This window comes from Streptomyces sp. NPDC088097, from assembly GCF_044741845.1.
Lineage (GTDB): Bacteria > Actinomycetota > Actinomycetes > Streptomycetales > Streptomycetaceae > Streptomyces.
Map to the genome: position 1 here is coordinate 54773 of NZ_JBIUTJ010000019.1, position 55185 is coordinate 109957.

The following is a 55185-nucleotide window of genomic DNA, read 5'->3' on the forward strand; positions in this document are numbered from 1 at the left end:
GTCCCCGTCCCCGAAGGCCTCCAGCTCACAGTTGCTGGCTGAGCAGACGATGGCCGCCTTGGCGGATCACGGCGTCACCGGAAAGGTGATCCGGATCGCCGACCACGACGTCAAGCCCGGCGTGGAGAAGGACATGGGCGACGGCGATGCCTGGCCGGAGATCCGGGACACCGTCCTGGGCGCCGACATCCTGGTCCTGTCCACGCCGATCTGGCTCGGCCACGCCTCCAGCATCGCCCAGCGAGTACTGGAGCGTCTGGACGCCGAAATCTCCGAGACCGACGACGAGGGCCGCATGCTCACCTACGGCAAGGTCGCCGCGGTGTGCGTCGTCGGCAATGAGGACGGCGCCCACAAGGCGAGCGCCGACCTCTTCCAGGGCCTCAACGACGTCGGTTTCTCCCTCGCCCCCAACGCCGTCACCTACTGGGTCGGCGAAGCCATGCAGGGCACCGACTACCAAGACCTCGACAAGACCCCCGAGAAGACCGCGGCAACGACCGCCACCCTCGCGGCCAACGCCGCCCACCTCGCCCGCCGACTCAAGGCGGCCCCCTACCCGCCTTCCTCCTGACCCCGCGACGTCATGTGAAGTCCTACCGGCTGCCGGGCTGTCTCCGGTTCTCCCCGGCCGCAGTCCCGGCCGCCGGCAGGCCGGCCGGTCGCCGGTCGGGACCTCACCCGGCATAGGCCTGAGCGCGCACCCGAAGCTGAAGGAGTGATCCCCGTATGAGTTCCGAGACGCCGCCCCCGGTCCCCACCCGCCGGCACGCGCACACCCCCGACCTGCCGCCCCGCACCCCGGCCCCCGACATACCCCGAGCCCGTCGACAATCCGCCGACGGTGACGCGAGCCCGGCGGAGTCCGCCGACGGCAGAGGCAACCCGGACGGGGGCGGCCCGCGGCCGGACGAGCAACGGTCCGGGCAGGACGCCGAGCCGGACCCCGCGCCCACCGGCTGACGGTGGCTCCCGGCGCGACGCGGGCGCGACCCGGAGGCGACGTCCGGTCACCGAGGGGTAGTCGCCGCCTGCGTTGGGGCATGCTGTGGCCATGGATGAGAAGCACCTCACGGCCCACATGGCCCACACCGCGATCGTCACCGCGGTCGGCGAGTACGACATCGACACCCTCGGCCCGATCGGCGACGAGCTGACCACCGCAGCCGGCACCCACCAGGTCGTGATCTTGGACACCAGCGGCCTCGTCTTCGCCGACTCCATGTTCCTGAACATGCTCCTGCGGATCCACCCCACCACCACCCTCAGGATCGCCGCACCCCCCAGGCAACTCACCCGCCTGCTCGCCATGACCGGAGCCGATACCGTCCTCGACATCCATCCCACCGTCCAGGAGGCCCTCGCCGCCTAGGCCGTCTCTTTCGGATCTCGGCGGGATCTTGCCGGTTGAGCGCGCGCCGCCCGGTGCCGGGCGGCGCGCGCTCGCTCACACCCGTGCGGCCTTCGTGTGCGGGGTGCCCGCAGGGGCCTGCACCGTCTGGCTGTACCGGTTGTCCTTCGACGCGGGGCGCACCTTCTCGGCGTCGACGTGGTCGGTGCCGGGGGCGGCCTGCACCGTCCGGCTGTACGCCTTGTCCTTCGATGCGGGCCGGTCCTTCTTGCCGTCGATGTGTGCGGTACCCGCGGGGGCCTCGATGGTCTGCCGGTGGGCGGGGTGGGCGGCCTTGGCGTCCGCGGCGTGCGCGACACCACCGAGGGCGAGAGTCCCGATCAGGACGGTGGCCGAGGCTGCGGCAATGCGGTGGAGCTTCATGGGGGGGCTTCCTTGTCTTCGGTGTTGGGGTCTTCGATGTTGGGTCTTCGGTGTCTGACTGACACCCAGAACCTAGAACAACCAGACATTTCGTCGCCATAACGGCCAGGCGGGCCGTTCAAAATCCGGTGGATCCTCCGCCGCGGACGCGGCACGATGCGCGGTAACCGCGCCGAGGGGGAGCTTGTGTGGACGTGTTCGCGTGTGCCGGGTGCGGTACGGAACTGACGGCGCCGGTGTCCCGGGTCGCCCTCCCTGTCCACACCCACCACGGGGGGGTGGGAGGAACTCCATCCTCCGCTGATGGCGTCCGCGACGTACGCCGTCGATCCCCGACCCACCGGCCCGCCTTGGCGGGCGTGGGAGGAGGTCGGAGAGGAAGCGGCTGCCCGGCAGGGTGTGTACGCGCCGCACTCCGTCTCCTTCGGCGCGCGGAACAGGATCGTCATCGCCCCGGGCGACTCCCGGTCCATGGCCCTGATCCTGGAGAAGTGCGAAGGCTACTGCCGGGGTGTGGACGGCCGGGCCGGTCCCCATCTGGCGTGTGAGGGGTGCGGGCGGGCCGTGGCGACCCGCGTGGACGACTGCGGGATGTGGCAGACGGTGTGGCTGGAGCCCGGCGCGGTGGTACGTCGCCCCTCCGGGCACCCGGCCGGTCCGCCTCCCGACTGGGACGAGCTGGAGCGTCCCGAGCACCGCGTCCCGCCCGTCGAGCCCGACGGGTCGTGGAGCCGGCGTTGGGAGGCGGCGGTCGGGGTCGCGTTGGCCCACCTCGTGGTGGCCGCCGAGGGCCGCCCGGTGGCCCTCTCCGCCGGCCCCGTCGCCGAGTTGCTCGGCCATGCCGTCGGTCTGTACCTCCCCACCGGGCCCGGCGCCCGGTCCGTAGCACCGGCCGGCCCGGGGATCCGCCCGCCCCGGCCTCGGCCCGACGTCCTCCTGGTCCCCCGCCACCCCCTCACGGGCGCGCCGTGGCGCCCGGCCGGCGACCGGGGTGCTTCCGGAGGGCGTCCTGCGCGACGACTACCCGCTTCCGCCGCGCCCCTGGTGCCCGTTGACGCCCCACCACGACGCCTTCGCCTGCACCCTGGTCGGGCTGCCCGCCGCACGCGCCCCCCGACCGCGCGGGCACTACCGCGCGGACCACGGATGAGCTGCGGGCCCACGTCCTCCTCCGACTCAGGTCACCGGGGGCGGGGGGTGTCGGCCGAATCGCCCGGGGAGACGAGTCCCGTCTCGTAGGCGAGGACGACGGCTTGGGCGCGGTCACGCAGGGTCAGCTTGGCGAAGATCCGGGCCACGTGGGTCTTCACCGTCGCCTCGCTCAGGGTCAGTTGCCGCGCGAGTTCGGTGTTGGACAGGGCCCGGCCCATCAGCGTCAGCACCTCGCGTTCGCGCGGCGTCAGCGCGGCCAGGTCGCGGTGGACGGCCGGGGCCGCGGGGGCCGGGCCGGTGGCCGGGGCTCCGGGGGCTCCGGGGGCTCCGGGGGCTCCGGGGGCGAAGCGTTCCACCAGGCGGCGGGTGATCGAGGGTGCGAGCAGGGCGTCGCCGGTGGCGACCAGGCGTACGGCGGACGCCAGGTGCGCGGGGGTGACGTCCTTCAACAGGAAGCCGCTGGCTCCGGCGGCGAGGGCGGCGTAGACGTACCGGTCGAGGTCGAAGGTGGTCAGCATGATCACCCGGCAGTCGGGGGCCTGGGCGAGGACGCGGCGGGCTGCCTCCAGGCCGTCCATGACGGGCATCCGGATGTCCATCAGCACGACGTCGGGCCGGAGCCCGCGCACGGCGGCGACGGCCTCTGCCCCGTCGGCGGCCTCGCCCACCACGTCGATGCCGCGGGCGGTCAGGATCAGGCGGAAGCCGGTGCGCACCAACTCCTGGTCGTCTGCGATCACGACGCGCGGGGCGCGCTCGGTGTGCGCCGTCACGGCCGGTCCAGCGGGATGCGGGCGCGGACCCGGTATCCGCCGCCGAGGCGGCGGCGTGCGTCGAGGTCGCCGCCGTAGACGGCGACCCGCTCGCGCAGGCCGAGCAGCCCGCGTCCCGTTCCGGCCGCCCGGCCACGGCCCGGCTCCGGCCGCGCGGGCGCGTCGCCCGACAGGACGCTCGGTCCGCTGTTCAGCACTTCGACGCGCAGGTAGTGGTCCGCGTACCGCACCGTCACTTCGGCCTTCGCCCCGTCCCCGTGTTTGAGCGCGTTGGTCAGTGCCTCCTGGACGATCCGGTAGGCGGTGACGTCGATCCCGGTCGGCAGGGGGCGCGGCTCGCCCGAGACGCGCATCTCCACGGGCAGTCCGGCGAAGGCGATCCGGTCGACCAGCGGGCCGAGGCGGCTCATGCTCGGCTGCGGCGAGAGGTCCACCCGGTACGGCTCGTCCTCGCCGTCCTGCGCGGGTGCGAGCAGGCCCAGCAGGTGCCGCAGTTCGGTCATTGTGTTCCGTCCGGCGGTCTCGACGGCGCTCATCGCGGCCGCCGCCTCCTCGGGCATCGTGGTCAGCACCTCGCGGGCGGCTCCGGCCTGGACCACCATGACGCTCACGTTGTGGCTGACGATGTCGTGGAGTTCGGCCGCGATCCTGGCCCGCTCGGCGTCCACGGCGGTCCGTGTCGCGCTCTCACGTTCCCGCTCCAGCAGCCAGCCGCGTTCCTCGATGGCCGCCCGGTGTCGCCGCCGCGCCCGCGCGGCTGCCACGTACAGCCAACCGGCGGCGCCAACTGCCGCCGCCAGGGCGGTGATCAGCCCGATCGTCGTCCAGGATTCCCCCATCTGATCATCTTCTCAGACGGAGGACGCGCTCAGGGCCGGCCCGGGTGGCGGGACGCGGCGCCGTACATCTCCGGGATGACCCGCCCGGACGGATACATCCGGGGGGTGACGTCCCGTCATCGACCCCGGACCTAGGTTCGAGCCATGACAACTGATCACGACGGTGCCCGGCAGGTAGTGGTGCGGCTGGACGGCGTACACAAGGAGTACGGCGACGCGAAGGCGCTGGACGGGCTTTCGCTGGAGATACGGGCCGGGGAGGCGGTCGCCGTCATGGGCCCCTCCGGCTGCGGCAAGTCCACGCTCCTCAACATGGTGGCCGGCCTGGACCGGCCGACCTCGGGCACGGTCGAGGTGCGGGGCCACGACCTCGGCGGCCTCAACGAGACCGGTCTGGCGCTGTTCCGGCGGCGGAACGTGGGCATGATCTTCCAGTTCTTCAACCTCATCGACGATCTGCCGGCCTTGGACAACGTGGCGCTGGCCGCCCAGCTGACGGGTACCCCGGCCCGTCAGGCACGACGCCGCGCCCTGGAACTCCTGGACGAACTCGGTGTCGCCGAGCGGCGGAACAACTACCCGGCGACGCTGAGCGGCGGCGAGCGCCAACGCGTCGCCGTGGCAAGGGCCTTGATGAACCGCCCCGCGCTGCTGTTGGCCGACGAGCCGACCGGCGCCCTCGACAGTCGCTCCGGCGAGCAGGTGATGGACCTGCTGATCGACCTCAACCAGATCGGCCAGACCCTGTTGATCGTCACCCACGACCCGCGGTTGGCCACCCGCTGCGCCGGTCGCCTGGTCGAGGTCGCCGACGGCCGGGTCGCCCGCGACAGCCGTGTGGAGGCGACCGCGTGAGCGCCGTGTGGAGGGCCTCGCGCGCGGCCGTGAAGCGCCGCCGGCTCCAGACCTTCGTCATCGGACTCGTCGTGTTGTGTTCCACCACGACCGTCCTGCTCGCGCTGGCCCTGCTGACCGCCGCCTCGGACCCCTTCGACAAGGCCTACGCCGCACAGCGCGGTGCCCACGCGGTGGCGACCTTCGACACCATGAAGGTCTCGCCGGAGCAGCTGGCGCGGACCGCCGACCGGCCCGGGGTGGGGGCCGCGGCCGGACCGTTCGGACAGGCCGTCGTCGACATCCCCGCAGGCCGGCTCTGGATGGCGGGCGGCACCCTGACCGTGGTGGGGCGGGCCGATCCGGCGGGCCCCGTGGACCGGATCGAGCTGCTGGAGGGCCACTGGGCCACCGCGCCCGGCGAGATCGTCGTCAACTGGGCGGCCCAGGGCTCCCCCGGTGCGGAGTTGCTCGGCACCGAGTTGCGGACCTCGGGCGGGCCGGCGCTGAAGGTCGTCGGATTCGCCACCAGCATGAGCAGGTCCGCGAGCGCCTGGGTCTCGCCCGAGCAGATGACCGCGCTGCAGCCGACCTCCGCCCAGATGCTCTACCGCTTCACGGACTCCGCGACGGAGGACCGGCTCGGTGCCGGACTGGCGCGGGCCACCGCCGGACTGCCCGAGGACGCGCTGACCGGCGCGCAGACCTACCTCACCCTCAAGCGGGCGTTCTCCGCGATGGCCGACTCCTACCTCCCGTTCATGACCCTCTTCGGTGTCCTCGGCCTGTTGGTCTCCACCCTGATCGTCGGCAACGTCGTCAGCGGGGCGGTCGTGTCCGGGTACCGGCACATCGGGGTGCTCAAGGCCCTGGGCTTCACCCCGAACCAGGTCGTCGCCGTCTACCTGACCATGCTCTCCGTACCGGCGGTGGCGGGCAGCGTCCTGGGCACGCTGGCGGGCAACGCGCTGGCCGGGCCGATCATGAAGGTCGCGTTCACGGGCATCGAGGTGGGCCGGGCCCCGGTCGGCGACTTCAGCCCGTGGGTGTCCGTGGCCTGCCTGGTGGGCATGCCCGCCCTCGTCCTGCTGGTCGCGCTGGTGCCCGCCCTGCGGGCCCACCGCCTGTCCGCCGCGCAGGCGATCAGCGCGGGCGGAGCGCCGCGGACCGGGCGCGGACTGCGCGTCCAGCGGATGTTGGGCGCCACCCGCCTGCCGCGCCCGGTCAGTCTGGGCCTGGGTCAGCCGTTCGCCCGCCCCGGCCGCACCCTGCTGACCATGGCGGCCATCGTCCTCGGTGTCACCACGGTGACCCTGTCGACCGGGCTGACCGACACCTTGCTGGCGTACGCCGACATGGGGCGGGCCGGCGGGGGCGCCCGGATCCAGGTGACGGCCGGCACGTCGGGCGACGACGGGGCCGCGCCGCCCCGGCTCGGCGACGCGCAGATCGAGGAACGGCTGCGCTCCCTGCCCGGTGCGCGAGCGGTGCGCGCCCGCGCGTTGGCCCAGGCGAACATGACCGGGCAGACCCAGCCGGTCTTCGCCGACTTCTACCGCGGGGACGCCTCCTCGTACGAGCGCTCCATCGTCCGGGGCCGGGCGCCGGCCGCGGCGGGCGAGATCGTGGCCGGGCCGGCCTTCCTGACCCAGCGCGGACTCGTGCTGGGCGACCGGGTCACGCTGGAACTGAACGGCAGGAAGATCACCGCAACGGTCGTGGGCCAGGTCATCGAGGGCAACGCCCGCGCCCTGGAGGCCACTTGGCAGACCCTCGACCAACTCTCGCCGGACGCCCACGCCACCGAGTACACGGTGCGACTCGCCCCCGGCGCCGACGCGCACGCCTACACCGAGGCGGTCGAGGCCCTGGAACCGGGCCTGCGCGCGTCGGTCCTGGACTCCGGCAACGCCGGCGCCGCCGCCGTCATCACCTTCGCCACGGTGTTCACCGTGCTGCTGACCCTCGTCGCCTCGCTCGGCGTCTTCAACACCGTCCTGCTGAACACCCGTGAGCGGCGGCGGGACCTGGGCATGCTGAAGTCGATCGGGATGACCCCCCGGCAGGTGGTGGTGATGACGGTGACCTCGGTGGCCGGGCTGGGCGCGGTCGGCGGACTGCTCGGCATCCCGCTCGGGATCGCTGCCCACCGCCTCGTCGTGGACCACGTCGGAGTGGTCGACTTCCCGGAGTACATGAAGGACGTGTGGCACGCGCCGCAGTTGGCCGCGATGCTCCTGTCCGGTGTGGTGATCGCCGTCCTGGGCGCCCTGGTCCCGGCCCGGTCGGCGGCCCGCACGACCATCGCCACGGTGCTGCACACCGAGTAGGGCGCCGGTCGGTGGACCTTTCGTCGCTCCGGCTCAGGCCCGGTCCGCCGGGAGGACGTACAGCCCGGGGAGGTTGACGACGATCGCCTCCTGCGTGCTGCGCGCGATGACGACGACGGCCTCCTCGGCGGGGTCCGGGTTCTCCTCCCGGTGGGGGACGAACGGCGGGACGAAGACGTAGTCGCCGGGGGCGGTGCGCAGCCGCACCTCGGCGGGCGGGTCGGAGGCGTCGTCCAGGAAGACGAACTCGGGATGTCCGCTCACCACGTAGATGGCGGTCTCGGACTCTCCGTGATGGTGGTCGGAGGAGGCGGTCGACGGTGCCACGTGGGTCTGGCCCATCCACAGCTTCTCCGAGCCGACCGTCTTCCCGCTGACGGCGGCGAAGCGGCGCATGCCGCCGCTCTGGGCGGTCCCGCCGTCCAGGGAGTCGGCCCGGAGGTGGTGCAGGCGGGTGTGCAGCGGCGCCGCGGAACGGTCCGGGGCGTTGTGGAGATGCGGGTGGAATCCTTCACCGGCGGTGGTCAGCGGCTCGCTCATGGCCGGGACGCTAGAGGGGTTCCGGAAAGGATGTCAAGAGGTGTCCTTTGCCGTTCACCTGCGGCAATGTTGCCGCAATGAGGGACGGGGAGCGATGGGAGCCCCGTGGCGGCAGGACGGGTCGGGCATGATGGGCGCATGCATATCTCCGCGAAGGCGGACTACGCCACGCGCGCTCTCCTGGAGCTCGCCTGTGAGCCCGCCCGTCCGCTCACCTGCGAGGCCATCGCCTCCTCGCAGCAGATCCCGTTCCGGTTCCTGAAGTCCGTGGTGGGCGAACTGCGGAAGGCCGGTCTCGTGCGCAGCCAGCGCGGTTGCGAGGGGGGCTACTGGCTCGGCCGGCCCGCCACCGAGATCACCCTGTTGGACGTGGCGCGCGCCGTGGACGGCGAGCTGATCTCGCTGCGCGGCGAGCCACTGGCCGGACTCGACTACCCCGGCCCCGCGGCGGGCCTGCCCGGGCTGTGGCGGCGGATCGAGGCGGACGCGGCCGCGCTGCTGGGCGGGGCGACGCTGGCCTCCCTGCTGCCGGCGGGAGCACGCGGGCTGCCGGTCCGCGAAGGTGCCGCGTGACGGGCCGGCCCGAGGGGGAGCCCGCGCTCGAAGTCGTCGAGTACACCGACCCGTTGTGCCCGTGGGCCTGGGGATCGGAGCCGGTCTTCCGCACGCTGCGGGCGGCGTTGGGCGATCGGGTGCGGTGGCGCCGGGTATTCTGCATCCTGTTCGACGAGGGCGACGACCCACCACCCGACCCGGCGGCGGAGACGGCCTGGTACGCACGGTACGTCGAGGAGATCACCGCACACACACGGGCGCCCCGGGCGGTGCGGTTGAGTCGTGTGGCGGCCGGTTCGTGGCCCGCCTCGCTGGTCGCCAAGGCCGCCGAACGCCAGGGTGTCGAGGTGGCCGACCGGGTGTTGCGGCGACTACGGGAGAGCGTCTTCGTGCTCGGTGAGCCGGCGGACACGACCGCCCTGGCCCTGGCCGCGGTACGAGGCGTTCCGGGCCTGGATCCGGATCGGTTGTCGGCGGACGCCGCCGGCGCCGCGGTCCTCGGGCTGGTGCGCGCGGACCACCGCGAGGCCCGCCGCCCGGTGTCCGAAGTGCTGTCCGTACGGGGCGGATCGCCACATCCCGGCGCCGCGAAGGAGACCGACACCGGGCACCGGTACGCCCTGCCGACCCTGCTGTTCCTCGCCCCGGGGAGCTACCGCGCGGTGCCCGGCCGGCGCACGTTCGAGGAGTACGCGCAGGCGCTCCGGGAACTGGACCCGGCCTTGCCGCCGGCCTTCGCCCCGCTGTCCCCGACGCGGACGCTGGAGCGCTACCGGAGCCTGAGCGGGCCCGAGTTGCTGATGTTGACGGGCGCCGCGTCACCGCCCCCGGGGGCGGTGCGGGTGGAGACCGGGAACGGCCCGTTGTGGCTGCACCCCGAGGAGGCCGCCGTCCACCCGGCCACCGCTCCTGGGAGCCCTTCCGCGCGCTGAAGAGGCCTCCGTAGGCCCCCAGAAGCACTTTGGAAGCGCTCCCCAGGGGCTCTGACCAGCGGTGGAACGCGTCCCGGCCAATGAGACACCAATTGGTGTCCATTGACAGCCGTCGACCCCTGCCCCCAGGATGTGCCCCATGCTTACGACGCACCCCGGTGTGGTGTGCCGCTACGTGGACCTGCGGCGCACGTCCAGCGCTCTCTGTCGCTGACCGCCCCGCCCTCCCCGGCCCACAGGTAACGGACCACTGCCGGCCGTTCCGGCCGTCCGCCCTCCTGTAGAGCCGCATCCGCTCCGCCTGAGCCCGCCCCCTTCCGGGCCCCGCCGCACCCTCCTCCGCCTTCGCCCTCCCGGCCCGTTGACGGCCCGCCCCGCACAGCCCCGCCGACGCCCCGCGCCGGCGGTGCGGGGCGGTGGGCCTCGCACGGCCCCAAGCCGTCGACCCCCGCACTTCCGCCTGCCCTTCCCCTCGCCCCTCCCCCTGCCCGTCGGCGTACCCGGCGCCGACCGGGGCGTGGGCAACGAGCCTTTTCCCGCCCCGCCCCTCCGCCTTCCTGCCCGGCCGGCCCGGGACCGATTCCAAGGAATACAGCGATGTCCGCACGACTCACGATCCGCCGCCCCAGACTCGACGCCCCGCCGGTGCGGCGCTCCGGACGGCCGCGCCTCGCGGTGCTCTCCGCCGCGCTCGTCGCCGTGCTGACCCCCGCCCTCAGCGCCTGCGGCGGCGACGCCGCCACGGCCGCAGGCGGCGGGACCGGCAGCGCCACGCTGAAGTGGACCTCCTCCTACTTCCCGTCCCACTGGGACCCGGTCGTCTCCGGAAGCGGTGCCCAGTTCCGCGAACTCGCCCTGGTGTACGCCTCCTTGACCCGTACGGACGAGAACGGCAAGGCCGTCCCCGACCTCGCCCGGAGCTGGGACTACAACGACAAGGGGGACCAGGTCACCTTCCACCTGCGCCCCGGGCTGAAGTTCGGGGACGGCGAACCCCTCGACGCCACGGCCGTCAAGGCCGCCGTCGAGCGGGCCAAGCAGCAGAAGAACTCCGCACTGTTCGGCGACCTGACCTCCATCGCCTCGGTGGACGCCAACGGCTTGGACGCGGTCGTCCACCTGACCCAAGTCGACTATCAGATACCTCAGTTGCTCGGTCAGCGGGTGCTCCAGATCGCGAGCCCCAAGGCGGCCGCGTCCCCGGAGAAGCTGGACCAGAACCCCGTCGGCGCCGGTCCGTTCACCATCACCCAACTGGTGCCGGGCACCAAGGCGGTGCTGAAGAAGAACCCCGCGTACTGGGACGCGAAGAACATTCACATCGACAACGTCGAGCTGACCTCGGCGCCGGACTCCTCCACGGTCGTCGCCGGCCTCCAGACCGGGGTGTACAACTTCGCCGACATCAAGCCCAGTCAGGCGGACGCGGCCAAGAAGGCCGGCCTGGACGTCTTCGTCCAGCCGGGCTTCAACGCCTCGAACATCAGCCTCAACATCAACAAGGCGCCGTTCGACGACGAGAGGGTGGTCGACGCGGTCCGCCACGCGATCAACCGTCAGGAGTTCGTCGACAAGCTCACCTTCGGCTACGGCTCGGTGACCAACCAGCCGTTCCCCAAGGGGTACGTGGCGTACGACCCGGAGTCCGAGAAGGCCTTCCCGTACGACCCGGCGAAGGCGGAGAAGCTCTTGGCCGAGGCGGGCCACAAACCAGGGGACATCAAGCTCACCCTGGTCGTCCCCACCGAGGACCCCCAGGCAGAGATCGTCCAGTCGCAGCTGGCCAAGGTCGGCATCACCGTGACCATCAAGATCGACAAGAACTGGTCCGTCCCCTTCTTCGCCAAGGACCTGACGTTCTCCCTGTACGGGACCACCGGCCGCGACTCGGCGGCGCAGACCCTCACCGCCCACTTCGGGCCCAACGGCCCGCTCAACCTCAGCTCGCCCTACCAGCCGGCCGACTTCGAGGCCGCCATCGCCAAGGTCCGCCAGACCCCGCTGGACTCGCCCGACTACTCGAAGGTCCTGCAGTCGGCGACCCGGGCCGGTCTGGCGAGCAAGGCGCTCGTCTTCACGTACTCCTCGCCGAACCTGATCGCCAAGAGCAAGTCGATCTCCGGCCTGCCCGCGAACCCGGCCCACATCGACTGGACCGGCGTCACCATCTCCGGCAACTGACACCCGTCCACGACAGAAAGGAGGCGACCTCGTGACCACGATCGCGCCACATGCCGCCGCCCGCGGCCGCGGGGTCGCCGCGGCCGGCGTGCGGCACGCGGCCGGCCGCGTCCTGGCCGCCCTCGCCCGCTCCACCGCGATCTTCGTGCCCGTCTTCCTGGTCGCGACGTTCGTGACGTTCTCCCTGCGGTCGCTCAGCGGCCTCAGTCCGGCCCGGATCCAGCTGGGCGAAGAGGCCACCCCCGAGGCGATCGCGCGGGTGGAGGCCCAGTGGGGCCTGGACGATCCCTTCCTGGTCCAGTACTGGGACTGGTTCAGCGGAGTCCTGCACGGTCGGCTCGGCACCAGTTGGAGCAACGGCGCCGACATCTCCACGCTCATCGGCCTCGGCCTGGGTGTGAGCCTGTCCATCGCGACGTTCGCTCTGCTCATCGGGGTCACCGCCGGCTTCGTCCTCGGCACCGTGGCCGCACTGCGCCGCACCACGTGGATCGACCGGGCGATCACGGGCTTCGTCACCTTGATCTCGGTGATGCCGGCCTTCGTCGTCGGCATCGTGCTGGTCGCGGTGTTCGCGGTCGGACTCCACTGGTTTCCCTCCGCCGGGTACGTCCCCGCCGAACAGGGATTCGAGCCGTGGCTCGCGCACATCACCCTCCCGGCGATCGCGCTGAGCTTCGACGTCGTCGCCGACGTCGCACGCCAACTGCGCGGCAGCCTCGTCGCGGCCTACCGCGAGAACTACGTGACGGGCGCGCTGGTAAGGGGCCTGAGCCCACGCCGGATCTTCTTCGGACACGTCCTGCGCAACGGGATCGGACCGGCGCTCGCCACCCTCGGACTCAAGTTCCCCGCCCTGGTCGGCGCGTCCGTCGTCACGGAGTGGATCTTCGGGCTCCAGGGATTCGGCCGGTTCGCCAACGACGCGGCCCAAGCCGGCGACGTCCCTGCCGTACAGGGCGTGCTCGTGGTGTCGATCGCCCTGGTCGTCACCTTCAACCTCATCGTCAACCTGGTGCTGGCCCGCGTGACGCCGGCCTCCCAACGGGGGGTGTGACCATGGTGCGTCGCGTTCTCGCGCTCACGTCCGGACGGATCTCCGTCGCCGTCCTCACCCTGATCGCCCTGCTGGCGCTCCTCGGCCCGCTCCTGGCCCCCGTGGATCCGCTGGCCACCAGCGACCAACTCCTCGGGGCCACCTCGGGCGCCCACTGGCTGGGTACGGACCACCTCGGCCGGGACGTGTTGAGCCGCCTCCTGGACGGCTCACGCGTCAGCGTGCTGGGTTCGCTGGAAGTCGCGCTGACGGCGCTGGCCGTCGGCGCCGTTCCCGGCATCCTGTCCGTCTACCTGGGCCGGGGCTTCGAGTGGCTCACGCTCCGACTGGCCGACACCCTCGTCGCGCTGCCGTTCCTGCTGTTCGCCGTCGCCGTGATCGCCCTCCTCGGCAACGGCCTCACCCAGGCCATGCTCGTCACGGGGACACTGGTCTCCCCGCTGTTCTACCGGGTGGCCCGCGCCGCCACCCTCGCCGTGGCACGTTCCCCGTACGTGGAGGCCGCGCTCATCGCCGGCGCCTCCATCGGCTGGGTGGTGCGCCGGCACGTCTGGGCGAAGGTGCTCCCCCCGATCGCCGTCGCGTTCGCGCAGACGATCGGCGTCGGCTTCATCATCGTCTCCAGCCTGACCTTCCTCGGCATCGGCATCCAACCGCCCGCGCCCACCTGGGGTGGCCTCCTCGCCTCCGACCTGGGCTACCTGAGCCGGCGGCCGTGGGCGCCGCTCGCACCCGCACTGCTGATCATGGTCACCGTCTGGGGCGCGAACCTGCTGGCCGACGCGATCCGCGACGTCTCCGGCGAGGCGGGCCAAGCCCTGATCAACAGCCGCAGGGCCCGCGCCAACCGGACCGAGAAGTCCGACCCCGTACCCTCCGGAGGCACGCGATGACGACCCTCTCCCCCCGCACCGCGCCCGGCCCCGTCCGGAACGCCGAGTTCCCCGACCGGCCGGCGCCGCACGACCCGGCCCGCCCTGCCGATCCCGCCCAGCCGGCCGACGCCGCCGACGCGGCGGCAGAGGTGGTCCTCTCCGTCCGCGACGTGCGCATCAGCGACCACGTCACCGAACGCGAGATCGTCCACGGCGTGAGTTTCGACCTCACGCCGGGCAAGACCGTGGGCATCGTCGGCGAGTCGGGCAGCGGCAAGACCCTCACCTGCCGCGCCGTGCTCGGCATCCTGCCGCCGCACTTCGAGGTCACCGGCGGCTCCGTCGAGATCACCGGCACCGACATCGCCACCCTGACTCCCCCGCGGTGGGCCTCCCTGCGCGGCACCACCATCAGCGCGGTCTTCCAGGACCCCGCCTCCTACCTCAATCCCTCGATCCGTGTGGGACCGCAGATCGCGGAGGTCATCCGGGTCAAGAAGGGGCTCAATCGGCGCGAGGCGCGCCGGCGGGCCGTCGAGCTGCTGCGGGCGGTCCACCTGCGCGATCCGGAACTGGTCTACACCCAGTACGCCCACGAGTTGTCCGGCGGCATGCTCCAGCGGGTCCTGATCGCCGCGGCGATCAGCGCCGAGCCCCGGATCCTCATCGCCGACGAGGCCACGACCGCCCTCGACGTTACCGTCCAGGCGGAGATCCTCGACCTCCTCGCCGACCTTCGCACCCGCGCCGGTCTGGCCCTCGTGGTCGTCTCCCACGACCTGGCCGTCGTCGCCCAACTCTGTGACGAGGTGCTGGTGATGCGCCGGGGCGAGGTGGTCGAGCAGGGCCCGACGCGGGAGGTGCTCCACCACCCGCGCCACGAGTACACCCGGCTGCTCATCGCCGAACACGAGCAGTACGGACTCGACAAGTTCCTCGCACCGCAGGAGACACCGTGACCACCGGATCCGCGCCGGACCGCTCTCCCGAACCCCACGGCTCCCCCGAGCCCCACGGCGCCCCCGCCACCACCGCCCGGTCCTCGGGCGCCGTTCTGGAACTCACCGACCTGGAGGTGCACTACGGCTCCCGCCGGCGCCGCCACCGCGCCCTGCACGGGGTGTCGCTGAGCGTCGCCCCGGGCGAGACCCTCGGGGTCATCGGCGAGACGGGCTCGGGGAAGTCCACCCTCGCCCGCGCCGCCCTGGGACTGGTGCGCGCTTCGGCGGGCTCGATCCGCATCGCCGGCGAGGAGGTCGGCGCGTACGACCACCGCCAGTGGCGCGCCCTGCGCCGGCGCGGGGTCGTCCAGTACGTCTTCCAGGACCCGTTGCGCAGCCTCGACCCGGACCTCACCATCGAGGAGTCCCTGGCCGAACCGCTGCTCATCCAGGGCGTCGCGCACGGCGAGGCCGCCCGGCGGGTCCGCTCGTTCCTGCCCCGCGTCCGCCTCTCCGAGGACCTGCTCGGCCGGTTGCCGGGAGAGCTGTCGGGCGGTCAGCGCCAGCGGGTCTCTGTGGCCCGGGCCCTGGTCACCGACCCGAAGCTGGTCATCCTCGACGAACCCGTCAGCGCGCTGGACTCCGCCAACCGGGTCCAGGTCCTGGAGATCCTCAAGGAGCTGCGCGCCACCGGGGTGGCCCTCGTGTTCATCTCCCACGACCTCGGCTCCGTGGCCGGCATCGCCGACCGCGTCGCCGTGCTCTACCGCGGCGAGCTCGTCGAGAGCGGGGAGACCCGTGACCTCGTACGCGACCCCCGCCACCCGTACACGCGCCTGCTCATCGGCTCGGCCCCCACCCTGCGCGGCGCGGCGGCCGACGGAGCCGAACGCGAGGCTCTGCGGGCCCTGCTGCACGTCTGAACCACCGGCCCGTCCCAAACGGTCACACCATCCCACCCGGCTCACCAACTCACCGACTCACCGCCTCACCCACAGACAGGAACGACATGTCCCGCACGATCCACCTCGCACTGCACCCGTACGGCGTCGGAGGCCCCGGCCAGCACGGCCTGTGGAAGGACCCGCGCGTCGCGAAGAACGCCAGCATCGACATCAACTACTACATCGCGCAGGCCCAGGCGGCCGAGCACGCCCTCTTCGACGCCCTGTTCGTCGTCGACAGCCAGTTCATCAACTCGACCTACCCGGCGCACTACCTCAACCGCCTCGAACCGCTCACCCTGCTGTCGGCCGTCGCCACGCACACCCGGCACATCGGCCTGGTGGGCACGGCCAGCTCGACGTACAACTCGCCGTTCAACCTCGCCCGCAGGTTCGCGTCCCTCGACCACATCAGCGCGGGGCGCGCCGGCTGGAACGTCGTGACCAGCTTCGACACCGGTACGTCCAAGAACTTCGGGCTCGACGAGCACCTCGACTACACCACCCGCTACGGCCGCGCGCTGGAGTTCGTCCAGGTCGCCCGGGGCCTGTGGGACTCCTACGAGGACGACGCGTTCCCGGCCGACGTGGAGCGGAACCTCTTCCTGGACCCCAGCAGGCTGCACGCGCTCGACCACCGGGGCGAGCACTTCGACGTGGCCGGACCGCTCAACCTCTCCCGCTCCCCGCAGGGCCAGCCGGTGATCTTCCAGGCCGGGGTCTCCGAGGAGGGCCGGGACCTGGCCGCGCGGGTGGCCGAGGGCATCTACGCACCGGGCGGTTCCCTCCAGCAGGCGCAGGAGTACTACGCCGACATCAAGACGCGCACCGCGGCGTACGGCCGCGACCCCGAGCACATCAAGATCTTCATCCACGGCAGCCCGGTCGTCGCCGCGACCGACGAGGCGGCCCGGCGACGCGAGCGGGAGATACACGAGGAGGACAACGACTTCGACCGCAACCTCGCCCTGCTCGGCCGGGCCTTCGGCGCCTACGACTTCAGCGTGCACGACCTGGACGCGCCCTTCCCCGACGTCGCGCACCTCGCGGAGAAGGGTGGCCGCACGGGCGCCACGAAGCTCATCGAGCGCGCCCGCGAGCAGCACCTGACGCTGCGCCAGGTGGCGTCGACCGTCAACGAGTTCCACCGTTCGCCCTTCGTCGGCGCTCCGGAAACCGTGGCCGACACCATCGAGCAGTGGTTCGATGCCGGCACCTTCGACGGCATCAACCTGGCCTTCCGTACCGGCGACGACCTCGAACTCTTCGTGGACGGCGTCGTCCCGCTGCTGCAGAAGCGCGGCCTGTTCCGCACCGAGTACGAGGCGGACACGCTGCGGGGCAACCTGGGGCTGCCGATCCCGGCCAACCGCCACACCCACGCCCGCCCGTCCCACAACGGCTGAGGGGCGGGCCGTGACCGAGCATTCGGCAACGGGCGGACGCGACGTCCACACCGTCCGCTTTCCGAGCGCCACCCCGCCCTCGACGGTCGACGTGCTGATCGTCGGGGCCGGGCCCGTCGGACTCTCCGCGGCCGTCGAGCTGACCGCCCGCGGTGTCCGGGTGGCCGTCGTCGACCGCGCCCGCACCGCCACTCTGGTCCGGGCCGGCGCGATGGGGCACACCCCTCGCGTGGTGGAGCACTTCCACCGCTGGGGTCTCCTCCAGCGCATCCGTGCCGCCTGGACCTACCCCCCGGAGTGGAACCGGGGCATCAGAGTCGTGACCTCGCTCGCCGGTCACGAACTCGTGCCGGTGCCTCGCCCGTCATTCACAGGGCCCGGCGGCGCCCGGTACGGCTCGCAGGAGGCGCTCCGGCGCCCCCAGACGGTGCTCCAGCAGGTCTTCCTCGACCACCTCCGGGAGCAGGGGGTGAACGTGGCCGGCGGCTGGGAACTGCGGGACCTGCACGAGGACGCCGGCTCCGTCTCCGCCCGGGTCGTCGAGGTCGACTCCGGCGAGCGGCGCACCTTGCGCGCGACGTACGTCCTGGGCGCCGACGGCGGCTCCAGCACCACCCGTCGGCTGGCCGGCATCGGGCGCGAGGGGGAGCGCGCCACGGAGAAGCGGCTGCGTCTGATCGTGCGCACCGAAGACATCTCCGCCCGGGTCGGGGCGGCGCCCAGCGGTACCAACATCGTCGTCAACCAGGAGGCGTCGGGCTTCCTCGCCGCCGTGAGCACCCGTGAGTGGCGGGTGTACGCGGGTCCGTACCCGCTCGCGTACGAGCCGTCGGAGGAGGAGTTGCTGAAGGTGGCCCGGGCCGCCTTCGGATTCGACCTGCCGCTCGAACTCGTCTCGGCCACGACCTTCCACCACGCCACCCGGATCGCGGAGACCTTCCGCCGCGGCCGGATCCTGCTCGCCGGTGACGCCGCCCATGTGCGGACGCCCGGCGGGAACCTCGGCGAGGGCTTCGGGGACGTGGTCAACCTCGGCTGGAAGCTGGCGGCGGTGCTGGCCGGCCACGCTCCCGACGCCCTCCTCGACTCCTACGACGAGGAACGCCGTCCGCACAACCGGCGCGTCGCCGACCACGCGCTGGAGCGCTCCCGGCGTGCGCAGACCGCGCTGGCGGAGATCCGGCGGGGCGGCGTCCCCGACGACGCGGAAAACGGTCCCGACGCCGCCCTTCGCCGTGTCGAGATCGGCGAACGGCTGCGGCGGGACCATGTGGACGCGGTCGGCGTCACCTTCGACGAGCGGTACGACGCGTCGTCCGCGATCCGGTACGAGCCGGACCAGCTCGACTCGGAGCCCCGGTGGCGCGCGGACGTCTACGAGGACGATCCGCGACCGGGCCACCGTGCGCCGAACGGCCCCGTCGATCCGTACGGCAGCACGCTCCACGACCGGGTCGGCGACTCCTTCGCCCTGCTCGTCCTCACGGAGGGCCGGGCCGTGGAGGACGCCTTCGTCGCGCAGGCCGCGGCCCGGTCCCTGCCCCTCACCGTGATCCACCTGACCGATCCCGGCGCCCGCGCCGTGTACGGCAGCGCCCACGTGCTCGTCCGCCCCGACCAGCACGTCGCCTGGCGGGGAGCGGAGCTACCGGACGGAGGCGCGGGCGCCGTCCTGGACCACGTACTGGGTCACGGCTCCGCCGAGGACGGCGCGCCCGGTCTCGTCGCCGCCGGAACGGCCCCCTCTCGGGACGGCGGCCGGCCGTGACCGCCGGGACACCGCGCTTCCGGCTCGGGTTCCTCACCCACGTCCAAGGGCGCGGCGAGGACCGGCGGCAGACGTACCGGCACGCGCAGGAACTCTTCGTCGCCGCGGACGAACTCGGCTTCGACGTGGGCTGGGTGGCGCAACACCACGACCCGCTCGGCGGGGGCGGCCTCTCCTCGCCGTGGACCTTCCTCGCCCACGCCGCCGCGAGGACACGGCGGATCCGGCTCGGCACCGCCGTCACGGTCCTCCCGTTGGAGGATCCCGTCCGCCTCGCCGAGGACGTCTCCAGCGTGGACGTCCTCAGTGGGGGCCGCGTCGAGATCGGCGTCGGCAGCGGGTCCAGCGCGTTGGAGTACGCCGCCTTCGGCCGGGACGTCGCCCGCAAGCGCGAGCTGACCAGCGAGAACCTCGGCGTGTTGCGTCGGGCCCTGGCCAACGCGGAGGTCGGTGCGCCGGGCTTCCGGATCCAGCCGCCCGCCGCCGACTTCTCCGACCGGATCTGGCAGGGGGTCTTCAGCCACGAGGGGGCCCGGCACGCGGCGACGGCCGGTTCGAACCTGCTGCTCAACCGCGCCGCCTACGGCTACGACGCGCCCACCGACGAGGTACAGCGCCCGTGGGCGGACGGCTACCTCGCCGCCTGGGAGGGGGCCCGGCGCCCCCGGATCGGCCTGTCCCGCTTCGTGTTCCCGGCGCGGGACCGGCGCACCGCGCTGGACCTGATCGGTGACGACGTCCACCGGGCGGCCCTGCGCATGGCCGACAGCGGCGCCTTCCCCAAGGGGCTGGACACCGAGGAGGCGCTGCGTCGCTTCCACGCGTTCCACGGCCACCCCGACGAGATCGTCACCGCTCTGCGGCAGGAGAAGGTCCTGCCCGTGGCGACGGACCTGATCACCCAGTTCAACCCGGCCGTTCCCGACCACGACGCGACCCTGCGCGCCCTCGAACTCATCGCGACGCAGGTGGCGCCGGCTCTGGGCTGGAAGCCCGCGACCGGCGCCACGCCCGGCCCCGTGTCCCCCACCACGCCGCACACCGCGGCGGCAGGAGTATGAGATGACCCCGTACGAGTACACCGACCACCACGCCCCCGAAGGCCTCCTCACCCGCGGCACGGTCCTCGTGGTGCCCGGTCGGGGAGAGACCCGCGCGACCTATGCCCGCTTCGGCCGGCGGCTCGCCTCCGACGCCTATCGCGTACGGGTCGTCGACGCCCCGCCGACCGACGCCGACGACCCGGCCGCCGCACTGGACGCCTTCGGTGCCCGGCTCGAAGAAGCCGTCGCGGGCGCCGCCGAGGCGGACGGCCTCGCCCGTCCGCTGGTCCTGGTGGGGGCCGACTCCGGCGCCGCGCTGGTCGCGGCGATCCTCGCGCGGGCCGAGGGGGCGACGGCGACCACCGGTCCGCGCCCGGACGCGGTCGTCCTGGCGGGGCTCCCGGGCTCCGGTGCCGGCTCCGGCTCCGGCTCCGGCTCCGGCTCCGGCTCCGAGGGCACTTGGGACGCCGAGCTCGACGTACGCACCTCCTGCCCCACGCACCGGGGTGTGCTGAGCAACGACGACCAGGTGCGCCGGGGGTCGCTCGGCGACCCGGTTCCGGGCACCCTGCTCGACGCCGTCCACGACGGCGTCGTGGCCGTGCCGACGCTGCTCCTCATCGGGGACGCCGACCCGCTCGCGGACCGCGAGGAGCTGGCCCGGGTCGTGAAGTCCCTCCCCCGCGCCCGGCTCGCTGTGGTCCGCGGCGCCCACCACGACGTCCTCAACGACCTGCAGCACCGGTCCGTGGCGGCGGAGGTCGTCACGTTCCTGGAGGCCCTGCGCGGCGGGCTGGTGCCGGCGGTCGTCGTGGAGTCGAGCGCCTGGTGACCGCCCGACCGCCCGCACCGTCGCACATCCCGATCCGCCGTCCGATCCCCCGAAGGGAACCGGTATGACCATCTCGATCGACCCCGCCACCCAGCCGTCCACCGCACCCGCCGCCGACGAAGTGCTCCGCCGTGCCCTGCGCCGCCACGCGGCCGGCGTCACGGTGATCACCGTCCCCGGGCCGGCCGGATTCACCGCCACGTCCTTCACCTCCGTGTCCCTGGAGCCGCCCCTGGTCTCCTTCTACCTGGGCCTCGGCGCCTCCACCGCTCCCGCCGTCCACGGCGCCGACCGGTTCGCCGTCCACATCCTCGGCACACACAACAGCGCCTTGGCGGGACAGTTCGCCCGCAGCGGCACCGACCGTTTCGCGGGCGTCGCGTGGACCGCGTACGCCGACGGCCTCCCGCTGCTGGACGGCGTCCCCGCCCGGCTCGTCGCCCGTGTGACCCTGCGCCAGCGGGTCGGTGACCACCTCCTCGTCGTGGGCGAGGTCGAGACCGGCTCCTTCCAGGAGGAGGCCACCGCACTGGTCCACCACGACGGGGCGTTCGCCGCGGCGCGGCGCCTGCCCACCTGAGACCGGCGCGGGCGCCGGCGGTCGGCGTCCCGGTTGATCGCCTCGGGCCTGGGTAGCGGAGCGGCATGGCACCCCAGAACGCTTCCGCCCCCGCGACCGGCTACGCACGGCCCGAGATCGACGTCTCCTCGTTGACCGAGGTGCTCGACGGCCGGTACGCCGGGATCCGTGACCTCGTCCGTACCAACCTGGTGACGCACGCCTCCGTCCTCGAAGACGCCGAGGAGCTCGGCTTCGACGCGTTCCGCGAGCGGGTGCGTGAGATCGTCGTCGACATGGCCGCGACGGGGCAGACCGGCATGGGTTTCCCCGTCGAGTACGGCGGGGGCGGTGACGTGGGGGCCTCGATCGCCGCGTTCGAGACGTTGGCCTTCGGCGATCTGTCGGTCCTGGTGAAGGTCGGCGTGCAGTTCGGCCTCTTCGGCGGCGCGATCCTCCATCTGGGCACCGCGCGCCACCACGACACCCACCTTCCGGACCTGATCACCGGGGAGCTCGTGGGCTGCTTCGCGATGACGGAGACCGGTCACGGCTCCAATGTCCAGGCGCTCGGCACCGTCGCGCGGTACGACCCCGCGAGCGACGAGTTCGTCATCACCACCCCCGACGACCAGGCCCGCAAGGACTACATCGGCAACGCGGCTCGCCACGCGGAACTGGCCGTCGTGTTCGCCCAGTTGGAGGTGGGCGGCCAGTCCCGGGGTGTGCACGCCTTCGTCGTCCCCCTCCGGGTCGACGGCGAGACCGCGCCCGGCGTCCGGATCGAGGACGACGGCCGCAAGATGGGGCTCAACGGTGTGGACAACGGACGCATCTGGTTCGACGGTGTGCGCGTGCCGCGCGAGGCACTGCTCAACAGGTTCGCCGACGTCACCCCGGAGGGCGTCTACGAGAGCCCGATCGACAACCCCAACCGGCGCTTCTTCACGATGCTCGGCACCCTGGTGCAGGGCCGGGTCAGCGTCGCGGGCGCCGGGATCAACGTCGCCAAGGTCGCCCTGACGATCGCCACGAAGTACGCCGTGCGCCGCCGACAGTTCGAAGCGGCCCCGGACACCGAGGAGCAGGTGCTCCTCGACTACGGCCTGCACCAGCGCCGTCTGCTGCCGCTCATCGCCCGCACGTACGCCCTGCACTTCGCGCAGGACGTCGTGCGCGGGCAGCTGCACGAGGTCTTCTCCGGCATCGAGGACGACGCGCAGGCGCGGCGCCGGCTCGAAGCGCGGGCCGCGGGCATCAAGGCGCTCGGCACCTGGCACGCCACCCGGGTCGTCCAGGAGTGTCGCGAGGCGTGCGGCGGCGCGGGCTATCTCGCCGTCAACCGGTTCGCCGCCCTCAAGAGCGACAGCGACGTCTTCACCACCTTCGAGGGTGACAACCACGTCCTGCTGCAGCTCGTGGCCAAGGGGCTGCTCACCGACCACGCGAGCGAGTTCGAGGACCTCGACCAGATCGGCGTGGTCCGCCACGTCACGGGCCTCGCCGTCGAGACGGTCATCGAGCGGACGTCCGCCCACAAACTGCTCGAACGCGTACGCGACCTGCTGCCCGGCGGTGACGAGTGGGACCGGGAAGCCGGCCTGCTCGACTCGGAGTACCAACTCGCCATGGTCCGCTTCCGCGAGGAGCACATGCTCGCCGGTCTGGCCCGGCGGATCAAACGCGGGATCGACCAGAAGCGCGGTCCGGGCGCCGTCTTCTCGCAGGTGCAGGACCACGTCAACGCGCTCGCGCGCGCTCACGTCGAGCGGCTCGTCACGGAGGCCTTCGTCGACAAGGTGCGCGCGCTGCCCGAGGGGGGCGAGAAGGTGGCGCTCGCCCTCCTGTGCGACCTGTTCGCCCTGTCGACGATCGAGGCGGACCGGGCCTGGTTCATGGAGCACGGGCGGCTGACCGTTCAACGTTCCAAGGCGATCAGCCGCGAGGTGAACGACCTCTGCGGCAAGGTGCGTCCCCTCGCGGTCGACCTCGTCGACGCATGGGGCATCCCGTCGCCCGTGCTGCGGGCGCCGGACCTCGTGGGCTGACCCGGGCACGGAGGTCAGCCGCCCTGACCGAAGTTCCCGATCGGGCCGACCTTCACCGGAGAGCCGGAGCCGTCCGTGACGGGCAACGTGGCGGCGCCCGGCCAGGCGAGAGTCACCGACTTCGTCTCACCCGGCGGGGTCACCACCAGTCCCGTGATGCGGACACCGGAGCCCCCCGAGGTGTTGAACGGGTAGGTGATCCCGAAGGCCACCGAGTCCCCCTTCTTGAGGGTGCCCGGATTGGCCTTCTCCGCCGTGCGCTGGGCGGACAGCGTTCCCGCACCGGTCTTCAGGTCCACGCCCGCGAACCCGGAGACGGCACAATCCCGGGCGCCGCGGTTCTTCAACGTCACCGCGACGGTGCCCTCGGGATCGCCGTCGATGGTGCGGTCCGCGGCAGTGATCGTCAGCTCGTCGGTACGGCACTTGTCGCCCTTGCCGTTCTCCGACGGGGCGGTCCGGGCGGCCGTACCCTTCCCGCCGGAACCAGCCCCGGCGGAGCCCGTCCCGGCATCCGTGGCGGACGCGGAGGAGCCGGACGGCGCGGCGGACGGGGGCGAGACGGATGGCGTGCCGGCCGCGGACGACGGGCCGCTCTGCGCCGCGCCGTCAGCGCCGTTCTGACAGGCCGTGAGTGAGAGACCCGCGACAACGGCCAGGGCCGCGAAGGACAGCTTCTGAACACGCATCGTTTCCACCTCGGTGGCGGTTGGGGGTGCCGGGCTTCTGACCATCAGGAGGACCCGGGACGGCCATTCGTTCCCCCGAACCACCCGGTCATACATTCCTGTTACACACGCCCCCGCGCGCGGCGCGAACCACCGCTCGGCGGCGGTGCGGGCTCCGGGCCTCGGCGGTCGCCTTCGGGTCACTCGGCCACGATTCCAGTCCAGTCCTCGGGTCGGTCACCCCTCGGGTAACCGACTCGCGATCGGAGGTTCGTGAGGGCGCGTCATGATCGCGTGGCGGCTTGTTCCTGGGCTCGGGCGCGCAGGAGGAGGGCGACCCAGCTGCGGTAGGGGCGCCAGGCGTCGGCGATCTGCGCAAGGCGGGCGGGGCTGCGGGCCGCGGTGTCGTCGAGGCCGTACTGGGTGGCGATCGCCTGGTGGACGCGGGGTTCGGCCGCGGGGAAGACATCGGGGTGGCCGGCTCCTCGGATGAGGATGAGTTCGGCGGAAAAGGGGCCGATGCCCGGCAGTTCCCGCAGGTCGGTGAGGGCGAATTCGGCAGGCTGGGCGCGGAGGGCGATGGCGTCGAGACGACCGTCGAGGGCGGCGTCGGCGAGTGCGTGGAGGCGTTCGACCTTGAGGTCCGTCAGGCCGGCGAGGCGCTCCAGGCGCCTCAAGGCGTGAGGGGTGGGGAAGGCGTGGAGGGTGTGTCCTGCCACGTCCAGGGCCTGGCCGTGCTCGCGGGCGATGCGGGCCTTGACGGCGGCGGCCTGGGTCATGCGGATGCGGTTGCCGATGATGGTCCAGGCGGCTGCTTCGTAGGGCGAGTAGAAGCAGACGGGCCGCAGCCCCGGGTAGTCCGCCTGGAGTCCTGCCACGACAGGATCGGCCTTACCGAGGGCCGGGAAGTCCGCGCCGTCGACGTCCAGGGACAGGATGCGGGCGATCTGCGCCGTCGCGGCCTGGGTTTCGGTGGTGCGGGCGGCCCGGACGGAACCGTCTTCGGCGTACACGGTGAAATCCGCCGTCACCGGGCCGGACCCACCGCTCGCCGCCTCCTCCTGCCGCACCGCGCAGCCGATCACGCCGGCACCGTCGTCGGTGGGAAAGGCCATGCGCAGCACGCCGTCGGCCGCCTGGTCGTAGGAGGCGGGGGTGAAGCCCTCCAGGAACCGGATGGACGAGGCGAGGGAGAACGGCCCCTCGGGGGTGAAGGAAGCGGCGGTCACGGTCAGGCTCCGTGGGCGGTCAGGACGTAGCCCTCGGGGCCGACGAAGGAGAACATCGGGCCGAAGGGGCTGTCGACGATCGGGGTGAGGATCTTGACGTCCGCCTCGGAGAGCTGGTCGTACAGCGCCTGCGCGTCGGGGGTGGAGAACCACAGGGCGACGCCGAGCCCCGGACGTCCGGAGTCGAGGTCGGTGCCGGGCAGCGGCTCGCGCACGGCCAGCGGGCAGGGCTTGGTGTCGAACACGACCGCGCCCGGCGGAGAGGCGGGGGTGCGGCGCAGGCCGAGGCGCTTGTCGCAGAACTCCGCCGCCGCCTCCACGTCACGGACCTGGAGGGCCACGAAAGTGGGGCCGTCGATGCTGACAGACATGGTGTCCTCCTCTAAGCAATGTCAGGACTTTGACATACCCGACCCTAGATGCGCTGCCGACTGATGTCAAAATGTTGACATGAAGGACATGCAGCCAGTGGAACCGCCGCACCCGGCCCAAGACGTGCTCGACCACGTGGGCTACCGGCTCAAACGCGCCCACGCCGCGCTGCGGGGCGCCATGGACAAAGCCCTGCGCGAGCACGGCCTGACCGTGCCGCAGTACGCCTGCCTGGAAGTCCTCGCCGCCCGCCCAGGCCTCTCCAACGCCGACCTCGCCCGCGCCACCTTCGTCACCCGCCAGTCCATGAACGTGGTCCTGCGCGGCCTCCACAGCACTGAGCTCATCGACCGCCCGGCCACCGTCGACCACGGCCGCGCGCGTCCCGTCCACCTCACCGAAGAAGGCCGGCGCCGCCTCACCGCGGCCCAGCAGTCCGTCTACGCCATCGAAGCCCGCATGATCAGCGCCATCCCGCCCGACCGTCTGGACGCTCTCCTCGAAGACCTGGACCGCGTGGCAAGAGCCCTTGACGGCTGACCCCCGGCGCGCACGGGTCGGCGCCTCCGACGCGGCGCTCGTACGGGGCAGGCGGGGTACCCGATACCCGCCATCGGCAGCGCAGCGGCTGCACGATCAGCAACGTGCACGTGAACGACCGTGGCCGATCTCTTGGACGAAGGCAGTGATGGACTGTACGGCGGGCCGGCGCTCGTCCTTGATGCAGGGCGGGCAGACCGAAGCGGTCCGGACCTTCTGCTCCGTTTCCGGCTCAGGCAGTCCGAGGTGGGCCCAGAGGGTGGCCGTGGTGTACGTCTTGGGGTCGCGCGGGGCGTCAATCCGGAGGGCATCCTCGGGGCGCAGGTCGGTGACGAACGTTTCGGCGTCGACCGTCGGCGCCATGAAGGCAATCAGGTAGGTGATGTCCTGGAAGCCGTGTCGCACCGCCCCTGTGACGTCGGCGGCGCCGGCCGGTGTCCGAACGCGCATGAACTGGGCCGCCTCGGGAGCCCCTTGGCCCTCAACCCAGACGGGTCCCCCGCCGCGACCCCTTCGAGGTGCCGCTGTCGGTGCAGGCGGTGGCCGACAGGACAGGGCCACCAGACCCGTCAACCCAGCCAACGCAATACGGACGGCGAGGGAGTTCGTACGTTTCACCGACTCCCCTCCTCACCCCGGGCGGGGTCGCCTGCGGGCATCTCCGGCGTGCCGGCGCCCCCGAGGTCGTACTGTCGGGCCGAGCTGGTCCCGTGCATGTCGAATTCCTGGGCAAGGCCAACGGTGTGGAGGCGGGCCATGTCGGTGTCTTTGATCGTTGCCGGGCCGATCGGGGTCTCTTTGCCCGCGCCCCAGGAAGCGTTTAGCTGCAGTCCCACATGAACCGGCCTTCAAGGTGATCGGAGCTGACGAAGAGGAAGCCGCTTCCGTAGCCGAAGTTGAGGAAGAACGGATCTTCCTTCGCCTCGCCCCGGTCCTCGAACTGGCAGAGGAACAGCCAGGAGGGCTCGATGCCGAAGGCCTGGTTGTTGGGGTAGACGGCCTCGCCCCCCATGAAGTCCTTGGGCCAGTCCTCTTCGGGGAATTGGACGTCTGGCCCCTCGCCCCGCAGGTACCGGGAGCAGGCCGCGGCCTGGTTCGCCGCCTCCACGAGTTCCGGTGGCATCGGAGTCAGGTCCGTCAGCCATTCAACGGGAACCTCCGTGTAGTCCGGACCCCACCGCCACAGCGTTCGCCCCCGAGTGCCGGGAGCCCCGATCGACGCGAAGGCCGGTATCCGCCCACCCGGCTGGACCAGAACGACGGCCTCGCCGTCCTCCGGAGTGTCGCCGCCCATGACCACGTTCTCCTCGTGCAGGAACAGGTATGCGAGGCGCACCTCGTCGCCCGGTACCCGGAACTGCCCGATGAACACAAGGGGCTCGCCCGAACTCGGATGCACCGGCCAGGCCGGGCCGTCCAGCCAGACCGGTTGCCCACCAAACTTCGACACCGGTTCCATGACCGACTCGCGCGCAGCCCGGAAGGACATCCGCAGTCGCGGCAAGAAAGCTGCGTCGTAGGGGCCTGCGGCCTGGCCCGTCGGCTCGGAGATCATCTCTCCGACGCTACGTCACCCCATCGACAGGACCCAGCCTGGCCGGTCTCCTTTGGTCATGCCTGTCCTGCAAGATCCGAAAGAGACGGCCTAGGCGGACCCGCGGCGCCGCGCCTTGCGGACTCCGTACAGGACCACGAGCAGGACGATAACGATGACCACGACGATCAGGAGGTTCTTGAAGAGCCCGCCCTTCTTCTTGCTCTTCTTGCTCTTCTTGTTCCCGGCGACCGCTTGAGCAGGTGAGGACTTCGTCGCCTGGAGACCGGTCACCGCGCCCGTGCCGGTAGGGAGCGCGCCCTGCGCAATCGCCGCCGAGGCGGGAGCCTGCCGCAGGGCCGGTACGGCTGCCGTCGCGGTCGTCGCAGGACCTAGCAACAGGCCGGCGAGCACGAAGAGCGGTACGGATACCGCCGCTACGGGGCGCATTCCTGAGATGCTGCGCTTCGTCACTATCTCCCCTATTCCGTGGCGGTCCGACCGGGCCCGGCGAAATCCGGGCGGCCATGGCCAGTAAGCATCGTCGGCGAGTTCGGCCGCCCCGGCAAGGGCCTGCGTGGTGCAACAGCGCCACGCGGGCGGTCAACCTGCTGCACCCTGCCGAACGCGACCGCGGGTCATGGGCACCGTTCGCGCCACGCACCCCGCCAGCGACCTGGACGCACCCGCGGCCCGGTGTGCGCGGCCGCGGGACGGCGTTCTCGGTCGTCCCCAGCACTCGATCAGCCATCAGGCCGGCCAGGACCCTTACCGAGCGTCAGCTCTGGAAGTCGTCCAGTCGAGCGCCGATGTTCAGGTCGCTGCTGAGCTTGGCGATCAGGACGGGCGCCAGCGTGGGCGCGTGGTGGTGAGCCCATCGGTCGGCGAGGGTGAGGAACCCGTTCAGCCGCTCGTGCACGGTTCGCACGAGGGCCGGCAGCTCGACCAGAGGGATCTCTATCGGGATCTCCGTCGGTGGGTCCGTGTCGGGCCATACCTTGACGAGGGTCCCCAGGTACTCAACGCGTGTGACGGTTCCGTGCCCGAGCCAAAGCTCTTCGGCTTTCATGAGGACGAGCCAGTCGCGCCAGTTCTCCAGGCCGAAGCAGCATCCGGGGGCGATTGTCACACCGGTCGCGGTGTCTTTCACGAGGATGCCGCCCGGAGCCGTCACGAGATCGACATCCAGCAGGTTCTGGATGGACCGGAGGACGGTTTCGGTGTCCGAGACCGGGTCGTCGGCGTCATCGGGGTGGTAGCCGGTCAAGGCCGCCATCGCCGTTCCGACCTCATCCGGAGACATGTGGCCGGAGAGGGCCAGGAGGTGATCTGCACGCGGTGCAGCGGTGGGCCACAGCCCAAAGTCGACAACATCGTAGGTCTCGACGACGGCGTCCATGATCAGCATGGTGGTCATTGTCGCTGTCCAGAGGTGCGTTGGTTTCTCCGTTGCACTGGCGTGGAACTGGCCGCCCTCCTGCGCTCCACGTTCCACAGCCGCGAACTCCTCAGCTGTCCATTTCGCCAAGTAGGACGCCGGCAGGAGCTTGGAGGAGCTCGCCAGGGAGGCGGCCCGGCCGACTCGCCCCGTGGTTGCGGACATCCCTCGGGACGAACTCGTTGAGATCGCACTCTGACGCGCCTCTGAACTACCGGGGAAGGTCGGCCGGCCCTGGGCTTCGGCAGCATCCGGGGCCCCTTCATCGTGCAGGCCGCATCCCTACCGTCAACCTCGTCAAGAGCCGCCGCGCCATCCCTTCAGCAGCGGTGGCCGTGGGGGGACCTGGAGAAGGGACACGGAGGTCCAGAGCATGAGCGCGGCGCCACCCGTGGCACCAACGAGGGCGACCGCGAGGTTCCGACGTCCTACGTGCCCGATCAGTACACCGTCCAGGCCCTTCGATCGCCTTTCCGGGCCGCTCTCGCGCTCGGACACTTTCAGTCCCTTCCTCCCGTCGACCGACTGTCATCGTAGGCAGGAAGGTTGCCTGCCTGCTCACCTGCCTGAATGGGGCACCGCTCGCAGCACGGCACGCCGAACTCAAGCAGCGGCAGGCCCCGTCGGAGCGTAGGGGCGGAGGACCATGAGCGAGTTTTCGGAGGTCGCGATCATGGCGAAGGGGAACCGGTCCAGCTCAAGGCAGAGTTCGACGTCATCGGGATGGACTCCTTGACGCACCCCTTCCGCCAGTTCGGCGGCGGCGCGTGAGTCGCCGGCGCGGCGGAGGAAATCGGACGGATCCGTCGCGGACCCGGTGGCCCGCCGAGCGATGTACTGGGCGCACGCCAGGTCTTCATCCGCGCGCCCGTCCTCGCCGGTGACGACGAACGTGACGGCGCCACACGCGCGGGTCCGCAAGAGCCGGGCCGTTGCCTCCGCCACCACGAAGCTCGCGCACAGCACCAGCGACGCGTCCTTGACCGCAAGGGCGCCGACCGTCCCCGCCGTGGTCTTGTGCACGACGGTTCGTCCGCCGAGGTCGAGGGAGCGCAGCAGGCCCGGCGAGTTGACGGTGTCGAACCCGGGAGCGAGCGGACCGTCCTTGATCGCCACCCACTCCGGGTGACGAGCCTTGAGCGCCAGGGCTTCGTCCAGCGAACCAGCGAGAACGATCTTTTCGGCCCCCTGCGCGAAGGCCCAGGCGGCCACCGTGAAGGCACGCATGACGTCGACCACGACCGCCACGGAGGGGGCTTCGACCAATTCGGCGATGCCGAGGAAACGAGCGTCCATCCGGTCATGATCACGCACTCCCGGCCCCGAGCAACCAGACGGTGACGGGCGTCACTTCGAGGACCTCGGAACGCGACACTTCCGGCTCGCCCGCCCGCAGGTCGTGGCGGCGCCATGCCTCGGCCGGCCACGGGGGGGCGGCCGACGGACAGGGGGTACCGGTCGAAGCACACGACCGCGGCATCGGTGGCAGCGGAGGGGCGCCCCCGCCCGGTGGGTGGTGGGCGATGGGTGGTGGCTGCTGACTGCCATGGCGTCGGCGAGTTGCGCGACGGGGTCGCCGGCGATCCGGCCATGGGACCGCTGCGGGGGCCAGGTGGAGAACGCGTCATCCAACCAGCGGGGGAACTCGTGGAAGCGCGGGCGCGGTGCGGGCTGTTCCGAGCCGGGGCCACCGGCGCTCAGGATGTTCACGCGCCCGGCCCGCGATCCGGTCCACGTCTTCTCGGCGAGGCCGTCAGGGGCCGTAGTACGGAAGCGCGAACCCCTTTTCCCGGGAAGCCGCCTCGTACACCGACAGCATGTCCGAGATGACGGATGCAACTTCGCCCGCTAGGAAACGAGCCTCGCTCAGATCACCTGCGTCAAGGTTTTCGGCGAGCTCCTGCAAGGTCCCCTGAAGGATTTTCAGAGAATCGCCTTGGATCGCCGCGGCGGGGAAGTTCCTCTTGGGCAGTTTGACCACTGCGTAGTTCCCTGCGACTGCCAAAACCGAGGCGGTTTCGCCCTCTGCGTCCACTGCTCTCCTCACGGTGGTGTTCGCCTCGTGCTACACGGGGCGAAGAACGGGATCTATCTCTACGAGCGTCTCGTACAGCTGACGCGCCCCTCGGGCAACGCGGACGTCAGTGCCCGACATCAACTCCTCGCAGCCTCGCATCGCGTTGTCGCGGTCCCTGGAGAAGATGCCGAGCACGTCGGTGATCGCCGTGTGAATCCAATCGCTGTGGTTCGCGTCCGCCACTGCCAGGGCGGACGCGACGATCCTCAGCCCAGCCCGGTCGTGCCGTCGCAGCGAAACCCCCGCTGTCGCTCGTGTCACCAAGGTGTCGCGCGGGGCGATCACGAGTTCCAGCAGCGGTCCCCGGGCTTCCGGCATCTCGGCGAAGGCCGCCAGGCCGTGGCCCGCATCGGCTCGGTCGCGGTAGTGACGGCTACGCCCGAGCGCGCTCAGGGCCACAACAGCCTCAAGCCGCAGGTGACTGTCCACCGAACCACTCACCCCTCCCCCATGATCGGGTCAAAGTACCATCGGGGCGCCCGGGGCCGCCTGGCAATTGCCGCCTCGCCCCCAGCCCGAGAACGCACTCCGGTCGGTGCCGTCGAGTGGGCCGTCACCGCGCTCAACACTGCCCGGGAAAGAGGAACGATCATGCCGCGACGAGGTCAGGTCCAACACGCGTACGGTGCCGTTCTCCCGCAGCTCTCGTAGGGCGGGCATGATCTCGCCGTTGAACCGGTTGTCTTCGAAGGCGACGACGGCGACGTCCACCGGTCCGACGGAGTCAGCCTCGTCGACCGAGTCGTCGTCGAGCTCGGCAACCGTGACAGCTCCCAGCAGCAGCCGGCGCCCCCGGCAGCACCGCCGCCGGCGCCCGCCGCTCCGGAGACACGACGACCGACCGAGCCACGACGGACCGGAGACGCGACCGAACACGGCAGGCGTGGGGGCGGGCACGGCCGGGCGGACCGGCGCGCTCCCGCAATCGGGCCCGACAGCCGTGCGCGCTGCTCCCGGAAGGCACGGCATGCGGGGGCGACGACCTCGAACTCCATGCGTCAAGGGACGGCGTCAGCGAACGGCGTCAAGGTGTCCCCCGGAAGGGCAACCGCCCTAAGTGAACAGGCGTTCCCTCGCTCCTCCGGTTGCCGAGCAGCCCGATTCCGCTCCAGGGCGGCGCGATGGCGCGCGGCGGGGAGGGCCCCGGAGGGTGGGGAGCCCGACGGGCAGGGAGGAGGAACGGTCCTGCCGAGGGGCCGTGACCTGGTGTGCCATCACGCGAGGGGCAAGTCGAGCAGCATCAGGAAGTACCCACCCGAACGGGTGACGGAGTTGCCCCGTGGCCCGGGGTTGCTTCCAATGGGCCGCCGATGTACGTCCGAATCGACGCAGTTGAGCGCCCTGCCCGGGGAACCCCATGGCCGGCGACCGACCGCCCCGCAGTCGGCCGGCGGAACGGCGGACGACACGCCATCCATGGAGGAGCAGCCCCACGTGACCAGGAAGACGCGGCCCGAGGCGAACACCGGCCCCACGGGGGCCCGGAAGGACGCGAGCGGGCCCGCCGTGGCCGCGAGCGGGGCCGAGGCCATCATCCCCAAGCAGCATCGAGACGCGGACGGCACGGGTGGCAGAGGTGACGCGGGCGCGGGGAACGGCCCCGGCGACGGCCGGGTGTCCGCTTCCCCTGTGGTGGCGCCCCACCCTGACGGGCCGTCCGCAGTCCCTGCCCCCGCCGACGCCCTCCCGGCCGATGCCGGCTCCGCCGATGCCGGCCCCGCCGACGCCCTCCCCACCGTCGGCCGCAACGGTCGGGTGATCGCACGCACCGCGAGCATCACCGCGTCGGCACCCGCACCGTCGGTGAGCACCCCCGCCCCGGCCGACGCAGACGCCGACCCAGACGAACCGGCGTCCGGGAGGCGCCGGTCGCGGCGGGCCGGGGTGGCGCTCATGGCCGGTTGCGGTGTCGCCCTCGCGGCCGTCGCCACGCCGTTCGTGCTCGACGCCGTGAACGGCGACGACGACAGGGCCGTGGCCGGCGGCTCCGTCGCGCAGGACCTCGGCTCCGGCCCGTCCGGGCACGAGGCCGGGGCGATGCTCCGCGCGATGGCACTCACCACCACCGCGCTCGGTTACGCCCCCGGGGCCACGGGCGGCAGCCCCGCCGAGCGAAGCGCGCTCGGCAAGGCCCGTCACGAAGGCCGTCGTTACGCGCTCGCCGCCTGGGCCGCGTCCGGTCGTCCGACCGGCGACGACGCCCTGTACGGCGCGCTGCTGCGCTCCAGCGGAGCGTACAAGGATGCCGTGACGACGCACTCCGGGCTCGCTCCGGTCGGCGAGGTGTTGGCCGCCGATGTCGCGCCGGAGGGGCACAAGTTGGCCGTCCTGACCCGCCAGAGGGGTTCCGACCTGGCACGGATGCAGGTGTTGGTATTCGGCGAGGACGCCACCGACCCGAAGTGGTCGACGATCGGCCCCGCCGTCGACCCGTCCTCCGCCTTCGCCATCAGCGACTGTGGCGGAATGCTCGCCTTCGCCGAGCCGAACGGCCACCGCGAGGTGTGGAACATGATGGGCGCCGAACCGGTGAAGACCTTCGAGTCGAACGGCGACGGCGTGAACCGCTCGGCGGGCGAGCGCCAGTTCCTCGACTTCAACAACGACACCCACCGCCTCCTGTACGCGCACGGTCCGCGCGACGCGCTCCGCGGCGAGGTGGTCGCGGTGCACCAGGCCGTGCCGATCGTCGAGGCCGACGTCGCCCTCCCCCACGGCCGGGAGGTCGGCGACGTCCGGCTCGACGGTCTGAAGCCCACGGCGGTCACCCTGGTCACGGGCGCCGAGGGTGAGGTCCTGAGCCGCTACGGCGACCGCCTCGCGGTCGGCTCCGCGAGCGGGACCCGCAGCGACGCATCGCACCGGTACGTCGTGGAACGCCGCGGGTCCGCCGACGACGTCTACGCCGTACGCGTCACCGTCCCGCGGCTGGGCCGCACCTACCGCGCGACGCTTCCGACCGGCTCCCGCGCGGCGGACGTCGCCGGAAGCGGGCAGACCATGGTGGTGCCCGTCCGCGAGGACGGGAAGACGCTGCGGATGATCGTCATCACGGACGACGGCCTCACTGTCGTCGATGCCGTCCGCGTCGATGGCACGCAGGAACGCGGGCTGCCCGACGGCGACGCCCTCGTCGCCGAAGCCTGCAAGGCCGGTCCCGAGCGACTCACCGCCCGGGAGCTCTCCGCCCTCCCCACCGAGGACCGCAAGGCTGCCGCCGCAGCGTGGCCGTGCGCCTGAGCCGACGCCGACGCCGAAGCCGAAGCCGCACCAACGGCACACCAACGACGGACCAGCGGGTCGCCAACGCCTCCCGACGGACGCCCGGGGGGCCTGGCCCAGGCCGGGCTCAGGCCTGTGCCCTCAAGGCCACGAAGCACCGCTCGCCACGAGGGCCGGTCCACGTCTCGCCCGCGGACCAGCCGCAGTCCCGGGCACGCCGTTCCAGCGCGGACGCGCCGACGGCGGCCCAGGAGAACACCGGACTCGCCGCCTGCTGTCCGGCGTAGAGGCGGACCCGCCGGCGTTCGTCCACCTCACCGGGAGACACCTCCACGATCAGCAGCCCCCGGTCACGGACCAGGTCCCGGACCCGGGACAGGAGCCGCCCCGGGTCACCGCCGATGCCGATGTTGCCGTCGATCAGCAGCGCCGTGCCCCAGCTTCCCTCGCCGGGCAACGGGTCGAACACCGAGCCGCTGCGCGCGGGCCCGCCCCGACACACGGTGGAGATCACCGCAGTGGTGCAGACGTCGATGCCGAGCACCTCCAGCCCGCGCCGGGCCAAGGCCCCGACCAGGCGGCCGGCCCCGCAGCCGATGTCCAGCACCCTGCCCTCACAGCGCGCCAGCACCGACTCGTCCCCCACGTCCGTGGGCCCGGTCCACCGCGGCACGTCGAGGGGTAGACACCAGCCCTCACCGTCCCTGAGCGAGAGATCACTTCCCTGAGCGTCCAACGCCTCCGCGTACGGCCTGGCGTTCCAAGGCTCAGACTTCGCGGCCGTCGCCGTAGCGGCAGTACTCACACCCGACTCCTCGTCCTGCATGCTCATCGTTCGCGGAACGCAATTCATTGCCGGAGAACTCCCCGCCAGTCTTGCTTGCCCGACCCCTGATTTCCGGTCGGAGCCACGGCGCAATCGGGGGCCAGACCGAAAATCAGAAGGACCGCGCGTCGATCTGATCGGGGGGTGGGACGACCGAGGGCCGGTGCCGTAAAGGGCCGGTGCCGTAAGGGGACCGTTCTTATTGTTTTGCGCCATCGATGGACGAACGGGTCGAAGCTGGGCTCATGGACACCACCGTGAACGACCTGGCAGTGGACATGAAACTGACGAACATCGCGTGGTTCCTGTTCGTCGGGCTCCTCCTCGTCGGATTCCTGATCAGCGCCTTCATCGTCGGCAGACGTGTGCGCGTACGCGAACCGGCGCCGCCCGACCCCGGCACTCAGCCGCACCTCCCGGCCGGCGGCCCCGTGTACGAGGTACGCGAGGAACGCGAGCACGTGGGCTTCCCGCCGGAGGGGCTGGGTCCGCACCAGATGCTCGGCTACGGCAACCTGGGCTCCCGTACCTCCACCCACCCGGAGGAAACCCGGGCCGCCCGCGACGCCGGCTGAAGTCCCGGCGGCCCCGCAGAGTCCGCGAAGCACGGCCGAAGCGCCCCGCCGGTCAGCCACGACGAGGAGGTGGTCGAGGCGTTCCGGCCTGACCGGGTCCTCGTGCTTCCGGATGCCGTGGAGGGCTGCTGGAACTCCCGTGCTCTCCCCATCAGGCAAGCAAAGAAGGCTACTTGGGGACCTTGGTGATCTCGGGGACGACCTGGTCGAGGGCGTAGGACACGGAGAGGACGGAGTCGGTCGCGAAGGTGGTGCCGAGGGTCGACTGGGGTTCGAAGACGATGTCGTGCCCGGCCTTGACGGCGGGCACCTCCGGTAGAGGGTGTCGTCCTTGATCTTGGCGGCGGGAACGCCGATCGGCGCCATGATCGGGAGGTCGGCGTCGAGCATGTCCAGGTCCTCGCGGGAGACCTCGGTGAAGAAGGAGGCGCCGGCCTTGGCGTCGACCTTGCGGGTTGTTCGTGAATCCAAGCCGCTGAAGGAAGTCGACGCGGCCGCTGCCGCGGACGTAGGCGCCGTAGCCGACGCTGGTGAGGGAGCCGGCGGTGACGGTACGGCCCCGGAACCGCGGGTGTTGCTCGACCGCGGCATTGAACTTGCCCTCGACCTGCGTGATGAGCTCGCGGCCCTTGTCGTGCAGACCGAGGGCGTCGGCGACCATGGTGGTCTGCGTCTCCCAGTTGGTGAGGTACTGATCACCGCCCCGGGGGACGCCCACGGTCGGGGCGATCTTGCTGAGGGTGTCGTAGCGCTTCTGGTCGCCGCTGGACTTGGTGTCGAGGATCAGGTCCGGCTTCAGGGCAGCGATCTTCTCGTATTCGGGCTCCAGGGTGCCGATCTTCTCGGGGCTCTTGGCGTACAGGTCCTTGACCCAGGGGCCCACGCCGTCGCCACCGAAGGCGAGCCAGTCGCCGGCGCCGACCGGCTGCACCCCCAGGGCCGGCGCGGTCTCGGCGTCGCCCCAGCCCGGCGCGACGACCCGTTGGGGCTTCCGGTTCACGGTGATCTCACCGAACTTGGTGGCGACCTTGGCGGGGAACCCGTCGCCGGAGCCCGGGCGGCAGCCTTGTCGTCCGTGGCCCGGCCGGACTTTCGTCCCTACTCGGCGGCCCTTGTGCCCGTAGCCGTGGATCCCCGTGGCGTGCCCGTGGCCGTGGATGCCCACGGCTACCCGTGCCCGTGCCCGTGGGGCACCCGTGCCTCTTATGGCAATCCGTGCCACGCCATGCGGGTAATCTGTGCGAGGTCCGTCGTGAGGCCGCCGACCGGCGATCCCGACAGCCGTGGGCAGAGCGTTCTGGTCCGCGATCACCGCGCAGTCCCTCCGCACGGCCCCGAATGATCCCGGCGCAGCGACGACCGCCCCCAACTACCTCCGACGTACCAGCCCTGCCCGCACGCGGGCAGTCACCCCAGGAGCGCCCCGCCTTGTCCCACCCGTCGCACAACCCCCAAGAGCCGTCGGGCCCCTCCTACGGATACCCGGGGCACGTACCGCCCCAGGCGTCGGCCCCGTACGGCCACCCGAGCCCGCCGGTCGGGCCCTTGCCGCCGGTTTCCGCTCCTCCCCGGCAGCCGCTCAGCCGTGGGCAGCGGGTCGGGCTCGGCGGCTGCGCAATCGTCGTCGGGGGCTTCGTCGCCCTCGTGATCGCGGCCCTGGCGCTGGGTCCGGAGACCGTGGTCAAGGTCAAGGAGAAGCCGGTGCCCGGCCCTACGGTGACCGCCGCCGGCCCCACCGTCACCGTGACCGCCTCTCCCAACTCGGCGCCTCCCGGCATCCCCCAACTCGCCGGCGGCACCTGGAAGGACGCCCAGGCCCGTACGGTGAAACTGGAGGCCCGCAGCGCCTACTCGGACGTGAACCTCCCGGCCGATTACCTCACTTGGAAGGTCTGCGCGCAGGAGGGCGGGCTCGTCGAAGGCTCGCCCGCCACGGTCGTGCTCCACCTCGCCGAGAACTCCTGCCCCACCAAGATCGGCGATCGACTCACTCCCGAGCCCGCCCCCGCTCCCCCCGGCAACAAGCCCGAAACCGCGGCCGCGGCCCCGCCGAACACCCCTACCGGCAGCGGAACTTCCGGAGCCGGGACCAACGGCGGCGGCTCGGACGGCGGGACGTCCGGCGGCGGGAGCAGTTCGTCCGGCGGCTCCTCCTCCACCGGCGGTGATTCCTCCGGAGGGTCCTCGGGGGGCGGTTCCTCCCCCGTAGTCCACCCGGGTTCGTTCTGCTCCCCCGCCGGAGCGAGCGGCGTGACCTCGGCCGGGACGGCCATGGTCTGCGGTCCCGGCTCCGACGGCCGCAACCGCTGGAAGAAGTCCTGACCCCACCCGGGGGCTTGCGCGAAGGCCGGTCGCCCCGGCCGGCCTTCAGCCCTGCTCCCGCTCCACCGGAAGCCACAGCTCGGCCTCGGCTTCGGTGTGGTCCGGGGACGGGCGGACGCGCAGGATCTCGGGGCCGGGGCGGCTGCGGTACGGGTTGGACGGGAACCACTGCGTGAACACGTCCCGCCACAGCTCCTGGATGGCCTGCGGGGCCGGTACGGAGGCCATGAAGACGCCCCAGGTGCCTGCCCGAACGGGAAGGACCGAGCAGCCGTCGAGGGTGGCCCCCGAGGTGATCACCGCCTGGTGGTAGTCGAGTTCGGTGCCCTCGGCGCGACTCGGGTCCAAGTCGTCGCAGACCGCGACGATGCCCTGCGGCTCCTGGTCCGACACGTCCGACAGGCCCGTGAGTCGCTCGGTGACCCGTGGGTCGATCCCGCGCACGAAATCAATGATCGCCTGGTTCGGCCCCGCGTGCACCAGTGGCACCCGGGCCTTGAGACCGACGATGCTGAACTCCGTCCCGTCCACGACGCGATAGCGCATGCTACTGCTCCCCTCGACGGTGAGCCGGCGGCGCCGTACGTACTCTGACAGCGGCATGCCGGCGAGCGCGGAGACCATCCGGCGCAGGTGGTACTCCGAGGTGGCCGCGACGCGCGCCGGCTCGGCCACGTCCACGTGCCGGTCGAGGCGGTGCTCGATGTGCTCCAGCGACTGGTTGAGACGCTCCAGCACTCCCGGCCTCCTTCCAATGTGCTGATCACCACGCTACGGACCGGGCGCCTGCCGGACCCGACATCCTGTGCCCGATCGGGTCGGGTGCACGCACGCCGGTCGCACGGCCGATGTTCTTCCACTCCGGCTCCCGTGCCTGGGGCGGGGCGAAGACATCGCGGCGGTCGATCGTTCGTCGATCAGTCGCAGCAGGACGGCGAACTCAAGTGGCGTCGTCACACTCACTCCCCACCACCGCGATCGGACCATCGGACAACCATTTTCGCTGCTCGGGCGGCGTGCAGGCGGTCCGGGCACCGGCGTGGCCGGACGTCCCCGGACCGCACGGCACCCTGCTCGGAAGTGCCGGCCGGGTGGTGACACGGTCGGGTTCGGACATCGGCGCGGCAAGAGTCCGGAGGCCATTTATTCTCTCCTCTGAAGGGTGGGCGGGCGCCCGCGAGAGGGGCCTTGACCAGGCCCGGAAGAGAGCGCAAGAGAGGGGCAGCGGATGGGGCACGCCGGCGAGCCGGAGGACCGCATCGACGTCGAGACCGGCGAACGGATCAACGTGGTCCGGCCGTACGGGGAGATGGACATGTCCCGCGCTCCGGAGCTTCACCGGGTGCTCGTGAAGGCCCTCGCGCGGGGTGTCGACGTCGTGGTGGACCTCCAGCACCTCACCTTCTGTGACTCCTCCGGTCTCAACGCCCTCCTGACCGCCCGCAGCGCGGCCGCCGCCGACGGCCGCACCCTGTACCTCGCCGCCCCCACCGTCCAGGTCGCCCGCCTGTTGGAGATGACCGGCAGCGACGCGATCTTCAGCATCGACCCCGCCCCTCCCCTCCCGTGACGACCTCTCCGCGTCGACCCTCGCCCGCGCGTCGACCGCGGCCGGCGCGTGCCGGGCCCGGCCCTGTCAAGGGGCTCGATAGGCTCTCGTAGCCGTAGCCGTAGCCGCACCCAGGCCCAGGCCGCACCACACCCAGGAGGCCCCGCATGGCGATCCAGCGGATGGACAACGTCCTCATCGTCGTCGACGACCTCGACGCCGCCATCGCGTTCTTCGTCGAACTCGGCATGGAGCTGGAGGGGCGGTCGCCGATCGAGGGGCGGTGGGTGGAGCGTGTCATCGGGCTCGACAATGTCCGGCAGGACATCGCGATGCTGCGCATCCCCGGCGCTCCCGGCCGAATCGAGCTGGCGATGTTCCACGCGCCCAAGGCGCTCCGTGCCGAGCCGAGGGAGGCGCCGACGAACACGCTGGGCATCCGTCGCATCATGTTCGCCGTCGACGACATCGACGATGTCGTCACCCGTCTGCGCACTCACGGTGCCGAGTTGGTCGGCGAGATCGCGCAGTACGAGGACAGCTACCGGATGTGTTACGTCCGGGGCCCCGAGGGCATCATCGTCGGGCTGGCCGAGCAGCTCGACTGACCGAGGGCTGCCAACCGTGGCACTTGCCGGTCCACGCCCTCGACTGTGACGGCGAGTTGGCGATCCACACCAGGCACGGTGTCCCGGACTCCCCGCTGCGGCCGGGCCGCGCCGCCTACATCCGCTTCGACGGAAGCGGCCACCACTCCGTGCGGGGCAAACGGCACCCGTGCGGGGCGGGGCAGGCGGGGGTCACCCCGAGCCGCCCTTGAGGAGCGGGCGGGCCCTTTCAGGGCGCGAGGGCCTTCGCCAGTAGGGCGGCGGTTCGGGCGATGAGGGGGGAGTCGGGTGCGGCCTCGGGGTCGTGCTTCGTGGTCAGGACGGCGATCACGACGGGCGGCCGGCCGGGGGGCCAGGCGAGGCCGACGTCGTGGCTGGTGCCGTACCGACCGCTGCCGGTCTTGTCCGCGACGCTCCAGCCCGACGGTAGTCCCGCCCGCAACTTCTCCTCCCCCGTGGTGGTGGCCCGGAGCCAGCCGGTGAGCCGCGTACGGTCAGCGGGCGCGAGGGCGGAGCCGAGGGTGAGTTCTTCGTACGTCCGGCCGATGGCGTACGGGCTGGTGGTATCGGTCGTGCGAGTCGGCTCGGCGCTGTTCAGCTCGGGCTCCCACCGGTCGAGACGGGTCGTCGGATCCCCGATCGAGCGGCAGAAGCGCGTGACCGCCGACGGTCCACCCAACGCGCGGAGCAGCAGGTTCGCGGCGGCGTTGTCGCTGGAGGAGATCGCGGCGGCGCACAGGTCCGCGACCGTCATGCCTCCGGCGAGGTTCTCGGGACGGCCGGTGACGGGGGCGTATCCCGAATCGGCCACGTCCTGGGCGGTGTAGCGGATGCGCCCCGCCAGGAATTCGCCGTCGTGATCGAGGTCGCGCAGCACCGCGGCGACGGCCGGCGCCTTGAAGACCGAGCACATGGGGAAGAGTTCGTCCGCCCGGTAGCTCACGGTGCGACCGGTGGCGGTGTCCCGGGCGTAGACCCCGAGGCGGGCGGAATGCTCCCGCTCGATCGCCTCAAGTGCGTACGCGACAAGGGCGTCCGCCCCGGCCGGTGCGGCCAACGCACTCGGACTCGGACTCGCACTCGCACTCGCACTCGCACTTGAGCTTGCGGGCAGGGACGCCGCCAGCAGCGCTCCGACTCCCCACCCCATGGCCCTGCGCCGGGAAGCGGGCTGTCCGTTGGTACCGAAGGCGGCTGTCCTCTTGTCGATCACATTCTTGAAGACGCGCATACGGACGCATTCGTTCCGCCGTTCACCCGTATGGCCCCGGCGGAAATCGGTCGCTCGACGTGATCTCGATCGCGGTCGAGGACGAAGACGAGGACGAGGTCGAGGACGAATCCTTCGGGACCGTCGTACAACCCTTCCGGGCTCGGCGGAGGCCACGATACTGACGCCCATGACGAGCACACCCGACAGCCCGGCGGCCCCGTTCTCCCGCATCAAGATCCGGGCCGGGGCCTTGATCTTCTGCGGCACCGAGGTCGCCCTCATCCGCCGCGACCGCGCCGACTCCACGCACTACACGCCCCCCGGCGGCAACGTCGAAGACGGCGAGGACCTCGACCAGGCCCTGCGCCGGGAACTCGCCGAAGAGCTGGACCTCGACATCGACCAAGCCGAAGGCGGAGACCTCCTGTGGGTCATCGACCAGCGCGTCACCCGCCCCGGCCCCACCCCGCCTCCGCGCAAGCTCCACCTGATCTACCGCCTCCACATCACCCCCGAACTCCGTGCCACCCTCGCCGAGGTGGAACTGGACGAACTCCCCGACGGCAGCCACGAACCCGGCGTCATCGAATGGATCGACCATCGGAAGACCGCCGAACTGCCGATCTTCCCGCCCATCGGCCCCGGCCTCGCCGCCTTGGCCGACCCCCGCGCTCCCGTGGCCGATGCCGCCCTCGAAGCGGTCACCGACGCGAACTACGCCTGGGTCTGATCTCCCCCTCGCCTGCCGGACGGTTGCCACCGGCGGGCGGGCGAGGCGGATGGTCCCCCGATCCGGGCCATCCGCCGCCCCCGCCGCCCCGTCCGCACACCCCCTCCGAGCAGGGGGAAGGAACCAAGAGGGGGAAACCCCTGTCTGACGGGGGCTTCGGGTGGCAGTCTCTAGTCCTCGGATACGTCGTCCTGGGGGGGATCACGCGTGAGGGAGTCGGGTACGGGCATGGGCCTGCGGGGCCGTAGTGGCATCCTGTCGCTGGTCGACGCGTGCCTCAAGGAGGGCCCGGCGGCCGAGCGGCCCCTGACCATGCTCCTCGGCCCGGCCGGCAGCGGGGCCAGCGAGGCCCACAGCGCGCTCATGGAACACTTCGGGCCCGACTACCCCTTCGCCTACGTCAACTTCGCCGGGGCCCAGTCCCTGCTGCCGCGCTACGCCCTCGGGCTCCTCGCCCGCCAGCTCGAACGCAAGCTCCCCCGCTACGGCCGCTCCCACTTCCCCCTGCTCAGCCTCGGGCTGCTCGCCTCCGACCAGGAGCTGCGCATGCGCAGCCTCGTCGAGGGCCGGCGCGCGGTGCAGCGGCAGCTCGACCGGTTCCAGGAGGAGAACGAGGCCCGGCACGGGGACTACCTGGCCGCGTTCTTCGAAGTGGGCATGGGCGCGCTCGGCATGCCCGAAGGCGCCTCCACCGCCGCTCTCGCCCTCTTCCAGGACGCCCTGAGACGCGGCCGGCGCACCGTGCCTGGCCTGTTCGCCGGCCGTCTGGGCGGTCGGCTCACCACCGGGGCCCACTGGTACGGACGCCACCCCATGACCCGCAGCGCGGACCCCATGGAAGCCCTCGTGGAACTCAACCTCTGGCGCCACGAGGGCGACGAGACCGAACAGGAGCGGCTCGACCTCGTCCTCTTCTCGGCCTTCCTGGAGGACCTCAGACGCAACACCGCCCGCAACTTCATGCCCCGCTCCTACCTCCTGCTCCTCGACAACTCGCACACCGAGTACGGCCGTCACTTCCTCGACCTGCTGCTCCGCTCCCGGCACGACGAGACGGTCGTGGCCGGCCACACCAGCGACCCCCTGACCGTCGTCGCCAGCTCCAACCGCTGGTTGCCCCGCTGGGGGCCGGCCACCGGGGACTCCTGGCCCTGGCAGCTGCGCGGCCCCGACCGGGCGTCCCTGGCCGACTGGAACGCCCACCGGCCGAACCGCGACAGCGAGGACACCTGGTGGTACCCGTTACGTCTGCGGGACCTCAACCTGGACGAGGTGCGGATACGGATAGAGCTGCAGCTCGGCGGGAACAGCGACCTGGCCCCGCTGACCCGCCTGACCCCGTTCGTGCACCGGCTCACCGGGGGCCTGCCGCGCGCCGTCCATCAGGTGCTCGACGTACTGCGTCAGGCCGGGCCGCCCCCGGACTCGGGTCCGCAGCAGGACCGTTGGCTGCGCACCCTGCCCGACCGGGCGCTGCGCACCGGGGAGGAGTCCGCCACCCTCGCCGACACCGCCCTGGGCCACCTCCTGCGCGACTTCGACGGGACACAACGCGCCGCCCTCGCCGAATGCGCCGCCGCCCGGGACTTCTCCGTCGGCACGCGGCTGCTCAGCCCCGACGACTCCCTCTTCGGCGAGGTCCGCTCCCGTTGGCTGCTGACGGGACCGGTCGCCGTCGTCCCCGTACTCCACCCGTGGCTGCGCCGGCTGCTCCTGTGGCGGCTGGCCGCACGTCCCGACGGCTGGGACGACGCGCACGAACTCCTCGCCGAGTACTACCGCATCGAGGGCAAGCCGGTGCAGGAGATGTACCACCAGCTCGCCCGGGGGCGGACCGAGGAGGTCACCGCCCATCTGACGCGGCGCTTCACCGCCGTCCCGGCCGCGCAGTGGATCTCCGAGTTCGACGCGATCACCGCCGCCCCCAACCGGCTGCCCGCCGACAGCGGACCGTTGGAGCTCCTCGCCGGGCTCGTCCCGCGCCGGCCCGGCCGCGTGATGGACACCGAGTCGGTGATCCACACACTGGTCACCACCCGCTGGGTGTGGAGCGATCCGCTCGCCGACCCGGCCATGCGCCTCAACGACATGATCGCCGACGGCTACACCCAACTGTCGCAACTGCGGAGGAACGACATCGTGTCCCTGTTCAACGAGGCGGAACGCTACCGCCATTGGCGCGATCCACAGACCGCGGGCTGGGAGGGCTGAGCACGTGGCCAGAATCGAATGGCCCCTCCATGTGGTGCGTCGCGTGGTGCTCGCCACCGCGGCCGCCGTCGTCCTGGTCGCGGCGCTCTGGTTCGGTGTCGGCTGGTTGCAGGACCGCCAGGCCAGGTGCGCCGACGGGGTCGTCGAGATGGGCCCGGGCGACGAGTGCGTGGGCGTGTCCGACGGCTCCTACGTCTTCGCCCAGGACCTCGACGCCGTCAGCGGCAAGATCGAGGAGGAGAACCGCCGGGTCCTGGCCAACGCGGACAAGGAACCGTACGTCAGCGTCGCCTACTTCACCTCCTTCACCGGAACCGCCGAGGACAGCAACTCGGCCGAGGGCGTCCGCCACGAACTCCAGGGCGCCTACCTCGCCCAGTACCGACACAACCAGGGCGATCTGGCCGCCACCCCCAAGATCCGCCTGCTGATAGCCAATCCGGGCAGTCAGTCCACGCAGTGGAAGCACACCGTGGACGAGCTGGTGGCCCGCAAGGACGCCCCGGACCGGCTCGTCGCGGTGGCGGGCCTCGGCCCCAGCAACGACGAGAACCTCGCGGCGATCAAGCGGCTCTCCGAACACGGCATCGCGATGGTCGGCGCCACCGTGACCGCCACGAACATCCAGGGCATCGACAACTTCGTACGCATCGCGCCCACCAACGAGGACGAGGCGTACGCGGGCGCCGGCTACCTCAAGCGGCACGGCATCGCCACCGCCGTCGTCATCCAGGACGTGGCGAAGGGAGACCTCTACGCCTCCACCCTCGGCACCGCCTTCACCAAGGCGTTCCAGGACGGGGACAAGCACAAGCTCGTCGCCGAACGCATGACCTACGACTCGTCCGTCAGCAGCGCCTGGCAGAACGAACTGCGCTACATGCCGGGCCAGTTGTGCCAGCAGCGCCCGCAACTCGTCTACTTCGCGGGACGCGGCCAGCACCTCACCCACTTCCTCGACGCGCTCGCCAACCGCAGTTGCACCGACCAGCGGTTCACCGTGTTCACCGGGGACGACACCACCAACCTGAGCCCCGAGCAGCTCGCGCGGGCCGCCGGGACGGGCATCGAGGTCCTCTACACCGGTCTCTCCCACCCCGACATGTACCGTTCGGCGCCGCAGACGGTATCGGCGCCGTCAGCGAAGAACTTCCAGCCGGGCGGACTGTTGGACCAGTGGTTCCCGCGCGACCCCCGGGAGGACGGCGGGGCCCTGATGGGCCACGACGCGGTCCTCGCGGCGGCCCACGGCATCCAGATGGCCGCCCGCTGGCAGGGTCAGGTCGTCGGCGACGCGGTGGCCCGGATGTTCCACCAGATGGACGGCAGCCAGCAGGTGCCCGGGGCCGGCGGCTTCATCTCCTTCCAGAACAACGGCAATCCGCGCAACAAGGCCGTCCCGATCCTGCGCCTCAACGCCAAGGGCCAGGTCGAGTTCGTCGAGGTGTCGGCGGCGGAGGGCAAGCCACCGCAGGAGCAGTGACGCGAGCGGGCCCGTCACCCGCCCCGTCACCCGCCCCGCCACCCCGCACCGGCGCCCGCCCCGTCACCCGATCGACGTTCCCGGTGCGCGCAGGGTCCGGCGCACGGCTTCGCGCAGCCAGTGGTGGCCCGCGTCGGCCGCGTGACGGGGGTGCCACGCCATGCCGATGGTCAGCGGCGGCAGGGGCAGCGGGATGTCGAGGAGTCGCAGGCCGAGATGGGTGGCGACGTCGGTCAGGGGGGAAGGGGCGGCCCCGCGAGGTGCCGTGGGGACGAGGCAGACGACGTCGCTTCGGGCGGCGAGGGCCATGGCGGCCATGTGGCCGGGAAGGACGACCGCGACCCGCCGGTGGAGCTCCCGCTCGGCCAGGGCGGTGTCCAGCGGGCCGGTGAAGCGACCGCGGCGGCTCACGACGACGTGTTCGGCGGCGGCCAGCCGGTCCGGGGTGAGCGTCCCTTCGGTGAGGGGGTGGTCGGGCCGGACGGCCGCCGCCATCCGGAGGGTGACCAGTTCCTCGACCTCCGTCTCGGGGTCGACGTGGTCGATGGATCCGATCTCCAGATCGATCCGGCCCTCCCGCAGGGCGGGTCCGGCCTCCAACTCCTCGGCCCGGAACCGCAACGACACCCCGGGCGCCTCCTGCCGGGCCAGCCGCAGCAGTCCGGGAGCCAACGCCGCACCCACCAGGTCGGCCGCCTGGAGGGTGAAGGTGGCGCGCAGGGTGGCGGGGTCGACGCTGCCGCCTGCGGAGAGGAGGGTTTCCAGGCCGCGCACCACCGCGGCTGCCTCGTCACGCAGGGCCTGGGCGCGGGGTGTCGGGACCAGGGCCTGGCCGGCGCGCACCAGCAAGGGGTCCTGGAGGATGCGGCGGAGGCGGGCGAGGGTGCGGCTCATGGCGGCGGGGGACGTGTGCAGGCGGGCGGCGGCGCGGGTAACGCTCTGCTCGGACAACAGGGCGTCCAGCGCCACGGCGAGATTGGCGTCGACAACCGGCTTGGAACTGCTGCTCATGGGCGTTATTCCATTTCGGGCAATGATCCTGTGCTGGAGTTCCCATTGTGGCAACAATGTGGGCTCCGCAGGATGAGGGACGTACCGATCCGGCACGACCCACGAGGTTTTCATGATCGTCATCACTGCTCCCACCGGCAACATCGGCCGCCGACTCCTGCCCCTGCTGCTGGACTCCACCCCCGCCGAGGCGCTGCGCGTCATCGTGCGCGACCCCGCCCGCCTGCCCGACGCGGTGCGCGAACGCGTCGAGGTGGTCACCGGTTCGCACGGCGACCCCGAGGTCGTCGACCGGGCCTTCGAAGGCGCCGACGCCGTCTTCTGGCTCGTCCCCCCGGACGCCTCCATGACCCCGGACGACGCGTACTGCGGTTTCACCCGGCCCGCCGCGAAGAGCCTCGTCGCTCACGGTGTCGGGCACGTCGTCGGCGTCTCCGCGCTCGGCCGCGGCACCCCGGTCGCCGGCGGCGCGGGGCTCGTCACCGCGTCCCTGGCCATGGACGACCTCATCGCCGACACCGGGGTCGCCTACCGGGCCCTGGCCAACGCGTCCTTCTTCGAGAACCTCCTGGAGGAGGTCGATTCGATCCGCGAGAGGGGCGTCTTCACCGACGCCGCCGACGCCGCCCGCAAGGCCCCCCTGGTCGCCGTCGCCGACATCGCGGCCGTCGCCGCCGGCCTCCTGCTGGAGCGCTCCTGGACCGGCACGGACAGCGTCCCGGTCCTCGGGCCGCAGGACCTGTCCCCCGACGACGTGGCCCGCATCATGACCGAACAGCTCGGCCGCCCCGTCCGCTACGAGCGCCAGCCGCTCGACGAGCTGTACGCCACCCTCGTCGGCTACCGCCTCGACGAAGCGTTCGCGCAGGGCGTGGTGGACATGAAGCGGGCCAAGAACGAGGGCCTCGACGCGGGCGTCACCCGCACCCCGCACACCACCTCCCCCACCACCTTCGAACAGTGGTGCGCCCAAACCCTCAAGCCCGCCACCCTCTCCTGACCCCCCGGCCCCACTCGGCCACCGGAACACAACACCCGCCACGTCGCTGCCACCCACCCCCTGCCGGCCGCCACCTGCCGGCCGCCACCTGAAAGGCACCCGTCATGCCCGTCGAGGAAGCCGCACCGCCGGTCACCGCGTTCATGCTCATCAAGACCACGCCCGAATGGCTCGCCATGACCCCCCGCGAACGGGGCGACGCCTTCGCCACCCACGTCATCCCGGCGATCAAGGCCAAGACCACCGGCGTCCGATCACGCTTTTACGACACCGAGTTCTACTCCACCCGCGTCACCGACGTCTGGGTGTGGGAGGCCGACGACCACCAGGCCTACCAACTGCTCATCGACGCCCTGCGCGAAACCCGTTTCTGGGACCGCTACTTCGAGATCGTCGACCTCCTCGTCGGTACGGAGAACGGCTACGCCCGCACCTACGGCCTCGCCCCCGTAGCCACCGTCAGCACCTGACACACGGTCCGGCCCGCTTCGGACGCCGGTGGGCGGCGCTCCCGACGGGCCTCCGGCCACGGCGGCGCGAAGGCACTCCGTGACGCACGTGTGGGCCCCCGGCCGTAGCCGGGGGCCCACGCGCTTCGCGCAACGAAGTGGAGCGTCAGTGCTTGAAGGTGTCCTTGATCTTTTCCTTGGCCTGGCGGGCATCGCCCTTCGCCTGCTCGGCGCGGCCCTCCGCCGTGAGGCGCTCGTTGCCGACGACACGGCCGGCGGCCTCCTTGATCTTGCCCTTGGCCTGCTCGCCCTTGGCCTGGCTCTTCTCGTCAGCCGACACAACCATCACTCCCAAAGAATCGGGTCAACGTCTTGCCTCCATCCGTCTGACCCGTCCGGAGATCCTCAAACGGACCGGTGGAATTCTCGTCCGCACAAAATCTCCGGTGCGGGCCGGATCGGCTTCCCGCCTGCGGCGATAAGAAACAGGTAAATTTCGAGCGCATGCCCGAAGAGGTGCCGGGCAGAAGCCGCCTTGGAGGTTGATAATCATGGTTCCCCTGCTTCTCGTTCTTCTGCTCGTCCTGATCCTCTTCGGTGCCGGTTTCGCGCTGAAGATCCTTTGGTGGATCGCCATCGCGGTCCTGGTCCTGTGGCTCATCGGGTTCGTCGCCCGCCCCAAGGGCGGCAGCGGCCGCTGGTACCGCTGGTAGTACGCGCACGACAGCACAGTCGCAGCAACGGCCGTGGGGTCCCGTCCGACCGGACGGGACCCCACACCCATGTCCGCGACCTCACCGCCACCCCGCGGTGCACGTCGTCGATCCCTGACGAGCACCTCCGGCGCGAGGCCCTGCCGGCTCGGACCGTGTGTGTTCAAGCGCACCAGCACACCCGGAGCGGACCACCGTGGTCCCGCTCCGGCCGCCGTCGGCAGGTCATTCGGTCGGTGTGCTCAGCAGTGAGGTGGGGACGTACCCGGACCGTACGTCCGGTTCCCATCCGTGGACCCGTCGGGCGAGGGTGACCAGTGCGAGGGTGCCGAGGGGGAGGAGGGTGCGCGGAGCCGGGTCGGGTTCTTGGCCGTCCCGGTGCTGGACGAGGCGGGACGCGAGGGCCGCTTCGAAGGCCGGCCGGTCGTCGTCGAGGAGGACCCGCAGCAGCCGCTGGTCCGGCGTCAGCGGGCCCGCCCCGTCCAGCTTCGCGGCCGCCTGCGCCCGCTCCCCGGCGTCCGGCGCGCACAGCGGGGCCGTAGGCCAGGTGCGCGGCCGGTCGGCCGGGGGCCGGGCCACGTACGCACACAGCGCGTCCATCTCGGCGAGGTCCGCGGGGGCCGAGGTCGAGATCAACTCCGAGTGGGGCACTCCGGCGCGGATCTCGGGCGCGAAGTCGTCCACCAGGAGCGGGGCGACCATCCGCCGGCTCTCATCGATCAGGCCGCTGAACGTACAGATCGCGAACGTGTCGACCCATGTCCGGGCGTTGGGGGCCACTTTGGCGAGGCGGCTGAGGATGAGGTCGTCGCTGCTGAGCTTCTCGTCGAGGAACGAGAAGGTGATCTCCTGGTCCCCGTTGGGAAAGCATCCGACGGACAGCAGGCCCAGGTCGCACTCCGCCGCGGTCCGCAGCGCCGCGCGCGTCGACCGGTCCGGCAGGGCGTTCCCCGCGGTCCCCGCCGCGACGTGGTCAAGGAGCTCGTCGCGCATGGTGCGCAGCCGCTCGCCCGACGTGTACCCGTAGCGCAGGTCGTGCCAACGGCCGAAAGCCCGGGTCCTGATGTCGTCGAGAGCCTGTGCCAGGTACTCGCTGTCGACCTCGTGACACGCCACTTCCCGCACCATCGTCGCCCCCCTCGTCATCTCTCCTGCCGGTCGCGCACGCTACCAGCGGCCACGGACATGCCCCGCGCGCAGGGAGCCGTTCGGCACTCGTGACGGGCCCGGCGGGAGGCGGTGTTGCCGGACCGTCGCACGGCGGGGGCCGCCGCACGAGGCGGTCTACTTCCGACGGAACCAGCCGCGGGGGCCGGTGGCGCGCGCGGGGGGATCGGGTACGGCCGCCGCCTGCGGGGCGAAGGGCGGGAGGGTCTTGAAGGTCTCGTGCAGGCCGATGGTGGGGGTGATGCGCGCGAGGACCTCTCGTACGCGGGTGAGCGGGTGGTCGGGGAACTCCGCGTCCCACTGCTCGTGGTCCGCGACGTGGTGGGGCGGGCCGCCCGTGACGTCCGGCCCGTACGGGTGCGGGGTGAAGTACGCCTCCGGGCCGACGCGTCCGAGGATCACGGCCTCGCGCAGGCCCGTCATGCCGCCCTCGGCGGCCTGCGCCTTGACCACGGTGCTGGAGCCCGCCCTCGGGATGGTCCAGGATCCGAGGAAGACCTGCCCCTGACCGTTCGGGCGGGGGACTTTGACGAACTGTCGGAGGGCGGGAAGGGTGTCCACCCGGCCCACCACCGCCTCGATCAGTCCGGCTCCCGCGCCGGCGACGGACCGTGCCAGGGCGTACCGGAGGGGCTCGGGGCTGTCCAGGGGCGCGGGCAGGTCCGGCACGAGGGGGAAGAAGTGAACCGACAGGACGAGACCGCTCGCGTCCGTCCACACCCCCGGCTCCTGTTCCGTGAATCCGGTGAGGTCCATGTGGGTGATGGGTGTCATGGCCCCATGATCGAGCATCGTCCGACCGCCGTGCGCGCCGGGGCCGAGCACCGCCGCCCGGCCTTCGGGCCTTCCGCCCAGCGTGGCACGAGCCGTCACCACGGCGCGCGCGAGGGCCCGTCCCGATCGCTCGTAAGCCATCGCCTCGCCCTGCACCTCGCCGCCCCGCGCCCCGCCGCCCCCCGCCCCGGGCGTCCCGCCGCCGGGCGGCAAGGCGTTGTCCACCCTCATCGCCGAAGCAGGGCCCAACGCGGCGCGACCTCGGGACGTTTGACCTCCTTTGCCGTCGCTTTACCTCGTCAAGACTGAGGTCACTCGGGACGACGGAGTTCCGGGCGAGCCCAGCGCGATGCAGGGAGAACTTGTCGTGGATTACGGAAAGACGGCGCTCGCCGTCATCGAAGGAGTCGGCGGGGAATCCAATGTCGATTCCCTGGGTCATTGCGCGACACGATTGCGCTTCGTTCTCAAGGATCCGTCGAAAGCGGATCGGGCAGCCGTCGAACGGGCGCCCGGGGTCATCACCGTCGTCGAGAGCGGCGGCCAGTTCCAAGTGGTCATCGGCAACGACGTCGCCGCGGCGTACAAGGCGATCACCGCGGTCTCCCGGCTGGGCTCGGACCGTCCGGCGAGATCCGGTGGTCCCGCCGGCCCCGCGAAGGAGCGGCACGGCAGTCCGTTGGCGCGGCTGGTCGACGTCATCTCCAGCATCTTCACACCGTTCCTGTGGACGTTGGCGGGTGCGGGCCTGCTCAAGGCCACGATCGTGCTGGTCACCAAGCTCGGGCTGGTGGCCGAGACCTCCCAGGAGTTCACGGTCCTCAACGCCGCCGGTGACGGTGTGTTCTTCTTTCTTCCCGTGCTGCTGTCGGTCACCGCCGCCAAGCGGTTCGGTGCCAACCAGTGGACGGCGATGGCCATCGCCGGGTCCCTGGTCTACCCGTCGATCGGCGCCCTGACCGAGTCCGGCGAGGGCGTCTCCTTCTTCGGCGTCCCGATGGTGATGGTCGCGTACGCCTCCTCCGTCATCCCCATCATCTGCGCGGTGTACGTGCAGAGCTTCCTGGAACGCGGCCTCGACCGGGTCCTGCCTTCGAGCCTGCGCAACTTCATCACGCCGATGTTCACCATCGCGGTGATGGTCCCGCTCACCCTGCTCACCATCGGCCCCGCCTCGGACTGGGCGGGCCAGGGCGCCTCCGGCGTGATCGGCTGGCTGTTCGGTCTGAGCCCGGCCATCGCCGGAGCCGTCCTCGGCGGCACCTGGCAGATCATGGTGGTTTTCGGGATCCACTGGGGCCTGGTCCCGATGATGGCCAACGACCTTGCCGTGCAAGGGCATTCGCTGCTCTACGGCCCCCTGGTGGCCGCTTCGGCCGCCCAGGGCGCGGCGGTCATCGCGGTCATGCTGCGTACCCGCAACCGCGGTCTGAGGAAGCTCGCCGGCCCGGCCGCGGTCAGCGGTTTCCTGGCCGGCATCACCGAGCCCGCCGTCTACGGGGTGAACCTGCGGCTGAAGAAGCCGTTCGTCTACGCCTGTATCGCGGGCGCGGTCGGCGGCGGCATCGCCTCCGCGGGTGGATCGGCGTCGACCGCCTACATCATGCCGGGGCTGCTCTCGCTCTCCGCCTACCTGGAAGTCGGCAGTTTCACCCTCCAGCTGATCGGTGTCGGCGTCGCCACCGTCCTCTCCTTCGGACTGACCACGGCGCTCGGCTTCAAGGACGTCGCCGAGGAGCCCGAGGACGCCGAGGGTGCCGATGACGCCGGGGGATCCGAGGCGCGAGACACCGGGACCACGGGCTCGGAATCGGACTCGGACTCGACGGCCGCGCTCTGTGGGGTCTTCGAAGTCGCCACTCCGGTCGAGGGCAGGGTCGTGACGTTGGCCGATGTCCGGGACCCGGCCTTCGCGTCCGGCGCGCTCGGGACGGGCCTGGCCGTGGCTCCCACCTCGGGCACCGTCCACTCCCCCATCGACGGCACCGTGGTCAGCGCGATGCCGCACGCCTACGGGCTGCGCTCTCCCGAGGGGGTCGAGATCCTGGTTCACATCGGCATCGACACCGTCCGCCTCGCCGGCGAGCACTTCACCCCGTCCGTGGCCCAGGGCGATCGGATCCGGATGGGCGATCCGCTCACCGAGGTCGACCTGGCCGCCGTCCAACGGGCGGGGTACGACACCACCACGATGGTGATCGTCGTGGATCCGGCCGGCGCCGGCGTGATGTACCCCACCGCCGCGGTCGAGGTCGAGGCGCACGCCGTGCTCTTCTCCCTGGGCCCGGAGACCACGCCCGGTCAGGAGCGGGAACCGGCGCTCGCCGCGGCCGGCTGACACCCCCGGGCACGCCCGACCGGACCGGGTCCCGCCGGCCCCCGCTCCAGGACCCGGTCCCCTCCCAGCGGCACCACACCCCTGACGACCCACCCCACCACCGAGGAGTTCCACCATGGACCACAAGACCCCCGCCGACTTCCGCCCCGACTTCCTGTGGGGCGCCGCCACCTCCGCCTACCAGGTGGAGGGCGCCTGGAACGAGGGCGGCAAGGGACCCTCCGTCCAGGACGCCCGTACCAACCACCCCGAGGGCACCACCGACTTCAAGGTCGCCTCGGACCACTACCACCGCTTCGAGCAGGACGTGGAACTGTTCGCGGAGCTCGGCCTGAAGGCCTACCGGCTCTCGATCGCCTGGAGCCGGATCGTCCCCGACGGCGACGGCCCGGTGAACCCCGAGGGCATCGCCTTCTACCACCGGCTCTTCGACGCCCTCCTCGCGCACGGCATCGAACCGGTCCTCACCGTCTACCACTTCGACCTGCCGCAGGCCCTCCAGGACAAGGGGGGCTGGTCCTCGCGGGTCACCATCGACGCGTTCGAGCGGTACTGCAAGGTGCTGTTCGAGGAGTACGGCGACAAGATCAAGTACTGGCTGACCATCAACGAGCAGAACATGATGATCCTCCACGGGGCAGCCATCGGCACCACCGCCGCCGGCCCCGGCCCCGGCTCCGGCTCCGGCTCCGGCTCCGGCTCGGAGAACCCCAAGCGCGAGCTGTACCGGCAGAACCACCACATGATGCTGGCCCAGGCGCGCGTGACGAGGCTGTGCCACGACATGCTCCAGACGGCCAAGATCGGCCCGGCGCCGAACATCTCCGTCGTCTACCCCGCCGGCAGCCACCCCGACGACGTCCTGGCCGCCTCCGACTTCAACGCCATCCGCAACTGGCTCTACCTCGACATGGCCGTGTACGGCACCTACAACCCCACCGCCTGGGCCTGGATGACCGCCGAAGGCATCGCCCCGGAGATCGCGGAGGGGGACCTGGAGACGCTGTCGGCCGGACGGCCCGACTTCCTGGCGCTGAACTACTACACCACCGCCACCGTGGCCGCCCCCCTCGAAGGAGAAGCCGGCGCCGTCGAGGGCGGGGACCAGCAACTCGCCGTAGGTGAACGGGGGGTCTTCCGCACCGTGAGCAACCCGCACCTGGCCCGGACCGAGTTCGGTTGGGAGATCGACCCGGTCGGATTCCGCTCCACCCTGCGCGATGTCCACGACCGCTACCGGCTCCCGATCATGGTCACCGAGAACGGTCTCGGCGGGTACGACACCGTCGAGGACGGCAAGGTCCACGACGACTACCGCGTCGCCTACCTCTCGGCCCACATCGAGCAGATGCGCCTGGCGGTGTCCGACGGTGTCGACGTGATCGGCTACCACCCGTGGTCCGCCATCGACCTGATCTCCACCCACCAGGGCGTCTCCAAGCGGTACGGCTTCATTCACGTGGACCGCGAGGAGTTCGACCTGAAGGACCTCGGGCGCCTGCGCAAGGACAGCTTCTTCTGGTACCAGCAGCTGATCAAGAGCAACGGTTCCGCCTGACCGGACCACTGACAGCTGACGGCTGACGGCTGACGGCTGACGGCTGACGGCTGAGGAGACGGCGGTGGGGGGGGGGGCGGCGGCGGGGCCCCCCCCCCCCGGGGCGGGGGGCCCCCCCCCCCCGCCCCCCCCCGCGCCGGCCCCCGCCCCGGCCCCCGCGGCGGGGGCGCGGGTTTTGATTACGGTGGCGGAGGG

The 55185-nt window shown here is 71.7% G+C and carries 54 protein-coding genes and 1 pseudogene (1 of these 55 running past the window's edge); 32 read left to right on the forward strand and 23 right to left on the reverse strand.

Annotated features, from left to right (window positions below; all coding sequences use genetic code 11):
* The 3 genes from ACIOD1_RS32120 to ACIOD1_RS32130 all read left to right on the forward strand — a co-directional run.
* Positions 1–574: the 3' portion of an NAD(P)H-dependent oxidoreductase gene (locus ACIOD1_RS32120; RefSeq protein ID WP_365628001.1), read on the forward strand. Its footprint begins 53 nt before the window's first position; the window shows 574 of its 627 coding nt (coding positions 54–627); its start codon lies beyond the left edge, outside the window; its stop codon occupies positions 572–574.
* A gap of 155 nt (positions 575–729) precedes the next feature.
* Positions 730–963 (forward strand): hypothetical protein, encoded by a 234-nt coding sequence (locus ACIOD1_RS32125; RefSeq protein ID WP_365628004.1) that lies wholly within the window; start codon positions 730–732, stop codon positions 961–963.
* A gap of 91 nt (positions 964–1054) precedes the next feature.
* Complete coding sequence (locus ACIOD1_RS32130) at positions 1055–1372, forward strand: STAS domain-containing protein (protein ID WP_401906326.1); 318 nt, start codon at positions 1055–1057, stop codon at positions 1370–1372.
* 75 nt (positions 1373–1447) lie between these two features.
* Here the strand turns inward: ACIOD1_RS32130 and ACIOD1_RS32135 are convergent, their stop codons facing one another.
* The 3 genes from ACIOD1_RS32135 to ACIOD1_RS32145 form a co-directional block, all read right to left on the reverse strand.
* The gene (locus ACIOD1_RS32135) at positions 1448–1774 is read right to left on the reverse strand and encodes a hypothetical protein (RefSeq protein WP_401906328.1); all 327 of its coding nucleotides are present in this window, start codon (positions 1772–1774) and stop codon (positions 1448–1450) included.
* 1181 nt (positions 1775–2955) lie between these two features.
* Positions 2956–3699: a response regulator gene (locus ACIOD1_RS32140; protein ID WP_401906330.1), complete on the reverse strand. Its 744-nt coding sequence runs from the start codon at positions 3697–3699 to the stop codon at positions 2956–2958.
* Entirely contained in the window at positions 3696–4538 is an 843-nt protein-coding gene (locus ACIOD1_RS32145; protein WP_365628016.1) for a histidine kinase, read from the reverse strand. Before ACIOD1_RS32145 ends, ACIOD1_RS32140 begins: the two co-directional genes overlap by 4 nt.
* 144 nt (positions 4539–4682) lie before the next feature.
* Between ACIOD1_RS32145 and ACIOD1_RS32150 the strand changes: the two genes are divergently transcribed.
* Together ACIOD1_RS32150 and ACIOD1_RS32155 are read left to right on the forward strand one after the other, a co-directional pair.
* Positions 4683–5393: an ABC transporter ATP-binding protein gene (locus tag ACIOD1_RS32150; RefSeq protein ID WP_365628019.1), complete on the forward strand. Its 711-nt coding sequence runs from the start codon at positions 4683–4685 to the stop codon at positions 5391–5393.
* Positions 5390–7702 (forward strand): FtsX-like permease family protein, encoded by a 2313-nt coding sequence (locus tag ACIOD1_RS32155; RefSeq protein WP_401906334.1) that lies wholly within the window; start codon positions 5390–5392, stop codon positions 7700–7702. The genes ACIOD1_RS32150 and ACIOD1_RS32155 overlap by 4 nt, the downstream gene beginning before the upstream one ends.
* Before the next feature lie 33 nt (positions 7703–7735).
* On the opposite strand, the gene ACIOD1_RS32160 is transcribed toward ACIOD1_RS32155, so the two are convergent.
* Positions 7736–8242 carry a cupin domain-containing protein gene (locus ACIOD1_RS32160; protein WP_401906336.1) on the reverse strand — a complete coding sequence of 169 codons (507 nt, stop codon included), beginning with the start codon at positions 8240–8242 and terminating at the stop codon, positions 7736–7738.
* A gap of 138 nt (positions 8243–8380) precedes the next feature.
* Between ACIOD1_RS32160 and ACIOD1_RS32165 the strand changes: the two genes are divergently transcribed.
* The 13 genes from ACIOD1_RS32165 (at position 8381) to ACIOD1_RS32225 (ending at position 23383) form a co-directional block, all read left to right on the forward strand.
* Positions 8381–8815: an Rrf2 family transcriptional regulator gene (locus ACIOD1_RS32165; protein ID WP_365628028.1), complete on the forward strand. Its 435-nt coding sequence runs from the start codon at positions 8381–8383 to the stop codon at positions 8813–8815.
* Positions 8812–9729, forward strand: a complete 918-nt coding sequence (locus ACIOD1_RS32170) for a DsbA family protein (RefSeq protein WP_365628031.1) — start codon at positions 8812–8814, stop codon at positions 9727–9729. Before ACIOD1_RS32165 ends, ACIOD1_RS32170 begins: the two co-directional genes overlap by 4 nt.
* 597 nt (positions 9730–10326) lie before the next feature.
* Positions 10327–11910: an ABC transporter substrate-binding protein gene (locus tag ACIOD1_RS32175; RefSeq protein WP_401906340.1), complete on the forward strand. Its 1584-nt coding sequence runs from the start codon at positions 10327–10329 to the stop codon at positions 11908–11910.
* 31 nt (positions 11911–11941) lie between these two features.
* Complete coding sequence (locus ACIOD1_RS32180; protein ID WP_401906342.1) at positions 11942–12967, forward strand: ABC transporter permease; 1026 nt, start codon at positions 11942–11944, stop codon at positions 12965–12967.
* A gap of 2 nt (positions 12968–12969) precedes the next feature.
* On the forward strand, positions 12970–13860 hold the full coding sequence (locus ACIOD1_RS32185) for an ABC transporter permease (RefSeq protein WP_365628037.1): 891 nt from the start codon (positions 12970–12972) through the stop codon (positions 13858–13860).
* Positions 13857–14801 carry an ABC transporter ATP-binding protein gene (locus ACIOD1_RS32190; RefSeq protein WP_401906345.1) on the forward strand — a complete coding sequence of 315 codons (945 nt, stop codon included), beginning with the start codon at positions 13857–13859 and terminating at the stop codon, positions 14799–14801. Before ACIOD1_RS32185 ends, ACIOD1_RS32190 begins: the two co-directional genes overlap by 4 nt.
* 95 nt (positions 14802–14896) lie before the next feature.
* Positions 14897–15706, forward strand: a complete 810-nt coding sequence (locus ACIOD1_RS32195) for an ABC transporter ATP-binding protein (RefSeq protein WP_401906430.1) — start codon at positions 14897–14899, stop codon at positions 15704–15706.
* Positions 15707–15792: 86 nt separating this feature from the next.
* Entirely contained in the window at positions 15793–17133 is a 1341-nt protein-coding gene (locus ACIOD1_RS32200; RefSeq protein ID WP_401906348.1) for an NtaA/DmoA family FMN-dependent monooxygenase, read from the forward strand.
* A 10-nt stretch (positions 17134–17143) separates the two neighbouring features.
* Positions 17144–18901 (forward strand): FAD-dependent oxidoreductase, encoded by a 1758-nt coding sequence (locus tag ACIOD1_RS32205; protein WP_401906351.1) that lies wholly within the window; start codon positions 17144–17146, stop codon positions 18899–18901.
* Positions 18898–19962: an LLM class flavin-dependent oxidoreductase gene (locus tag ACIOD1_RS32210; protein WP_365628049.1), complete on the forward strand. Its 1065-nt coding sequence runs from the start codon at positions 18898–18900 to the stop codon at positions 19960–19962. The genes ACIOD1_RS32205 and ACIOD1_RS32210 overlap by 4 nt, the downstream gene beginning before the upstream one ends.
* A 1-nt stretch (position 19963) precedes the next feature.
* Entirely contained in the window at positions 19964–20776 is an 813-nt protein-coding gene (locus ACIOD1_RS32215; RefSeq protein WP_401906354.1) for an alpha/beta hydrolase, read from the forward strand.
* 64 nt (positions 20777–20840) lie between these two features.
* The gene (locus ACIOD1_RS32220; RefSeq protein WP_365628055.1) at positions 20841–21356 is read left to right on the forward strand and encodes a flavin reductase family protein; all 516 of its coding nucleotides are present in this window, start codon (positions 20841–20843) and stop codon (positions 21354–21356) included.
* Between the two features lie 65 nt (positions 21357–21421).
* Positions 21422–23383: an acyl-CoA dehydrogenase gene (locus ACIOD1_RS32225; RefSeq protein ID WP_401906357.1), complete on the forward strand. Its 1962-nt coding sequence runs from the start codon at positions 21422–21424 to the stop codon at positions 23381–23383.
* Between the two features lie 14 nt (positions 23384–23397).
* Here the strand turns inward: ACIOD1_RS32225 and ACIOD1_RS32230 are convergent, their stop codons facing one another.
* The 3 genes from ACIOD1_RS32230 to ACIOD1_RS32240 form a co-directional block, all read right to left on the reverse strand.
* Positions 23398–24072: a DUF4232 domain-containing protein gene (locus tag ACIOD1_RS32230; protein ID WP_401906359.1), complete on the reverse strand. Its 675-nt coding sequence runs from the start codon at positions 24070–24072 to the stop codon at positions 23398–23400.
* Between the two features lie 263 nt (positions 24073–24335).
* Positions 24336–25280, reverse strand: a complete 945-nt coding sequence (locus tag ACIOD1_RS32235; RefSeq protein WP_401906362.1) for a DNA-3-methyladenine glycosylase family protein — start codon at positions 25278–25280, stop codon at positions 24336–24338.
* Between the two features lie 2 nt (positions 25281–25282).
* On the reverse strand, positions 25283–25651 hold the full coding sequence (locus ACIOD1_RS32240; protein WP_401906365.1) for a VOC family protein: 369 nt from the start codon (positions 25649–25651) through the stop codon (positions 25283–25285).
* Between the two features lie 79 nt (positions 25652–25730).
* On the opposite strand from ACIOD1_RS32240, the gene ACIOD1_RS32245 reads away from it, so the two are divergent.
* The gene (locus ACIOD1_RS32245) at positions 25731–26192 is read left to right on the forward strand and encodes a MarR family transcriptional regulator (protein ID WP_365628070.1); all 462 of its coding nucleotides are present in this window, start codon (positions 25731–25733) and stop codon (positions 26190–26192) included.
* A gap of 96 nt (positions 26193–26288) precedes the next feature.
* Here ACIOD1_RS32245 and ACIOD1_RS32250 read toward each other — a convergent pair whose 3' ends face one another.
* The 8 genes from ACIOD1_RS32250 to ACIOD1_RS32285 form a co-directional block, all read right to left on the reverse strand.
* On the reverse strand, positions 26289–26642 hold the full coding sequence (locus ACIOD1_RS32250) for a hypothetical protein (protein WP_401906368.1): 354 nt from the start codon (positions 26640–26642) through the stop codon (positions 26289–26291).
* A gap of 370 nt (positions 26643–27012) precedes the next feature.
* Positions 27013–27747, reverse strand: a complete 735-nt coding sequence (locus ACIOD1_RS32255; RefSeq protein ID WP_365628076.1) for a hypothetical protein — start codon at positions 27745–27747, stop codon at positions 27013–27015.
* Between the two features lie 90 nt (positions 27748–27837).
* On the reverse strand, positions 27838–28176 hold the full coding sequence (locus tag ACIOD1_RS32260) for a hypothetical protein (protein WP_401906371.1): 339 nt from the start codon (positions 28174–28176) through the stop codon (positions 27838–27840).
* A gap of 328 nt (positions 28177–28504) precedes the next feature.
* Entirely contained in the window at positions 28505–29134 is a 630-nt protein-coding gene (locus tag ACIOD1_RS32265) for a hypothetical protein (RefSeq protein WP_401906374.1), read from the reverse strand.
* 633 nt (positions 29135–29767) lie between these two features.
* Positions 29768–30460 (reverse strand): 2-phosphosulfolactate phosphatase, encoded by a 693-nt coding sequence (locus tag ACIOD1_RS32270; protein WP_401906377.1) that lies wholly within the window; start codon positions 30458–30460, stop codon positions 29768–29770.
* Positions 30461–30917: 457 nt separating this feature from the next.
* A complete protein-coding gene (locus tag ACIOD1_RS32275) occupies positions 30918–31199 on the reverse strand; it encodes a DUF6959 family protein (RefSeq protein WP_401906380.1) in 282 nt (93 codons plus the stop codon).
* 30 nt (positions 31200–31229) lie between these two features.
* A complete protein-coding gene (locus ACIOD1_RS32280; protein WP_401906383.1) occupies positions 31230–31670 on the reverse strand; it encodes a hypothetical protein in 441 nt (146 codons plus the stop codon).
* 30 nt (positions 31671–31700) lie between these two features.
* Positions 31701–31952, reverse strand: coding sequence for a hypothetical protein (locus ACIOD1_RS32285; RefSeq protein WP_365628088.1), 252 nt, complete (start codon positions 31950–31952; stop codon positions 31701–31703).
* Between the two features lie 723 nt (positions 31953–32675).
* On the opposite strand from ACIOD1_RS32285, the gene ACIOD1_RS32290 reads away from it, so the two are divergent.
* Positions 32676–34481 (forward strand): hypothetical protein, encoded by a 1806-nt coding sequence (locus ACIOD1_RS32290; RefSeq protein WP_401906385.1) that lies wholly within the window; start codon positions 32676–32678, stop codon positions 34479–34481.
* 109 nt (positions 34482–34590) lie between these two features.
* Here the strand turns inward: ACIOD1_RS32290 and ACIOD1_RS32295 are convergent, their stop codons facing one another.
* The gene (locus ACIOD1_RS32295; RefSeq protein ID WP_401906388.1) at positions 34591–35268 is read right to left on the reverse strand and encodes a class I SAM-dependent methyltransferase; all 678 of its coding nucleotides are present in this window, start codon (positions 35266–35268) and stop codon (positions 34591–34593) included.
* A 266-nt stretch (positions 35269–35534) separates the two neighbouring features.
* On the opposite strand from ACIOD1_RS32295, the gene ACIOD1_RS32300 reads away from it, so the two are divergent.
* Complete coding sequence (locus ACIOD1_RS32300) at positions 35535–35864, forward strand: DUF6479 family protein (RefSeq protein WP_401906390.1); 330 nt, start codon at positions 35535–35537, stop codon at positions 35862–35864.
* 169 nt (positions 35865–36033) lie between these two features.
* Here ACIOD1_RS32300 and ACIOD1_RS32305 read toward each other — a convergent pair.
* A pseudogene (locus tag ACIOD1_RS32305) lies at positions 36034–37086 on the reverse strand (iron-siderophore ABC transporter substrate-binding protein).
* 422 nt (positions 37087–37508) lie between these two features.
* Here ACIOD1_RS32305 and ACIOD1_RS32310 point away from each other — a divergent pair.
* Positions 37509–38186 (forward strand): hypothetical protein, encoded by a 678-nt coding sequence (locus ACIOD1_RS32310; RefSeq protein WP_401906393.1) that lies wholly within the window; start codon positions 37509–37511, stop codon positions 38184–38186.
* A gap of 45 nt (positions 38187–38231) precedes the next feature.
* On the opposite strand, the gene ACIOD1_RS32315 is transcribed toward ACIOD1_RS32310, so the two are convergent.
* Complete coding sequence (locus tag ACIOD1_RS32315; protein WP_401906396.1) at positions 38232–38924, reverse strand: GyrI-like domain-containing protein; 693 nt, start codon at positions 38922–38924, stop codon at positions 38232–38234.
* 490 nt (positions 38925–39414) lie between these two features.
* Between ACIOD1_RS32315 and ACIOD1_RS32320 the strand changes: the two genes are divergently transcribed.
* Positions 39415–39756 (forward strand): STAS domain-containing protein, encoded by a 342-nt coding sequence (locus ACIOD1_RS32320; RefSeq protein WP_365628105.1) that lies wholly within the window; start codon positions 39415–39417, stop codon positions 39754–39756.
* A 146-nt stretch (positions 39757–39902) separates the two neighbouring features.
* A complete protein-coding gene (locus ACIOD1_RS32325; protein WP_365628108.1) occupies positions 39903–40343 on the forward strand; it encodes a VOC family protein in 441 nt (146 codons plus the stop codon).
* Positions 40344–40572: 229 nt separating this feature from the next.
* On the opposite strand, the gene bla is transcribed toward ACIOD1_RS32325, so the two are convergent.
* Positions 40573–41493, reverse strand: coding sequence for a class A beta-lactamase (gene bla / locus ACIOD1_RS32330; protein WP_401906433.1), 921 nt, complete (start codon positions 41491–41493; stop codon positions 40573–40575).
* Positions 41494–41743: 250 nt separating this feature from the next.
* Between bla and ACIOD1_RS32335 the strand changes: the two genes are divergently transcribed.
* From ACIOD1_RS32335 to ACIOD1_RS32345, 3 genes are all read left to right on the forward strand, one after another.
* Positions 41744–42286 (forward strand): NUDIX domain-containing protein, encoded by a 543-nt coding sequence (locus tag ACIOD1_RS32335; protein WP_401906399.1) that lies wholly within the window; start codon positions 41744–41746, stop codon positions 42284–42286.
* Positions 42287–42493: 207 nt separating this feature from the next.
* Positions 42494–44497, forward strand: a complete 2004-nt coding sequence (locus tag ACIOD1_RS32340; RefSeq protein ID WP_365628114.1) for a hypothetical protein — start codon at positions 42494–42496, stop codon at positions 44495–44497.
* 4 nt (positions 44498–44501) lie between these two features.
* On the forward strand, positions 44502–45980 hold the full coding sequence (locus ACIOD1_RS32345) for a branched-chain amino acid ABC transporter substrate-binding protein (RefSeq protein ID WP_365628117.1): 1479 nt from the start codon (positions 44502–44504) through the stop codon (positions 45978–45980).
* 63 nt (positions 45981–46043) lie between these two features.
* Here ACIOD1_RS32345 and ACIOD1_RS32350 read toward each other — a convergent pair whose 3' ends face one another.
* The gene (locus tag ACIOD1_RS32350; protein WP_365628120.1) at positions 46044–46991 is read right to left on the reverse strand and encodes a LysR family transcriptional regulator; all 948 of its coding nucleotides are present in this window, start codon (positions 46989–46991) and stop codon (positions 46044–46046) included.
* A gap of 112 nt (positions 46992–47103) precedes the next feature.
* Here ACIOD1_RS32350 and ACIOD1_RS32355 point away from each other — a divergent pair, with 112 nt between their 5' ends.
* Both ACIOD1_RS32355 and ACIOD1_RS32360 read left to right on the forward strand, forming a co-directional pair.
* Positions 47104–47991 carry an NAD(P)H-binding protein gene (locus tag ACIOD1_RS32355; protein WP_401906402.1) on the forward strand — a complete coding sequence of 296 codons (888 nt, stop codon included), beginning with the start codon at positions 47104–47106 and terminating at the stop codon, positions 47989–47991.
* Between the two features lie 104 nt (positions 47992–48095).
* Positions 48096–48461 carry a darcynin family protein gene (locus ACIOD1_RS32360; RefSeq protein ID WP_401906405.1) on the forward strand — a complete coding sequence of 122 codons (366 nt, stop codon included), beginning with the start codon at positions 48096–48098 and terminating at the stop codon, positions 48459–48461.
* Positions 48462–48606: 145 nt separating this feature from the next.
* Here the strand turns inward: ACIOD1_RS32360 and ACIOD1_RS32365 are convergent, their stop codons facing one another.
* A complete protein-coding gene (locus tag ACIOD1_RS32365) occupies positions 48607–48786 on the reverse strand; it encodes a CsbD family protein (protein ID WP_401906408.1) in 180 nt (59 codons plus the stop codon).
* A gap of 205 nt (positions 48787–48991) precedes the next feature.
* Between ACIOD1_RS32365 and ACIOD1_RS32370 the strand changes: the two genes are divergently transcribed.
* Complete coding sequence (locus tag ACIOD1_RS32370; protein WP_365628131.1) at positions 48992–49153, forward strand: hydrophobic protein; 162 nt, start codon at positions 48992–48994, stop codon at positions 49151–49153.
* Between the two features lie 225 nt (positions 49154–49378).
* Here ACIOD1_RS32370 and ACIOD1_RS32375 read toward each other — a convergent pair whose 3' ends face one another.
* Together ACIOD1_RS32375 and ACIOD1_RS32380 are read right to left on the reverse strand one after the other, a co-directional pair.
* Positions 49379–50281 carry an immunity 49 family protein gene (locus tag ACIOD1_RS32375; protein ID WP_401906411.1) on the reverse strand — a complete coding sequence of 301 codons (903 nt, stop codon included), beginning with the start codon at positions 50279–50281 and terminating at the stop codon, positions 49379–49381.
* 156 nt (positions 50282–50437) lie between these two features.
* Positions 50438–51094 (reverse strand): hypothetical protein, encoded by a 657-nt coding sequence (locus ACIOD1_RS32380; protein ID WP_401906413.1) that lies wholly within the window; start codon positions 51092–51094, stop codon positions 50438–50440.
* A 367-nt stretch (positions 51095–51461) separates the two neighbouring features.
* Here ACIOD1_RS32380 and ACIOD1_RS32385 point away from each other — a divergent pair, with 367 nt between their 5' ends.
* Both ACIOD1_RS32385 and ACIOD1_RS32390 read left to right on the forward strand, forming a co-directional pair.
* Positions 51462–53432, forward strand: a complete 1971-nt coding sequence (locus tag ACIOD1_RS32385) for a beta-glucoside-specific PTS transporter subunit IIABC (RefSeq protein WP_401906415.1) — start codon at positions 51462–51464, stop codon at positions 53430–53432.
* A 115-nt stretch (positions 53433–53547) separates the two neighbouring features.
* Positions 53548–54990, forward strand: coding sequence for a glycoside hydrolase family 1 protein (locus tag ACIOD1_RS32390; RefSeq protein ID WP_401906417.1), 1443 nt, complete (start codon positions 53548–53550; stop codon positions 54988–54990).
* The last annotated feature ends 195 nt before the right edge of the window (positions 54991–55185 follow it).

What these genes read in the sequence shown, in the direction of transcription:
- ACIOD1_RS32325 (WP_365628108.1), top strand. Translation starts at nt 39,903, where the DNA reads ATGGCGATCCAGCGGATGGACAACGTCCTCATCGTCGTCGACGACCTC.
- ACIOD1_RS32320 (WP_365628105.1), top strand. Translation starts at nt 39,415, where the DNA reads ATGGGGCACGCCGGCGAGCCGGAGGACCGCATCGACGTCGAGACCGGC.
- ACIOD1_RS32375 (WP_401906411.1), bottom strand. Translation starts at nt 50,281, where the DNA reads ATGGTGCGGGAAGTGGCGTGTCACGAGGTCGACAGCGAGTACCTGGCA.
- ACIOD1_RS32150 (WP_365628019.1), top strand. Translation starts at nt 4,683, where the DNA reads ATGACAACTGATCACGACGGTGCCCGGCAGGTAGTGGTGCGGCTGGAC.
- ACIOD1_RS32365 (WP_401906408.1), bottom strand. Translation starts at nt 48,786, where the DNA reads ATGGTTGTGTCGGCTGACGAGAAGAGCCAGGCCAAGGGCGAGCAGGCC.
- bla (WP_401906433.1), bottom strand. Translation starts at nt 41,493, where the DNA reads ATGGGGTGGGGAGTCGGAGCGCTGCTGGCGGCGTCCCTGCCCGCAAGC.
- ACIOD1_RS32390 (WP_401906417.1), top strand. Translation starts at nt 53,548, where the DNA reads ATGGACCACAAGACCCCCGCCGACTTCCGCCCCGACTTCCTGTGGGGC.
- ACIOD1_RS32370 (WP_365628131.1), top strand. Translation starts at nt 48,992, where the DNA reads ATGGTTCCCCTGCTTCTCGTTCTTCTGCTCGTCCTGATCCTCTTCGGT.
- ACIOD1_RS32355 (WP_401906402.1), top strand. Translation starts at nt 47,104, where the DNA reads ATGATCGTCATCACTGCTCCCACCGGCAACATCGGCCGCCGACTCCTG.
- ACIOD1_RS32255 (WP_365628076.1), bottom strand. Translation starts at nt 27,747, where the DNA reads ATGATCTCCGAGCCGACGGGCCAGGCCGCAGGCCCCTACGACGCAGCT.
- ACIOD1_RS32245 (WP_365628070.1), top strand. Translation starts at nt 25,731, where the DNA reads ATGAAGGACATGCAGCCAGTGGAACCGCCGCACCCGGCCCAAGACGTG.
- ACIOD1_RS32225 (WP_401906357.1), top strand. Translation starts at nt 21,422, where the DNA reads ATGGCACCCCAGAACGCTTCCGCCCCCGCGACCGGCTACGCACGGCCC.
- ACIOD1_RS32160 (WP_401906336.1), bottom strand. Translation starts at nt 8,242, where the DNA reads ATGAGCGAGCCGCTGACCACCGCCGGTGAAGGATTCCACCCGCATCTC.
- ACIOD1_RS32130 (WP_401906326.1), top strand. Translation starts at nt 1,055, where the DNA reads ATGGATGAGAAGCACCTCACGGCCCACATGGCCCACACCGCGATCGTC.
- ACIOD1_RS32200 (WP_401906348.1), top strand. Translation starts at nt 15,793, where the DNA reads ATGTCCCGCACGATCCACCTCGCACTGCACCCGTACGGCGTCGGAGGC.
- ACIOD1_RS32125 (WP_365628004.1), top strand. Translation starts at nt 730, where the DNA reads ATGAGTTCCGAGACGCCGCCCCCGGTCCCCACCCGCCGGCACGCGCAC.
- ACIOD1_RS32135 (WP_401906328.1), bottom strand. Translation starts at nt 1,774, where the DNA reads ATGAAGCTCCACCGCATTGCCGCAGCCTCGGCCACCGTCCTGATCGGG.
- ACIOD1_RS32300 (WP_401906390.1), top strand. Translation starts at nt 35,535, where the DNA reads ATGGACACCACCGTGAACGACCTGGCAGTGGACATGAAACTGACGAAC.
- ACIOD1_RS32190 (WP_401906345.1), top strand. Translation starts at nt 13,857, where the DNA reads ATGACGACCCTCTCCCCCCGCACCGCGCCCGGCCCCGTCCGGAACGCC.
- ACIOD1_RS32250 (WP_401906368.1), bottom strand. Translation starts at nt 26,642, where the DNA reads ATGCGCGTTCGGACACCGGCCGGCGCCGCCGACGTCACAGGGGCGGTG.
- ACIOD1_RS32360 (WP_401906405.1), top strand. Translation starts at nt 48,096, where the DNA reads ATGCCCGTCGAGGAAGCCGCACCGCCGGTCACCGCGTTCATGCTCATC.
- ACIOD1_RS32270 (WP_401906377.1), bottom strand. Translation starts at nt 30,460, where the DNA reads ATGGACGCTCGTTTCCTCGGCATCGCCGAATTGGTCGAAGCCCCCTCC.
- ACIOD1_RS32240 (WP_401906365.1), bottom strand. Translation starts at nt 25,651, where the DNA reads ATGTCTGTCAGCATCGACGGCCCCACTTTCGTGGCCCTCCAGGTCCGT.
- ACIOD1_RS32175 (WP_401906340.1), top strand. Translation starts at nt 10,327, where the DNA reads ATGTCCGCACGACTCACGATCCGCCGCCCCAGACTCGACGCCCCGCCG.
- ACIOD1_RS32215 (WP_401906354.1), top strand. Translation starts at nt 19,964, where the DNA reads ATGACCCCGTACGAGTACACCGACCACCACGCCCCCGAAGGCCTCCTC.
- ACIOD1_RS32185 (WP_365628037.1), top strand. Translation starts at nt 12,970, where the DNA reads ATGGTGCGTCGCGTTCTCGCGCTCACGTCCGGACGGATCTCCGTCGCC.
- ACIOD1_RS32230 (WP_401906359.1), bottom strand. Translation starts at nt 24,072, where the DNA reads ATGCGTGTTCAGAAGCTGTCCTTCGCGGCCCTGGCCGTTGTCGCGGGT.
- ACIOD1_RS32335 (WP_401906399.1), top strand. Translation starts at nt 41,744, where the DNA reads ATGACGAGCACACCCGACAGCCCGGCGGCCCCGTTCTCCCGCATCAAG.
- ACIOD1_RS32265 (WP_401906374.1), bottom strand. Translation starts at nt 29,134, where the DNA reads ATGCTGATCATGGACGCCGTCGTCGAGACCTACGATGTTGTCGACTTT.
- ACIOD1_RS32145 (WP_365628016.1), bottom strand. Translation starts at nt 4,538, where the DNA reads ATGGGGGAATCCTGGACGACGATCGGGCTGATCACCGCCCTGGCGGCG.
- ACIOD1_RS32350 (WP_365628120.1), bottom strand. Translation starts at nt 46,991, where the DNA reads ATGAGCAGCAGTTCCAAGCCGGTTGTCGACGCCAATCTCGCCGTGGCG.
- ACIOD1_RS32165 (WP_365628028.1), top strand. Translation starts at nt 8,381, where the DNA reads ATGCATATCTCCGCGAAGGCGGACTACGCCACGCGCGCTCTCCTGGAG.
- ACIOD1_RS32220 (WP_365628055.1), top strand. Translation starts at nt 20,841, where the DNA reads ATGACCATCTCGATCGACCCCGCCACCCAGCCGTCCACCGCACCCGCC.
- ACIOD1_RS32380 (WP_401906413.1), bottom strand. Translation starts at nt 51,094, where the DNA reads ATGACACCCATCACCCACATGGACCTCACCGGATTCACGGAACAGGAG.
- ACIOD1_RS32260 (WP_401906371.1), bottom strand. Translation starts at nt 28,176, where the DNA reads ATGCGCCCCGTAGCGGCGGTATCCGTACCGCTCTTCGTGCTCGCCGGC.